Origin of the sequence: Micromonospora sp. NPDC005254, assembly GCF_042872525.1 — a bacterium.
GTDB lineage: Bacteria > Actinomycetota > Actinomycetes > Mycobacteriales > Micromonosporaceae > Micromonospora.
On record NZ_JBIAKM010000003.1, the window covers coordinates 718427 to 761076 of the forward strand.

The following is a 42650-nucleotide window of genomic DNA, read 5'->3' on the forward strand; positions in this document are numbered from 1 at the left end:
GATGCGAGGTTTACGGAGTGGACCGGGAACTGGCGGACGTGTCGACACCGGCCGCGCTCGGCGCGGCGCTGCAGTCGCTCAGGGAGACGGCTGGCCTCACGACGCGGGAGATGGACTCGAAGACGCGCCTCAGCGATGTGCGATTGACCCGTACGAAGATCAGCAAGGTTGAAGGAGGTGAGCTGCCGCGCCTGGACTGGCTCCGCGCGTACGTCAATCTCTGTGGAGTCGGCACTGGTACGCGTCGATACCGCGCCTGGGAGAACGCGTGGACGACGGCACACCAGCACGCCACGGCGGGAACGGTGACGCCTGACCCGGACGGCACGGTGCCACCCAGGCAGCTACCTATGGACACCAGCCCTTTCGTGGGCCGAACGGCCGAGCTCGACCAGCTCACCGCCCTGCACAGGAGGGCGGGCAACGGGGTAGCTGTCATATCCGCCGTGCACGGCACTGCGGGCATCGGTAAGACCACTCTCGCACTGAGGTGGGCGCACAAGAACGCAAGACGGTTCACCGACGGACACCTGTACCTCAACCTGCGTGGTTTCAGCGCCGACCATCCGGTCGCGCCTGCCCATGCCGTCCGTGAGCTGCTGGACGGGCTCGGCGTGCCGGCCGAGAGAATACCGGCCAGGTTCGATGCTCAACTGAGCCTGTACCGCAGTGTGCTGTCCGGCAGACGCCTGCTGCTTGTGCTGGACAACGCCGCAACCGCCGAGCAGGTCCGTCCACTGCTGCCGGGCAGCTCATCGTGCTTCACCATCGTCACCAGCCGAAGCCAGCTCACCGGGCTCGTCGCCCGCGACAAGGCCGTCCCGCTCAAGCTGGACGTCCTCTCCCGGAAGCAGGCCAGGGAACTGCTCGATGATCGGATCGGCCGCGGGCGGCTGGACGAGTATCCAGAAGCGACGGCCACGCTGCTGACCATGTGCGGCGGATTGCCGCTGGCGCTCGTCATCGCGGCGGCGAGGATCATGCTCGCGCCGGACCAACCACTGGACCGACTCGTCGCGGAGGCGACGGGCGGCGAACCCGTACTGCGCAACTTCGAGGTCGACGACTCGGAGTCGGACCTGCCCACCGTCTTCTCCTGGTCCTACCGAACCCTCAACCCGGACGCCGCGCGGCTGTTCCGGTACCTGGGTCTGGTACCCGGCCCCGACTTTACCGTCGCTGCCGCTGCCAGCCTGGTCGGCGCCGAAGCTGGCCTCACCGCCCGGTTGATGAGGAACCTGGCAGATCAACACCTGATCGAGGAGTACTGCCCGGGTCGTTACCGGCTCCACGATCTACTGCGCGCCTACGCGAACGATCTGAGCGAGGAGCACGAGACCAGCTCCGGACGAGCCGCCGCCCACACCCGAGTAATCGACTACTACCTACAGGCCGCCCTACATGGTGACCGGCTGCTGGATCCCCTTCGGGAGACCTTCCCGACGCCTTCTGCGGAACATGGGATCCAGCCGCCCAGTTTCGACTCGGCCGAGGGCGCGGCAGAGTGGTTCGAGCAGGAGCACGAGAGCCTGTCGGCGGCGGCTCGACTCGCAGCCGCACGCGGCCGGCACCGACCGGCGTTCCTCCTACCGTGGAGCATGACGACCTTCCTCCACCGCCGCGGATACTGGCGCGAGTACGCCGACCTCTACCGCCTCGCTGTCGAGGCCGCCGAGCCGATGGGCGACCCGCGTGCGCATGGTGTCGCACTGCGCAACCTCGCCAACGCGCTGACACAGCTCGGCGAATACGACCACGCCATGGCCCGCCATCGACTAGCGGTTGACTGCTTCCGGAAAGTCGGTGACATCCAAGGCCTTGCCCGGACCGAACGCGCCATGGGATACGCCAGCGAACAGCTGCGCGACTTCCCCGCAGCCGAGCAGCACGCCAGCACCGCCCTGGGTCTCTACCGGCAGATAGGCGACCGCACGGGCGAGGCGCAGGCGCTCAATGCGTTGGGTTGGTACCGAGCACTGCAGGGCGACTACGACAGCTCGCTCACGCACTGCTCACAAGCCTTGGCTCTGTTCGACGAGGTCGACGACCTCACGTACCGGGCCCATACGCTGGACAGCATCGGGTACAGCCTCCAACACCTGAAGCGGTACGCCGACGCGGCATACCACTACCAGGAGGCCATCGCCGTGTACAGGACCCTTGGTGACCGGTACTACGAGGCGGAGACCCTGCACCATCTCGGCGACAGCGAGGCTGCCGCAGGGAACGCGAGCGCTGCGCAAGCGGCGTGGCAGGACGCACTCACCCTTCTCGTTGCCATCGGGCATCCGAAGGCCGAGCAGGTACGCGCGAAGCTCGCACGCTGAACTCGGCCAATCTGCTGGCAATACGGCCGCACGCCCAGCAGCGGCTCGTGCCGGATCGATCGACCCGCACCGGCGCCTCGCCAGGTTGACTCCGCTCGGTCGGCCGTACGACCTGCGGAACACCGCCGCGGCTCGACGCCGCCGCGCCAGCAACCGAGGGAGCCGAGCGGCGGTAACTTACGCCTGCTCCCTGTTCCATCCCCGGCACTCCCCGGATCCGGCTGCCCTCAGCTCCACCGCCCTGCTGCGACAGGGTCAGCGGTGACCGGACAGCGACACGCGTCACCGCCTCGTCCAGGATGACCCGCCACCCAGCGGGTCTAGGGTGTGGCCCGCGGCCACCGCACGATCTTCGGTCGTCCGCACAAACCATCGATGGTCAACGCGGTGGCCGCCCGCATGCCCGCGCTTCTCTTCGCAGTGATTGACCGGCGCGGGCCTGTGCCTGGTCGCGCAGGCCCCTGCCGGGGCCCGACAGGAAGCGGCAATCGCGGTGATCTGTGCCGGCTACGGCGGCCGGTCCGGATGCGACAACGGAGAGAGGTGTGCCATGCGGTTCAGCGGCCGTTTGCTGGTGGCCCTGACTCTGGGGGGCGTCACGCTCGTGTCAGCGTGCGGCGGCCCGCCGCCGGAGAAGCGGTCGACCGAGGAGCTGCTCACCATCGGGCAGGCCCGTCTCGACGAGATTGCCATTCCGGCAGGCTGGCAACTCCGGGGCGGCAAGGCGGCGGACAGATCGCGGGGCAAGTTCCACTGGGACCGTGACCACCAGGTCAATACCAGTCCGGACGCGGCGGTTCGCGAACTGGACAAGCAGATCGCGGCTGCCCAGTGGAGGCGTAGGCCCGAGGAATCCTGCCTGAACAGTTCGGGAGTGGCGTGCTGGATGTACGACCGGGGCGGCCTGACCATCACGCAGACAGCGCTCGCCAGCACCACCTGCCCGGCGGGCCACCCGGTCTGTGCCGAGGTGAGCATCTCCATGCGGCAGAACTACAAAGAGCCGATCTGATCAGATCCAGCCATGGCGGACCGCCTCGGCACCCGCCTGGAAACGGCTGCTCACCCCGCGCTGGTCGGTAAGCTCGGCCACCACCCGACGCACGGTGCGCGCGCCCACACCCGGGACGCGCTGCTGGTGGCCACCCGCCAGAACATCGAGCAGAACAGGTGACGGCCCGGTGTGGCTGCCGTGCGGTCGGCACGGCAGCCACACCGTCAGGTGCGAATGCCCCGGCCTTTCATCCAGTGAAAGCTCCGGTTCCCCAGCGGGGACACCGCACGGGACGATCCGGCTCCATCGACGTCCGTCGGCATGGAGGTCCGGTCGCATGGCATTCGCGCGTAACCAGTGGTACGTGGCCGCCTACGGCAGCGAGGTGGGGCGGAACCTGCTCGCCCGAACGGTGCTCGGTGAGCCGCTGGTGCTGTACCGCACCGGTGCCGGGCAGGCGGTGGCGCTCGCCGACCGGTGCGTACACCGACGCTTCCCGCTCTCCGAGAGCCGGCTCGACGGCGACACGATCGTCTGCGGCTACCACGGCTTCACCTACGATCCGACCGGCGCCTGCGTCTTCGTACCGGGTCAACAGCGCATCCCGCGCACCGCGCGGGTGGTCTCGTTCCCGGTGGTGGAACAGGACTCGCTCATCTGGGTCTGGATCGGCGACCTGGACCGGGCCGACCCGGCTGCGATTCCCCGCGCACCGTGGCTGGCCGACCCGCGCTACGCGGTGGTGCGGGGCATGGCGCCACTGAACGCGCGGTACGGCCTGCTGGTGGACAACCTCCTGGACCTGTCCCACGAGACCTATCTGCACGGCGGTTACATCGGCACCCCGGAGGTGGCGAACACCCCGATCACCACCGAGGTGGACGAGGACCGGGGGATCGTCTACGTCAGTCGGCACATGGACGACGCCGAGTGCCCGCCGTTCTACGCGCGCTCCACAGGCATCCAGGGCCGGATCACCCGGTGGCAGGACATCGAGTACCACCCGCCCTGCCTCTACCTGCTGCACAGCCGGATCGCGCCGCAGGGTGTCTACCCGCCCGCCGAGGGCGAGGACCGCGAAGCGTTCCACGCCGAGATCGTGTACGCCATCACCCCGTCGACGGAACACACCACCTATGACTTCTGGGCGGTGGCGCGCGACTTCGCGATCGACGACGAGTCGGTCAGCGAGTACCTCCACCACAGCAATCACACAGTCGTCATGCAGGACGTGACCGCGCTCAACATCCTGGAGCAGGTGATCGCCACCGAGCCGGACAGGTACCAGGAGCTGAGCATCAACGTCGACACCGGTGGCCTGGCCGCCCGGCGGCTGCTGGCGCGGATGGTCGGGTCGGGGACGGTGGGAGCGGCGCGGTGAGGTCCCGGGAAGGCTCCCTCACCGGGGGCCGGGTCTACCGGATCCACTGGGTGCCGGGCACCGACAGCCTGCGCGGAGTCTGCCACTGCGGGGCCGAGCGCCGCACTGAGGAACCAGTCGAGTTGTGGGAGTGGCTGCTCGGCCACCCGCAGGGCCACCAGGGTGTGGCTGAGCCGGTGCCCGGACCGCCGAGGCGGCTGGCGATGCGCGAGTGACGGTGGACGTGCTGACCGGTGTCGAGCTGGTGGTCGTCGGCCGCGATCAGGTGGCGGCCGAGGTGGTGGCGATTCGCCTCTGTCGCGCGGACGGCGGTGACCTGCCCGAGTGGGCGCCGGGCGCGCACATCGACCTGGAGTTAAGCGCCGGGCTGGCCCGTCAGTACTCCCTCTGCGGTGACCCGGCGGAGCGGGCCGTCCTGCGGATCGCGGTGCAGCGCGAACCGAACGGGCGCGGCGGCTCCCGGCTGGCGCACGAGCGGCTCACCGTCGGCGCGACCGTCCGGGTGAGCGGACCGCGCAACACCTTCCCGCTGGTCGCGGCGCGGCGCTATCTCTTCATTGCCGGCGGCATCGGCATCACCCCCATCGCACCGATGGTCGCCGCAGCCGACGCCGCGGGCGCCGACTGGCGGCTGGTGTACGGCGGACGCAGCCGGGCCACCATGGCCTTCGCCACCACCTTGCGGGAGAAGTACGGCGACCGGGTGAGCCTGCACCCGCAGGACGAGACCGGGCTGCTCGACCTGGCCGGGTTGCTGGGCCGGCCCGGCACCGGGCTCGTCTACTGCTGCGGCCCGGAACCACTGATCACCGCGGTCGAGGAGCACTGCCGCGGCTGGCCACCCGGCTGCCTGCACGTCGAGCGTTTCACCGCCCGGGGCGACACCGGCGCGCCGGAGACGACGATCGAGGTCGAACTCGCGCTCTCCGGGCGGACGGTGACAGTGCCGCCGGGCACACCGATCCTGCGGGCGGTGGAGGAGGCCGGGGTGCAGGTCCTCTCGTCCTGTCGGGAGGGCACCTGCGGCACCTGCGAGACGCCGGTGCTCGCCGGTGTGCCCGAGCATCGCGACAGCCTGCTCACCGCCGAGGAACGGGCCGCCGGGGACACCATGATGATCTGTGTCTCCCGGGCCCGTACGCCCCGACTCGTGCTGGAGCTGTGAGCGCCCGACGTGGGCGGGGATGATGACGGGGTGCGCGCAGAACCGGGACGGTCGGTGACGAGCAAGGTGCTGGCGTTGCTCGACGCGTTCAGCCCGGCGACCCCGGCGTTGACCCTGAGCGAGTTGGCGCGTCGCACCGGGATGCCACTGCCCACCGTGTACCGGCGGGCCGCGGAGCTAGTCGCGTGGGGGGCACTGGAACGCGGCGACGACGGGCGGTACCGGATCGGTCTGCGGCTGTGGGAGGTGGGCTCGCTCGCCCCGAGGGGCCTGGGGCTGCGGGAGCTGGCCCTGCCGGTGATGGAGGACCTGTACGAGGTGACCCACGAGAACGTCCAGCTCGCCGTCCGGCAGGATCTCGAACTCGTCTTCATCGAACGGATCGCCGGGCGACACGCGGTACCCGTGCTCACCCGGGTGGGGGGTCGCTTCGCGCTGCACGCGACAGGCGTCGGGCTGGTCCTGCTCGCCCACGCGCCCGCCGAGGTCCAGGAGCAGGTGCTGGCCGCCCCGCTGGAGCGGTACACCGAACTGACCATCACCGACCCGAAGCGGCTGCGTCGCTGCCTCGCCGAGGTGCGCCGGGTCGGGTACGCGGTCAGCGACCGTCAGGTCACCATGGACGCCCTCTCGGTGGCCGCGCCGATCCGCGTACCGGAGGGTGTGGTGGCGGCGATCTCGCTGGTGGTCGCCTACGACCGGGCGGACCCGGTGGCGTTGGCGCCACTGGTGCAGGCCGCCGGCCGGGTGGTCTCCCGGGCGCTGAGCAACTCGACCCGTCCGGCCGTCTGATGTAGACAGACTGTAAATCGTTGACGCCCGGTCAAATTTTGCATTACGTTTCCGGTGCGCGTGTTACCCGGAGGTCCGGCATCGACGAAAGGGAGCACTCATGTCTCTGCACGGCAAAGTCGCCATCGTCACCGGGGCCGGGCGGGGTCTCGGCCTCGCCTACGCGCAGGAGTTGGCGCGGCGGGGCGCCGCGGTCGTGGTCAACGACGTCGACGCCGAGGCCACCGCCGACGCCGTGGCGACGATCGAGGCGTCCGGCGGTCGGGCCGTCGCGGTGGTCGCACCGGTCGGCCCGACCGAGACCGCGAAGGAATTCGTCAGCACGGCGGTGGAGCACTTCGGACGGCTGGACATCCTCGTCACCAACGCCGGCGTGCTGCGCGACAGCGTGCTGTGGAAGATGAGCGACGACGACTTCGACACCGTCATCAACGTGCACCTGCGCGGCACGTTCACCACAGTCCGTGAGGCGGTGCAGCACATGCGGCAGGCCGGTGAGGGCGGGCGGATCATCTGCGTCGGATCGCCCACCGGGCAGCGGGGCACCTTCGGCCAGACCAACTACGCGGCCGCCAAGGCGGGCATCGTCGGCATGGTCCGGACCTGGGCGCTGGAGCTGAAGCGGGCCGGCATCACCGCCAACACCGTCGTTCCGGTCGCCGCGACCGCGATGACCGCCACCGTTCCCTACTTCGCGGCGGCGGTGCGGGCCGAGGCGAACGGCGAGCCGATGCCCGCGTTCTTCCGACACGAGCTGGGATTCGGCACGGCGGACGACGTGGCCGGGCTGGTTGCGTTCCTCGGTTCCGACGCGGCGGCCTCGGTGACCGGGCAGGTGATCGGTGTCGGCGGGGACCGCCTGCAGATCTGGACCCACCCGGAGGCGGCGCTGACCGCGCACCGCGAGGGTGGCTGGACGTACGACGCGCTGGTGGAGGCTTGGCCGACGAGGTTCGCCGGTGCCGCGCAGAGTGTCGGCGAACGCTTCCCGAAACTTCCCGAGGAGTTCGAGCCCGCGCCGTCCTGACCGGCCCGAGCAGACCTGCCCGCACCGACCCGCCCGACGGAGGTTGGCCCATGTACCAGCCCGCGATCGACCTCGATGACGTCACGGCGATCGACATGCACGTGCACATCGAGGTCGACGACCACGGTCACACCTCACTGCCCGAACCGCTCGTGGCAGCGGCGTCGGCGTACTTCAAGACCGACGGCCCACGGCCCGCTGTCGACGCGGTGGCGCGGTACTACCGCGAGCGGCACATGGCGGCTGTCGTCTTCACCGTGGACGCGCGTACCCAACTGAAGCACCAGCCACTGTCCAGCGTCGAGATCGCCCGCGCGGCGACCGAGCACGCCGACGTGCTCATCCCGTTCGGTTCGGTGGACCCGCGCACCGGGGGAGCGGCAGTCGAACTCGCCGACCGGTTGATCCGGGAGGAGGGCGTCCGCGGTTTCAAGTTCCACCCCACTGTGCAGGGCTTCGATCCCAGCCACGACGAGTACGCGCCGCTGTGGGGCCTGCTGGAGCGGGCCGGCGTCCCGGCGCTCTTCCACACCGGGCAGACCGGCATCGGCGCGGGTACGCCGGGCGGTTACGGCCTGCGCCTCGGCCGGTCGAACCCGATCCTGCTCGACCCGATCGCGGCCGACTTCCCCGACCTCCAGATCATCATGGCCCACCCGTCGGTGCCCTGGCAGGACGAGGCGTTGTCGGTGGCCACGCACAAGCACAACACCTGGATCGACCTGTCCGGCTGGAGCCCGAAGTACTTCCCGGCCGAGCTGGTGCGCTACGCGAATTCGCTGTTGAAGCGCCGGGTGCTCTTCGGCACCGACTACCCGATGCTCACCCCGGACCGGTGGCTTCGCGACGTGCAGTCGACCGATCTCAAGCCGGACGTGCTCCCGGGCATCCTGAAGGACAACGCGGCCCGACTGCTGGGCCTGGCCCGGTGACGACGAGAGGAAACGCCATGACGACGACCATCACCTACGAGCGGCTCGGCGACCTCGCCGGCACCGACCTCGGCCACACCGGGTACCGCACTGTCACCCAGGACCAGGTGGACCTGTTCGCGGACGCCACGGACGACCACCAGTGGATCCACGTCGACCCGGAGCGGGCGATGACCGGCCCGTTCGGCGCGCCGATCGCGCACGGCTTCCTCACCCTCTCCCTGGCGGTTCCCTTCTGGACCGAGCTGCTCGAGGTCAAGGGCGTGACCACGAAGGTGAACTACGGCCTCGACAAGGTGCGCTTCCCCGCGCCGGTCGTGGTCGGGGCTCGGGTGCGCATGCGGGCCACAGTCGTCGAGGTCGTCGAGGTCCGCGGCGGCTACCAGCTCGCCGTCGACCAGACGATCGAGATCGAGGGCGGGACCAAGCCGGCGGTCGTCGCGCGCGGGCTGTACCGCTTCTACGCCTGAGCCCGGGGGCATCCGTCGAGCCGGGCGAGCACACCACCTCCACCCCCAGGAGATTGATGATGCACCAGCACGGAATTGGCGCCTGGCTGGCCAAGCGCCGGCTCAAGTCCCCGGACCAGATCGCGATCATCCACGGCGACCGGTCGCCCATGACGTACCGCCAGTTCGCCGACGCCGTGGACCGGATCTCGGCGGTGCTGCGGGAGTGGGGCGTCGGCAAGGGTGACCCCGTCGCCTACCTGGGCGAGAACAGCCCCGAACTCCTCCAGGTGATGTTCGGGGCGGCGCAGGTCGGTGCCGTCTTCGTGCCGGTCAACACCCGGCTCGCCGCACCCGAGATCGCCCATGTCCTCGCCGACTGTGCCGCGCGGGTGCTGATCCACGACCCGGACTTCGCGGTGCCGGTGGCCTCCGCCGCGGCGACCGCCCGGACCCCGTACGTCATCGTCAACGGCGAGGGCACCGCGGACCGGCCGGGGTTGGACCACCTGGCCCGGGCCGTCGGCACCGCGTTCGGCGACCCTGCCGACACCGTCCACCAGGACCCGGCGGCGATCATCTACACCTCGGGCACGACCGGTCGGGCCAAGGGTGCGGTGCTGACCCACGGCAACCTCACCTGGGTGGCGCTCAACTGTGTGGTCGACTACGACGTCGTCTCCACCGACGTCGCCCTCATGATCTCGCCGCTGTTCCACGTCGCCTCGCTCGGGATGGGCGCCCTGCCCGTCATCCTCAAGGGCGCCACGATGGTCATCGCGAGGGGCTTCGAGCCGGGCCGCGCGCTCGCCCAGATCGAGCGGCACGGGGTCACCATGCTCAGCGGTGTGCCGACCACCTACCAGCTGCTGGCCGACCACCCCGCCTGGGCGTCGACCGACCTGTCGACGTTGACGAAGCTCACCTGCGGAGGGTCGGCGGTGCCGGCCCGCATCCTCAACGCGTACGAGGCGCGGGGCCTGTCGTTCTCCCAGGGTTACGGAATGACCGAGGCCGCGCCGGGCGCCACCGCGCTGCCGCCCACGATGACCCGCGTCAAGCAGGGCAGTGTCGGTCTGCCGCACTTCTTCACCGACGTGCGGATCACCGATGCGGCCGGTGCGGTGCTGCCCGCCGGCGCTGTCGGTGAGATCGAGGTGGCCGGTCCCAACGTCTTCCCCGGCTACCACGGGCTGCCGGAGGCGACCGCCGAGGCGTTCACGGCCGATGGGTGGTTCCGCTCCGGCGACCTCGGCCACCTGGACGCCGACGGTTACCTCTACATCTCCGGCCGCCTCAAGGACATGATCATTTCGGGGGGCGAGAACATCTACCCGCTCGAACTCGAGCAGCTGCTCACCGAGGTCGACGGGGTGACCTCGGCCGCGGTCATCGGCGTACCGGACGAGCGTTGGGGGGAGGTGCCATGGGCGATTGTGACCGTCCGGGACGGGGCGTCCGTGGACACCGCCACCGTCCGGGCCCGCCTGGACGGCAGGATCGCGCGCTACAAGCTCCCGAAGAACGTCGTCATCGTGGACGAGCTGCCGCGGACGGCGTCGGGGAAGGTGCGGAAGGCCGATCTGCGGACCCGATTCGGCGCCTAGTCGCGGGCCGGGCCGCGACGAGTTCGGCGAACTCCGCAGCGGACGCCTCGGCCAGCTTGTCGTGCACCCGGCGGTAGGTCCGCACCGATCTCGCGGCGGGCCATTCCGCGTCCATGAACTCGGCCGGCAGCCTCGGGTCGGCGCGCAGCAGCGCGAGCCAGTCCGCCACGAGCATGGTTCGTACGGTGAGGGCGCTCGGCGCCATCGCCAGCGCGGACGGGTCGTCCCACACCTCGATGAAGGCGAGGTGCGCACGTCGGATCGCCTCGATGTCCCAGGCCGCGCGCACGCTCTCGCCGATCGGGAAGCCGGCGAGTTCACGGGCGTGGAAGGCGACCACTGTGTTGGGCGCGAGGTCCTGCCGCAGCCGCTCCAACGACCCGGCGAGGTCGACCTCGCCGGGCGCGAGCCAGAGCCCGTCCCGCAGCGGCGCGAAGCCCTCCCAGGTGAGGGTGGAACGCAGCCGGTGCCGCAGCATCCGCTGGCCCTCCGGGATCGAGAAGGTGACCAGGGTCCACCCGCTGCCCTGTGGGTCGAACGGCCGCGGGCCGCGAACGCGGTCTGTCGCCTCGCGCAACACCGCGGCCCCGTGCTCGGTCAGTGAGAACAGCGTCTCCCGGCCGCTCCTGCTGCGGGCGAGGATGCCGCTGTGCACGAGACGGTCGAGGGTCGCGCGGGTGGCCGGCGCGGCGACGTCCGCGCCTTCCAGCACGTTGATCAGAGCGCTCGCCCGGATGGGTCCCGTGGCGGCGTCGACGACGTGCTCGCCGAAGAAGGCGAGCAACAACTGCTTCGGCTGACGACTACCCACAGCCCTTCCCTTCGGCGAACTCGTTGGCCTGGCCGCCGATCACCGCGCGGATCGCGGGGCCACAGCCTGCCCGCGCTTGGCCCGCTGGATCTGGTCGTAGACGTGCGTCCGCAGTTCCGTGAAACGGGGCAGAGCGCGGGTCGTGATCTGATCGCGCTCCGGCGGCAGGTCGATCGCGAGGTCCTCCTGGACCCAGGTCGGCGACGTGGACAATACTAGAACCCGCTGACCGAGATACACCGACTCGTCGATGTCGTGGGTGACGAAGACAACCGAGATGGTGCGGCTGGCGTGCAGCTCACGCACCAGGTCCTCCAGGTCGGCCCGGGTCTGCGCGTCAACGGCCGCGAACGGCTCGTCCATGATCAGGACATCGGGCTGGTAGGCGATCGCCCGCGCGATCGCCACCCGCTGTTGCATCCCCCCGGAGAGCTGCCACGGGTGGCTTCGCGCGGCGTGCGCGAGGCCCACCGCCTCAAGAGCGTCGACGACCAGCTTGTTCCGGGCCGCGCGGGTGAGCTTCTTGTGCCGCAGTGGCAGCTCGACGTTCCCGCGCACCGTCAGCCAGGGGTAGAGGCTGCGGCCGTACTCCTGAAACACGACGGCCATGGCCGGGCTGGGCCCGGTCACCGGCGAGCCGTCCATCTCGACCACGCCGCTGGTGGGCCGCAGCAGGCCGGCGAGGCACTTCAGCAGGGTGGTCTTGCCACATCCGGACGGCCCGACGATGCAGACGAGCTCACCGGCGTCCATCGTGAAGCTGATGTCCCCGATCGCCTCGACGGTGCCCGTCGCCGACTCGTAGACCTTCCGCAGGTGCTCCACCCGCAGCAGGGTGCTCCGATCAGGCACGGTTGACCTCCCTGATTCCGTGGTACCAGCGCAGAACACGCCGTTCGACGAGACCGAAAGCTACGGCGAGGAAGACGCCGACGAGACCGAGGAGGAGGATGCCACTCCACATCTCGGCGATCAGGTAGTTGCGCTGGAAGTAGGCGATCCGGTAGCCGAGGCCGGAGGAGGAGGCGAACATCTCGGAGATGACCATCAGGATCAGCGCGACCGAGAGGGCCTGCCGAACCCCAGCCATGATCCGTGGGCTGGCGGCCGGGAGAACGAGGAACCAGAGCCGCTCCCACCAAGTGACCTGGAACGATTCCGCGGTCTCCGTCATGACGCTGTCCGTCCCCCGGACACCCTCGATCGTGTTCAGCAGGATCGGCCAGACCGCGCCGGAGGCGATCACGACCACCTTCATGGTGTCGGTGATCCCGAGCAGGAGCATCACCACCGGGATCAGCACCGGTGGCGGGATGGCCCGGAGGAACTCCAGCAGCGGTTCGAGGAGTTCGCGCAACCAGCGGGTCAGCCCGATGACGGTGCCGGCGGCAATGCCGAGCACAATGGACGCGACGACACCGAGGCCGAGGCGGGCGAGGCTGGGCAGTACGTCCTCGACGAACGCCGGGCCGACCCAGGTCTCCCGGAAGGCTTCGGCGATCGTCAACGGGTCGGGGAAGAACCGACTCGTCGTCCTCGTCGCCACCAGACCCCAGAGCACCAGCAGCAGCGTCGGCAGCCCCAGCGGGTAGAGCAGGCTCGTCGCGATCCGGGATCCGACCGTCCGGCTGCGTGCCGTGGTGGCGATCCGCCCGGTGTACGCGATCACAACGGCTCCTCTCCTCGTACCGACTGGTGCCACGACAGCACCTGACGCTCGATGAACCGGAAGACGATGTTCACCATGAGCCCGAGCAGGCCGGTGACCACGACCAGCGCGTACAGGCCGGCGGCGTCTCCGGCGGACCGGGACAGCTCGATCATGCGCCCGAGGCCGGGGTTACCGATCACCATCTCCGCGGTGATGGCGAGGATGAGCGCCACCGCGGCGGCGAGGCGCAGGCCCGTCATGAGGTACGGCAGGGTGGTCGGCAGGACGAGGTGCGACAACTGCTCCCGCCGGGTCAGACCGAAACTGCGGGCGGTGTCGCGAGCCACCGCGTCGACGTCGGCGACGCCGTAGATCACCTGCACGAACACCTGCCAGAACGACGCGTAGATGATGATGACGAGGGCGGCCTGCCGCTGGATGCCGAACATCAGCACGGCGAGCGGGATGAGGGCGACCGACGGGATCGGTCGCAGGAACTCGACAACCGTGTGGGTCGCGCGCCGCAGGAACGGCACCAACCCGACGACCGTGCCGAGGACGAGGGCGGCGACCGTCGCCACCGTCAGGCCGATCGCCCAGGACGTCATGGTGCTGCCCAGCCGCCGCCAGAACGCGAGGTCGACGAGCTGCTCGAACAGCCGCGCCAGCACGTCCGTCACGTACGGCAGGTACAGCGGGTTGATCAGGCCCAGCATCGGGATCAGCTGCCAGACGACGAGGAACCCGGTCAGGCCGACGACGCCCAGCAGCGCCTTGCGTAACGCGCGCAGGCGTCGGGTGGGGAACACGCGCATGTCACTCCCGTCGTCAGGCGGGCGGCGAGGCCCTCCCCGGTCCGAGGGTCGGGGAGGGCGGGATCGCGCCGGCTACTGCTGCTGGATGAGACGGTCGAAGTTGGGTTGCTTGTCGAGAACCTTGTACTTCTGCGCGAGTTCGGCGAGCGTCTGCAGGCTCGACCGGTCGACCTCCCAACCGAAGGCCGGCAGCCGCACCGACTCGGCCACCGGCGGGGGCAGCTGCAGGTTGTCCTTGATGGCCTGCCGCAGCGCCGCTTCGTTGGCGGGGTCCTTGGCCCACTCCAGCGTCTTCTTCATCGCCGCGGTGAAATCCTCGACCAGCTTGGCGTCCTTCTCGGTGCGTTCCTTTGTGGTGATGGTGGTGAGCGTGGTCAGGCCGGGCACCACCGCCTGGTAGGGCGCGACGACGAAGGTGTCGCCGCGGGCCTTCAGCTGGGTGACGAAGGGCTCCGGCACCCAGGCGGCGTCGATGTTGCCGGATTCGAGCTGGGCCGGGGCGTCCGGGAAGGCGACCTCGACGAACTTGATCTTCGTCGGGTCGCCGCCGTCCTTCTCGACCGCCGCCATGATCGTCACGTCGCCGGCCGCGCCCAGGCTGTTGACCGAGACCCGCTTGCCAGCGAGGTCGGCCGGCCGCTTGATGCCGGACTTCGCGGAGGCGACCACGGCGTTGATGTCGTCGCCGTCGGCGTACGAGGAGGCGTAGTTGCCGATGATGACGACGCCGAGGTCCCGCAGGTCGGCCCGGAACGGGCCGAAGGGCTGGCCGATCGCGAAGTCGATGTCGCCGTTCATGAGCGCCGGAATGGCCTGCGCGCCGCCCTGGGCGGGCAGCACCTCGACCTGGAGCCCGCGTTCGGCGAAGATGCCCGCCTTGACGCCGCCCCAGAGCGCGGCGGTCTCGGTGATGGGCAGCGCCGCGACGCGGACCTTGCGCAGGCCCCCCGAGGTCTGGTCGGACGGGTTGGACGCGTCGGAGTCGGTACATCCGGTGAGGGCGATCGCGGTAGCGGCGATCAGCCCGAGAGCCATGACCTTCTTCATTGACGAGGCCCTTCCTGGGCGGGGGTGGTGGGTGCGTCGGAAGTCGGCGGATGCCTCGGATCTGCAGGTGAACTACCGCTGCGTGGGGGCGCACGCCGCTGTGTTGGCCATGGTCAGTCACCCCGCCATTGAAAGTCAATAATTTCTGACGCCCGTCATGAATAAGTTGAACAACGCTCTGCTGTGGAGGCGTCGCACCGGCTCGCGCTCAGACCTCGGGCAGGCCCACGTAGTTCTCGGACAGGCTCCTGGCGTACGCCTCGGAGGTGGCGACGTACCTCAGCGTGGCGGTCTGCAGCTTCGTCTCGTACGGGTCGTCGCGCTCCAGCCGGTGCAGCATCGAGGTCATCCACCAGGAGAAGTGCTGGGCCCGCCAGACCCGGCGTAGCGCCGTGGCCGAGTAGGCGTCCAGCAGATCGGTGCGGCCCTCGCCGTACCACGCGGCGAACGCGTCCCCGAGCAGCGCGACGTCGGCGAGGGCGAGGTTCATGCCCTTCGCGCCGGTGGGTGGGACGATGTGCACGGCGTCCCCGGCCAGGAACAACCGCTCCCAGCGCATCGGCTCGACCACGAAGCTGCGCATCGGGGTGATGGACTTCTCCAGGATCGGCCCCTCGTTGAGCGACCATCCCGGCACCGTCTCCAACCGGGCCCGCAGCTCCGTCCAGATCCGCTCGTCCGGCCACGCTGCGATGTCCTCGTCCGGCGCGACCTGTAGATACAGCCGGGAGATCTCGGGGGAGCGCATGCTGTAGAGGGCGAAACCCCGTTCGTGGTTGGCGTAGATGAGTTCGTCCACCGCCGGCGCCGCGGCGGCGAGGACGCCCAACCAGGCAAAGGGGTACGCCCGCTCATAGGTGGTCAGCACCCCCTCGGGCACCGCAGCGCGGCTCACCCCGTGGAACCCGTCGCAGCCGGCCACGAAATCGCAGTGCAGCTCCTCGTCCCGCCCGTCCCGCCGAAAGTGGACGACCGGTGAGTCCGAGTCGAGACCGTCCAGGCGTACCGCGTCGGCCTCGAAGAGAATCGAGCCACCGGCCGCGAGTCGGGCGGCGATCAGGTCCTTGACCACCTCCTGCTGCCCGTAGACGGTGATCGCCCGCCCGGTCAGATCCGCCATCGGCACCCGGTGTGACTCCCCGGCGAAGCGCAGCTCAATGCCCTCGTGGCGCAGCCCCTCCCGTCGCAGCCGTTCACCGACGCCGCTGCGGCAGAGCAGGTCGACCGAGCCCTGTTCGAGGACCCCGGCCCGGAGCCGGTGCTCGACGTGGTCGCGGCTGCGGCTCTCCAGCACCACGGACTCGATCCCGCGCAGGTGCAGCAGGTGCGACAGCATGAGCCCGGCCGGCCCGGCGCCGACGATGCCGACCTGGGTACGCATTCCCGGCATGCTCCTCTCCTCCCGCTGTCAGAACGGGTACCGCGGAATGGCGCCCTGCACGGTGAGCCACTGGGTCTCGGTGAACGCCTCGACGTTCGCCGCGGGCCCACCGAACCGGGATCCGGTGCCGGACGCCCCCACCCCACCGAACGGCGCCACCGCCTCGTCGCTCACTGTCTGATCGTTGATGTGCACGATCCCGCTGGGGATCCGGTCGGCGAGGGCCATCGCCCTCATCACGTCACGGCTGAGGATCCCCAGCGACAGGCCGTACTCGGTCTGCCGGGCCAACTGCACGGCCTCGTCCTGGTCGGCGAAGGTGATCACCGGCGCAACCGGGCCGAAGACCTCCTGGGCGTACGCCGGGGTCGCGGGGGTGACGTCGGTGAGCACCGTCGGCCGATAGAACAGCCCCTCGTACGTGCCCCCGGCCGCCAGTCGGGCGCCCGCGTCGATGCTCGCCGTGACCAGTGCGTGGACCTTGTCGCGCTGACGCTCGTCGATGATCGGCCCGAGCGCCACCTGCTCCTTCGCCGGGTCGCCGACCGGCAGATGGTTCGCCTTCTCCGCCAGACGCTCGACGTACCGCTCGGACAGACTCTCGTGCACCAGGTGCCGGCCGGTGGTCATGCAGATCTGGCCCTGGTGCAGGAACGACCCCCAGGCGCCGGCGGAGACCGCGAGGTCCAGATCGGCGTCGTCGAGCACGATCAGCGCCGAGTTGCCGCCGAGTTCGAGATGTGCGCGTTTGAGGTGGCGTGCCGCCGCCTCGCCGACCTTGCGGCCGGCGGCGGTCGACCCGGTGAAGCTGATCACCCGTACGTTTGGGTCGGCCACCAGCGCCTCCCCGACCTCGACCCCGCCGGGAAGGACGTGCAGCAGCCCGTCGGGCAGGCCGGCCTCCTCGAAGACCCGGGCGATCGAGACACCGCCGCAGACCGCGGTGCGCGGATCGGGCTTGAGCACCACGGCGTTGCCCAGGGCCAGCGCCGGGGCGACGGAACGGGTGGCCAGGATGAGCGGGAAGTTGAACGGGGCGATGACCCCGACGACGCCGACGGGCAACCGGCGAGCCAGGCTGAGCCGCGGTTGCGCGCTCGGGATGATCTCGCCGAGCGGGTGCGAGGCCAGCGCCGCCGCCTCGTAGCACTCCTGCGCCGCGGTGTCGGTCTCGACGCCGGCCTTGGGTGGGATGGACCCGGACTCCCGCACGATCCAGTCGCCGATCTCGGCGGCGTGCTGCTCGAACAGCTGCCCGGCCCGGCGCAGCACAGCGGCCCGTTCGGCGTAGCCGGTGGCGGCCCAGGCGCGCTGGGCGGCGGCGGCGCGAGCGCAGGCGCGCGTCACGTCCTCGGCGTTCGCCAGGCCGACCTGGCCGATTTCCTCGCCGGTGGCGGGGGATCGCACGGGTGCCGTGCCGCCGGCCGGTTCCACCCAGCCGTCGCTGTGCAGGGTGCCCTGCCAGGTCGTGACGTCCAGCAGTGTCATGGCGGTCCTCCTCGGAGCGTGGGGCCGGTGGGCCGGCCCGGGGTGACCGGGCGGACTTCCGCTCACGAAGGGCCCGGAGTTGTTCGCTTACCGAACGGCCGTTCTCTCCATGAACGTTGGCACGTGGTCCGGCTCGCGTCAACGCATCGCCGGGCGTGATTGCCGGGCACTGTGGACGGCGGTCCCGCCTGTCGTTGACGGATGTCGTTCCCCGTCGTACGTTCGAGATGAGTACGGCAGTCCGCATAGCGAACGGCTGGCGGCAGCACGGTTCGGGCAGGAGGCGGGGAGGCCCATGGCGAAGCTCGTCTCGCTGACCGACGGCGTGGCGCACCTGGTTCGCGACGGCGACGTGGTGGCCCTGGAAGGGTTCACGCACCTCATTCCGTTCGCCGCCGGCCACGAGATCATCCGCCAGGGACGGCAGGATCTGACCCTCGTGCGGATGACCCCCGACGTCATCTACGACCAGCTCATCGGGGCGGGCTGCGCCCGTCGCCTGGTCTTCTCCTGGGGTGGCAACCCGGGCGTCGGGTCGCTGCACCGCTTCCGGGACGCCGTGCAGCACGCCTGGCCACGTCCACTCGACCTGGAGGAGCACAGTCACGCGGGCATGGCCAACCGGTACGTCGCCGGGGCGTCCGGGCTGCCGTTCGCCGTCCTGCGCGGCTACACCGGCACCGACCTGCCTCAGCACACCACCAACATCCGGCCCATCACCTGCCCGTTCACCGGCGAGACGCTGACCGCCGTCCCCGCCCTGCGTCCGGACGTGACTGTGGTGCACGCCCAGCGCGCCGACCGCAACGGCAACGTGCAGATGTGGGGCATCACCGGCGTGCAGAAGGAGGCGGTGCTCGCCGCCCACCGGTCACTGGTCACCGTCGAGGAGATCGTGGACGAGTTGGAACCCGTACCCGGGCAGGTGATCCTGCCCGGCTGGGCGGTCACCGCGGTGGCCGAGGTGCCCGGCGGCGCGCACCCCTCCTACGCCCACGGCTACTCGGTGCGGGACAACGACTTCTACCGGGACTGGGACGCCGTCAGCCGGCACCGCGACACCTTCCGGGCCTGGCTGGACGAGCACGTGCACAAGGCCGGCGCGGCGGCATGAGTCAGCCCGGCGAGCGAGGGAATGCGATGGCGGACTGGACCGCGGACGAGATGATGACCGTCGCCGCCGCACGGCAACTACGCGACGGCACCGCCTGCTTCGTCGGGATCGGGCTGCCCAGCACCGCGGCGAACCTCGCCCGGGCGACCCACGCCCCGAACCTGGTGCTCATCTACGAATCCGGGTGCCTCGGCGCGAAGCCGGACCGGCTTCCGCTCTCCATCGGAGACGGGATCCTCGCCGACACCGCTGACGCGGTCGTCTCGGTGCCCGAGGTGTTCAACTACTGGCTCCAGCCCGGCCGGATCGACGTGGGCTTCCTCGGCGCCGCGCAGCTCGACCGCTACGGCAACATCAACACCACTGTCGTCGGCGGCGACTACGACGCCCCGACGGTCCGGCTACCCGGCGCCGGTGGCGCCCCGGAGATCGCCGCCTCCTGCGGCGAGGTCGTGGTGATCGTCCGGCAGGACCTCCGGACGTTCACCGAACGGGTCGACTTCGTCACCTCGGTCGGGTACGGGACGGGTCCGGGCGACCGGGAGCGACTCGGTCTGCGGGGCGGAGGCCCCCGAGTGGTGATCACCGACCTCGGCGTCCTCGAACCGGACCCGGTCACCTGCGAACTCACACTGACCCACCTGCACCCCGGCGTGACCCGGGAGCAGGCGCGGGCGGCCACCGGCTGGGACCTCGCCGTCGCCGAGGGACTGGCCACCGGTGCGCCGCCGACGGCACGCGAACTCGCGGTGCTGCGGGCGCTGGGGGCGACGAAGTCCGACGGGAGACGACAATGACCACTCAGGACACCGAGGCCGACAGTGGTCTGGTGCTACCGCGGTACCGGCGCGACGATGTCGACGCCCACCCACCCCTGCTCAGCCCCGGCTACAAGTCGACAGTGGCGCGGGCGCCGAGACACCCACTGGTCTACCTGCCGCAGCGGCTGACCGAGATCACCGGGCCGTTGCTGGGGGAGGGGCGGCTCGGTGCGCTCGACCACGACCTGACCCGCCAGCACGACGGCGAGCCGCAGGGACAGCGGATCATCGTGCACGGGCGGGTCCGCGACGGTGACGGCCGACCGGTACCCCACACGCTTGTCGAGATCTGGCAGGCCAACGCCGCCGGTCGGTACCGCGACGCACGGGACACCTGGCCGGCGCCACTCGACCCCCACTTCGAGGGGGTGGGCCGGGCGCTCACCGACGACCAGGGGCGCTACCGGTTCATCACCGTGCAACCCGGCGCCTACCCCTGGCGTAACCACGACAACGCCTGGCGGCCGGCGCACATCCACTTCTCCCTCTTCGGTCGCGCGTTCACCCAGCGGCTGGTGACGCAGATGTACTTCCCGGGCGACCCGCTCTTCTTCCAGGACCCGATCTTCAACTCGGTCCGCGACCCGAAGGCCCGGGAACGGATGATCGCCCGGTACGACCACGCCAGCACCGCACCGGAGTGGGCGCTGGCGTACGAATTCGACATCGTGCTGCGCGGCCGGGAGAGCACTCCTTTCGAGGACGAGGACGACGATGAGTGAGCAGTTGGGCGTCATGCCCGCGCAGACCGTCGGGCCGTACCTGCACATCGGTCTGCGCTGGCCCGACGGCCCGTACGTGGTGCCCGAGGGCACGCCGGGCGCGTTCTGGATCAGCGGTCGGATCGTCGACGGCACCGGGACGCCCGTGGTCGACGCGATGGTGGAGAGCTGGCAGGCCGACCCGGAGGGCCGGTTCGACCATCCGGACGACCCTCGGGGTGCCCGGCCGTCCGCGCTCGCGGGTTTTCGCGGATTCGGGCGAAGCGAGACCGACGGGCTGGGGTGGTACCGGCTGCTGACCGTCAAGCCGGGTGCGCTGCCCGAGCCGGACGGCGGCACCGAAGCACCCCACCTGACCCTGTCGGTCTTCGGGCGTGGGCTGCTGCACCGCCTCGTCACCCGGCTCTACTTCCCCGACGAGTCGACGGCGAACGCCGCCGACCCCGTGCTGCGCAGCGTCGACGCCGACCGCCGTGACACCCTGCTGGCCAGTCCCGCCCCGGACGGGTTCCGGTTCGACATCCACCTTCAGGGCGACCGTGAGACCGTCTTCTTCGCCCTCTGACGGTCTGCTCGGCGGCCTCTCCGGCGCCCCGGACGTCGACGCGGAACTCAGCGACCCGGCAGTGCTCCAGGCGATGCTCGACGTGGAGGCCGCGCTCGCCCGGGCCGCGGCGGACGCCGGCATCGTGCCCGTACCGGCGGCCGAGGCGATCGCCGAGCAGTGCCGCGCCGAGCGGTACGACCCGGCGGCGCTCGGCCGGGCCGCCGACGCCACCGGCAACCCGGTCGTCCCGCTCGTGGGCGAGCTGACCGCGGCCGTGCCGGAGCACGCCCGGGCCTGGGTGCATTCCGGAGCGACCAGCCAGGATGTGCTGGACACCGCGCTGGTCCTGGTGGCGGTGCGGGCGCTCGGGCCGCTGCTGGCTCAGCTCGACGTGGCAGTGGACGCCGCCGCCCGGCTGGCCGACGCGCACCGGGACACCGTGATGGTCGCCCGGACACTCGGGCAGCAGGCGGCACCCAGCACGTTCGGACTCAAGGCCGCGGGCTGGTTGACCGGTCTGGTCCAGGCGCGGGACCGACTGCGTCAGGCCCGCGCCGCACAGCCCGCGCAACTCGGTGGCGCGGTCGGCACCCTGGCCGCGTTCGGCCCGGCCGGTGCCGAGGTCACCGAGCGGTTCGCGGCGCACCTGGGCCTCCCGCCGAGCCCGCTGCCCTGGCACACCCGCCGTCAACCCTGGCTCGATCTGGCCGCCGCCCTCGGTGGGCTCCTGGTGGCCGCCGGCAAGATCGCGCTCGACGTCGGGTTGCTCGCCCAGAACGAGGTGGGTGAGGTCGCCGAGGGCGGCACCGGACGAGGTGGCTCCTCGGCCATGCCGCACAAGCGCAACCCGGTGGACTCGATCCTCGTCACGGCCGCGGCGCGACGCGGTCCGGGTCTCGTCGCCACCCTGTTCGCCACGGCGGTGCAGGAGCACGAGCGGGCCGCGGGCGGCTGGCACGCCGAGTGGGAGCCGCTGCTCGATCTGCTGCACGTGACCGGTGGCGCCACCGCCCGGTGCGCCCGGATGCTGACCGGGCTCCAGGTCCGCCCGGAGCGGATGCGGGAGAACCTCGACGCGACCGACGGCCTCCTGCTCGCCGAGGCGGTTGCCGCGCGCCTGGCACCCGCAGTCGGCCGCCGCGTCGCCCACGACCTGGTGACCCGCGCCGCCGCCGAACCCTCGTTCCGCGCCGCGCTGCTCGCCGACCCCGAGGTCCGCGCCCACCTGTCCGATACGGAGCTGGCCGAGGCGCTCGACCCGTACCGCTGGCTCGGCTCGGCCGGCCGGTTCGTCGACAGTGCCCTGGCCGCCGTCCGGGGAGCGGGCGGATGACCACCCGGTTGCACCTCACCGTCGACGGCCCGGCCGCCGCGCCGGTGCTGCTGCTGGGCAGCTCCCTCGGCACCGCCGCCGCCATGTGGGAACCGCAGGTGCCGGCGCTCGCCCAACGGTTCCGGGTCATCCGGTACGACCACCTGGGCCACGGCCGCTCGGCGGTGCCGCCCGGACCGTACACGCTGGACCTGCTGGGCCGGGAGTTGCTGCGGACGCTTGACGACCTCGACGTGCCGTGGGTCCACTACGCGGGGTTGTCCCTCGGAGGCATGGTGGGCATGTGGCTCGCCACGTACGCGCCCGATCGGCTGCGGCGGCTGGCGCTGCTCTGCACGTCGGCGTCGCTCGGCCCACCCGAGCAGTGGCGGGAACGAGCCGCGACGGTACGGGCCGAGGGCCTGCCGGCGATCGCCGACGCGGTGGTGGCCCGCTGGTTCACCCCGGCCTTCGCCGCCGCGCGGCCGGAGGTGATCGCCACCCACCGCGCCCTGCTCACCGCGACGTCGCCGGCCGGATACGCCGCCTGCTGCGAGGCGATAGCCGCGATGGACCTCCGACCCGACCTCGGCCGGGTCGCCGCGCCGACGCTTGTCATCGCCGGAGCGGACGACCCGGCCACCCCGGTGGAGCACGCCCGCGACATCGTCGGTCGCATCCCGGGGGCCCGGCTGGCCGTGGTCGACGCGGCGGCGCACCTGGCCAACGTCGAGCAACCCGAGCAGGTGTGCCGACTCCTGTTGGAACACTTCCACGAGGGACGTGGTGACGGATGAACGACCGCGAGCGGCACGAGGCGGGCATGACGGTACGTCGACAGGTGCTGGGTGACGCGCACGTGGACCGGGCGATCGCCGGCACTGACGAGTTCACCGCCGACTTCCAGGACTTCATCACCCGCTACGCCTGGGGTGAGGTGTGGAGCCGGCCGGGCCTCGACCGGCGGACCCGTAGCTGCGTCACCCTCGCCGTGCTCGCCACCCTGCACCACGAGGAGGAGTTGGCGATGCATGTCCGGGCCGCGCTGCGCAACGGGCTCCGCCCCGAGGAGGTGGCGGAGGTCCTGCTCCAGGTCGGCGTCTACGCTGGTGTACCGGCGGCGAACCGGGCGTTCAAGGTGGCCCGGGAGACCCTGCGGCAGGAGGCCGGGTGAGCGTGAGCGAGGAGGCGACGAGGTCGCCGGAGTTCGTTCAGTCGCTGGAGCGCGGCCTCGCGGTGATCCGGGCGTTCGACGGCGAACATCCGCAGCTCACGCTCAGCGAGGTGGCCAGACGGACCGGGCTGACCCGGGCCGCGGCACGCCGGTTCCTGCTCACCCTGGTCGAGCTGGGCTACGTGCACACCGACGGCCGGCTCTTCTCGCTGCGGGCCCGGATCCTCGAACTCGGCTACGCGTACCTGTCCAGCCTGAGCCTGCCCGAGGTCGCGCAACGGCACATGGAGGCGCTGGTCGCGCAGGTGCGTGAGTCCTGCTCGGTGTCGGTGCTCGACGGCGACGAGGTGGTCTACGTCGCCCGCGTGCCCACCAAGCGGATCATGACGGTGGGGATCAGCGTCGGCACCCGGTTCCCCGCGTACGCCACCTCGATGGGCCGGGTGCTGCTCGCCGCGCAACCGGTCGAGTGGCTGGACGACTACCTCGCCGCCGCGCAGCTGCGGCCGCTGACCCGGCGCACCGTCACCGACCCGGTCAAGCTGCGCGCCGTCCTGACGAAGATCGCCGCCCAGGGGTACGCCATCGTGGACCAGGAGTTGGAGGAGGGGCTGCGTTCGGTGGCCGCGCCGATCCACGGCGAGAACGGGTCGGTGATCGCCGCGGTGAACGTCTCCGCGCACGCCAGCCGGGGGTCCTTCGAGATGATCCGTCGAGAGCTGCTCCCGCCGCTGCTGGCCGCCGCGAAGCGGATCGAGGAGGACATCCGGGGCGGCCTGAGCCGGACACCGACGGCTGACGCGCGCGGGCTCAGCTCAGCTTGAGGGCCGGCGCGGTGACGACCCGGGCCGGACGGCGCAGGTACCACTCGGCCACCGCAAGGTTGATCACCCAACCGGCGACCACCAGGCCGGCCCGCAGGTTCCCGTCGGGCTGTTCGCCGGTCGCGAGCAGGTACGGCGCGTGGGTGAACGCCTGGGTGCCGGCACCGAGGCCGATCGCGTAGCCACGCACCATCCACCTGCGGTGCCGGGCGATGTCCCGGCGGAGCACGGCGGCGAGACCGACCAGGATCGAGCTCGCCATGGCCGAGCCGAATATGAGCCGCATACCGGCGAGCACGTCGTTGTCATGGGCCGGCAGATCGTACGCGACGGCCATCCACAGGCCGGTGAACGCGACAGTCAGCCCACAGGGGACGAGCACCCGTCCGGCCCGGCGGTGCCAGCCGTGCCGGCGCAGACGGGGTACGAACTGGAACGCGCCGAGGATCGTGTACACCACTGCGCCGACGATGTGCAGCACCACCGGCAGCGGATCGGCGACGAAGCGCGCGTTCGCCGGGGTGACCCCCGGTCCGCTGCCCAGCTCGGTGAGCCGCCCCGCGCCGGCGAGCATCGGTATCAGGCCCAGCAGGATCAACGCGGCCGGTAGCCGCCACTCGCGCATCGTCATGCCGTCGATGGTGGACGCCGCACCCGCCCCCGCTCATCGGCAGATGGGCCGCGACCGGGTCGGCCCAGGGTCGGGTGCCGTCGTCGTACTTCCGCCGGTCAAAAGCGCCTCCGGCCGCGGTTGGTCTCGTACGCCCACATCGCCACCTCGACCCGGTTACGCACACCCAGCTTGGTCATCAGGCTGGTGACGTGCGACTTGACGGTGCTCAACGTGATGTACAGCTCGTCGGCGATCTCCTGGTTGGTGCGTCCCCGCGCGACGGCGACCAGGACCTGTTCCTCCCGGTCGGTGAGCGCCTCGATGGGCTGCTGGCGCGGCGCGGCCGGATCCGCGTCGGCGAACGCCTTCAGCAGCCGCGTGGTGACGCTCGGCGCGATCAGCGCATCCCCGTTGGCGGCGGCGTGCACGGCCTGGCTGAGCAGGTCGGGACCGGCCTCCTTGAGCAGGAAGCCGCGGGCACCGGCCCGCAGCGCCGCGTACACGTACTCGTCGAGGTCGAAGGTCGTGATGACGACCACCGCGAGCGGCTCCGGGACCGTCGGCCCGGCGAGCGCCCGGGTCGCCTCGATGCCGTCCATGCCCGGCATCCGGATGTCGAACAGACACACGTCGGGGCGGAGCCGACGGGCGAGCTCGACGGCCTGCCGGCCGTCGCCGGCCCCACCGACGACCTCGATGCCGGGTTGGGTGTTCAGGATGATGGTGAGGCCGGTGCGGACGATCTCCTGGTCGTCCGCCACCAGCACGCGAACCGTCACGCGCCGACCCCCTCGCGCGGAAGCACGGCCGTGACGGTCCACCCACGGTCGGGGTTGGGGCCGGCCTCGCAGGTGCCGCCGAGCAGGTCGGCGCGCTCCATCATGCCCACCAGGCCGAAGCCGGGCGAGCCGGTCGGGCGGGCGGCACCGGCCTCGCCGTCGTCGCTGACCCGCAGCCGCACTGACGTGTCGTCGGCCGCGACGCTGACCTCGATGCGGGTGGCGTGGCGCGCGTGGCGACGGGCGTTGGTGACCGACTCCTGGGCCAGCCGGTACAGCGCGGAGCCGACCGTGGGTGGCAGGTCGCCGAGGTCGCCGCGCAGATCCACGTCGACGGTCGGCCCGGTGCGGAACTGGCCGGCGAGCCGTTCGATGTCGGCGACCTGCGGGTTGGGCCCCAGGTCGGCGGGCTGATCGCGGCGCAGGACGCGGACCATGGCGCGCATCTCGGCAAGCGCACGGGACGCCTCGGCCTCGATGGTGTGCAGCGCCTCGACTGCGGCACCCGGCTGGCTCGCCGAGGCGGCGATGCCGGCCTGGGCGCGGATCGCCATCGCGGACACGTGGTGGGCCACCGTGTCGTGCAGGTCCCGGGCGAGCCGTTCCCGCTCCAACAGCTTCACCTGATCGAGCTCGCGCAGTCGGGCGGCGGCGCGGAAGCGGATCGCGGCACCCAGCGTGGCGGCGGCGAACATCACCGCGAAGCCGGCGACCAGTTCGCCGCCGTCGATCGAGCCGACCAGGCCGGCGGCGATCACCTTGGCCACCACGAAGAACGAACCGAGCACGGCGTCCCGGCCGGAGCCCCAGCGGAACAGCGCGTAGGTCAGCAGGACCAGGAAGCTCGCCGTGAACAGCTGGCAGGGATCACCGGGCAGCACGTACGGGGCGACCGTCGTGCAGCCGAACGCGATCACCACCATCGGCAGCGGCCTGGTCCGCCGCCACAGGATCGTGGGCAGCAGCGCGAGCGCGACGACGACGCAGCCCACCCGCCACGGCAGATCGGGCCGGAAGATTCCTTCCACCACGATCGCCGGAGCGAGGACCACGATCAACGCCCAGTCGCGCCAGACCCGGGCCGGGGTGGGGGAGACACGCGGCTCGGCCAACACCGCGTGCAGGCGAGAGTGCATGGGTTTCATCGTACGAACGGTGGTGCGACTCCAGATCGTCCCAAAGTACGACCGGGTGGGCGCCGTTGTTGGTCGACGGTTCGATTACGGGAGCTGGAGTTTGGCGCGGACGGCCGCGGCGTCCGGGTGGTCGAGGGCCGTGAGGATGTCCAGTGCCGCTGCCAGTCGGCCCGGCCGGAGGTGGGGTCGCCGAGCGCGTGCCGGGTGTCGCCGAGCCGGCTGAGGGTGTCCGTACCGCTGCTGCGGTAGGCCCGGGCTACGCCAGCAGCCCTGCCGCCGCCGAGACGCCACGCAACCGGAGGGTGTCGAGTGCCGTCGCGACATCGTCGAGGAAATCGTCCTGCAGGACGGCGGGCAGGGGAGCGACGCCCTGCGACCCGTACACGCGCTCGACGAGAGCCCGTGGCTCGCGACCGGCATCGAGCGCTTCGTCGATGCGGGCCGCGTTGGGGTCGTCGAGGACCGTGCCGGGCTGCTCGGCGTAGTGCAGCCACGTCGCCAGCGTGAGCGCCGAGACACGGGCGTCGGCCCCGCCGGCCACGAGATCGCTCGCGGTGGAGCCGACGCGGGTCGGCAGCTTGAGGGAGCCGTCGGCGGCCACCTTGCCGAGCCGGTACGCGATACCGTCGTTGGCGAACCGGCTGACGACGTCGTCGCGGTACGTGGCGAGATCCAGCCCCTCCGGCAGCTCACACAGCGACCGGCCCGCCTCGTCGAGCCAGGCGTCGAGCAGCTGGCGGATCCAGGCCACCCGCATGACCTCGGAGACGGTCTCCCGGCCGTCGAGCAGCCCGACGTAGCTGACCAGGGAGTGGCCGCCGTTGAGAAGCCGCAGCTTGACGTCGCTCCACGGCTGGATGTCCTTGACCAGCCGCACCTCGTCAGCCGGCCACTGCGGGTGGCCGGCGGCGAAGTCGTCCTCGATCACCCACAGGCCGTACCTCTCCGCGGTCACCAGCGCGTCGTCGCGGTAGCCGAGGCGCTGCGTAAGGACGTGCGCGTCGGCCTCCGTCGTACCCGGCACGATGCGGTCGACAAGCGTGTTCGGGAACCGCACGTGCCGCGACATCCACGACGCGACCTCGGCGGCGCGGTGGGAGCTCCAGCGCTCCAGGAACTGCAGGCACAGGTCGTGCAGCAGCTCGCCGCCCCTCGGTACGTTGTCGCAGCACAGCACGGTGACCCCGGGGTCGCCGCGGTCGGCGCGCCGGGCGAAGCCGCCCACCAGCTGGCCGACGACGCTGCGGTGCGGCCGCGGGTCGGCGAGGTCCTGGGCCACCAACGGTGAGTCGGTGATCAGCGTCCGCGACGAAAGCGCCGCCGCGTACCCCTTCTCCGTCACGGTGGCCGAGATGATGCGTGTGGTCGGCGCCGACAGGGTGGCCAGCAGGGCCTCCGGCTGCGACGCGGCGTGCAGCACCGACGTCACGGATCCCACGACCCGCGCGTCGAGCTGCTCGCCGCCGTTCCGGGTGACCACGGTGAACAGGCAGTCCTGCGGTCGCATCCGGTCCACGACGTCCGTGCTGCGCTGGGTCACCCCGGCGATGCCCCAGCCGGCGTCGGCGACGTCGGTCGCGGCGTCGGTCATCGCGGCCTGGTGCGCGCGGTGGAACGCCCCGATGCCCAGGTGCACGATTCCGGTGGTCAGGCCGGCCGGGTCGTACGCCGGGCGGGCCGCGGTGGTCACGCCGGGCAGCGTCCGTCGGGACAGCCGCGGCAGTGCGGCGTTCACGTCCGGTCCGGGAGGTAGACCTCGCGCGCCTGGTCACGCGTCCAGAGCCGGGCGATCTCGTGTGCCTCGTCGAGATCGAGGCGGTGCTGCGCCACCAGTTCAGCGAGGAAGCCGCAGTCCATCCGCCGGGCCATGTCGTGGCGGGCCGGGATGGAGGTGAAGCAGCGCGCGTCGTCGTTGAAGCCGGCGCCGTTGTAGAAGCCGGCCGTCTCGGTGACGAGATCGCGGTGCCGGCGCATGCCGCCCGGGCTGTCGAAGAACCACCACGGTGCGCCGATGCGCAGCGCCGGGTAGTGCGCCGCCATCGGCGCCAGCTCGCGAGCCAGCGTGGTCTCGTCGAGGGTGAAGACCACGAGGGTGAAGTTCGCGACGTTGCCGTAGGCGTTCAGCAGCTCCTCGAGGCCGTGCACGAAGTTCACCGGGTGCGGGATGTCGGCGCCGATGTCCGGCCCGTGGTCGCGGAACATGGCGCGGTCGTGGTTGCGGGTCGACCCGGGATGCAGCTGCATCACCAGGCCGTCGTCCACACTCATCTGAGCCAGCTCCATGAGCATGTGCGACCGGAACAGCTCGGCCTCGTCCTGGCTCACCGGACCCCGCAGACGTCGGCGGTACAGGTCGCGCACGACGCGGTCGGCGGCGCGGGCGGCGTGCGGGTGCACCGGGCCGTGGTCGGTCGCCGTCGCCCCGAGACGGATGAAGTCCTGCCGCCGGATGCGCAGGGCCTCCAGGTAGCCGTCGAAGGTCGACGTGTCGGTGTCGGCGACCTCGGCGAGCTGCTGCACCGACCGCACCCAGTCCGGCTTTTCCAGGTCGACCACCGCGTCCGGCCGGAAAGTCGGCACGACCGGGCCGTGCCAGTCGCCGTTCTGCAACTTCTCGTGGGCCGTCAGCGGCTGGTGCGGCGCGTCGGTGGTGGCGAGGAACTCCACCCCGAAGCGGCGGAACAGAGCCCGCGGCCGGAACTCAGGCGTGGCCAGCAGGGCGCTGAGATCATCGAACAGCCGGTCGGCGGTGTCCGGGCCGAGGGGAGTGTCCAGGCCGAACACCTCGACCAACTGCTGCTCGATCCACACCCGGGTGGGCGTACCGCGGAACAGGTGCCAGTTGGCGGCGAAGACACGCCACGCCTCGCGCGGCGAGGCGGCCGTGACGCCGGCGGGCCCGGCCAGGCCGAGCTGCGCCGGGGACAGCCCCTGCGACATCAGGATTCGCTGAACGTAGTGGTCCGACTCCACGAACAGCTGGTACGGGTCCTGGAAGGGGCGGTCCTCCGCCAGCACCCACGGGTCGATGTGCGTGTGCGGACAGAACAGGGGCAGTGCGCGGACCGCCTCGTACAGCTCGCGGGCGATCGCCCGTGCACCCTCGCCCGCCGGCAGCAGGCGATCCGGATGGAGCCCGGTCATCACAGTCCTTTCTCGACACCCTCAGCGACTCGGTCGACTCACCAGAAGTTGCGCATGGGGAAGTTGTCCAGCGGTTCCACGCCGTCCTGGGTGACCCGCACGATCCGCTCGGTCCGCAGCCCACCGACCTCGGGAACGTTGATCGTCGCCTTGAGCGTGAAGACCATGTCCTCCTCGAGCACGGTCTCGTTGCCCGGGCCGATCCACGGCAGCTCCTCCTCCGGGTCCATGCCCGTGCCGTGGCCAGTGCCGCGGCCCATGGCCTCGCTGGAGTACGGGGCGTACCCGCGCTCGACCAGTACGGCCTGCATGACCTTGTTGAGCTCGTCGGCGGTGATGCCGGCCCGGGCGGTCTCCAGCCCCACCTCGACGGCGTCGGCGGCGGTGTCGATGATGTCGCGCTGCTGGCGGGTCACGGACCCGTAGGCGAAGCCACGGCCGCCGTCGGCCACGTAGTTGCCGTACCGGGCGCCGATGTCGGTCATCACCATCTCACCGGGGCGCACGACGCGGTTGGTGGGCAGGGCCAGGCTGAACGCGGCCCGCGGACCCGACTGCACCATCGACAGGTACGCGGGGCCGTCGGCGCCAGCCTCGATCATCGCGATGTCGGCCACCCGCGCCATGTCGCGTTCGGACATCGGGCCGTTGTTCTCGAGTGCGGTCCGGATGGCGTCCATGGCGAGGTCGGTGATGCGGGCGGCCTCGCGGAGCTGGCCGAGCTCCCACGCCGACTTGCGCGCCTTCTCCAGGGCCACCGCCGAGGTGGGTACCAGTGGCGCGCCGCCGAGCGCCGCCGTGCAGCGCTCGTGCAGGTGCGCCGGGATCAGGCCGTGGCCGGCCAGGCCGACCGGCCCGGCGCCCTGGGCCGCCAGCAGGTCCGTGAAGGTCTGCTCGAGCGACCCGAAGGTCTCCACCCGGAACGTCGACACCTCACGCGCGTAGTCCAGCGTCCCGTCCCCCACGAGCAGCACCGGCTCACCGTCGAGCGGCAGCACGAGCAGCGCCAGGGCGATGTCGTGCACCCCGTCGACGGGGCGGAAGTCGGTGAAGTAACGGACGTTGGCCGACCGCCAGCAGTCGCCATAGGACAGGACCGCGCCGAGCCCCTCGGCGGCCGCCCGCCGGCGCACGCGGGCGATGCGGCGCTCGATCTCCTCCAGCGGGATGGCGGTGGGCGGGGCGGGAACGGCGGTCATGAGCGGGGCTCCTTCGGCATTCCGGTGGACGTGGCGTCGCGCCCTGCCGGCACCGGCGGTGCGCGGACGGCGGGCTGTGTGCAGTGGCGGTACGCGGCCGGCGAGACCCGAGCGCGATGGTGGACGCCTCGGCACTGCCGACCCGTGAGATCAGTGGAGATAACGTTTACCAAGCCGGCGTCGCTGTCAAGGCCCGAACCTTCTTCGCCGTTGCGTGTCGTGCCTCGTCCCGGCTCCCGGAAACGCCATGTCTTCGCACAAAACACCAGCTCAGAGCCCCATATGACGGTCTGGCCGGACGCCGTCAGGAAGCCCGGTGCGGGTCCTGCCCCCGGGTGGCAGAGTCGCTCAGGCGACTGAGAAATCGATTCCTGAAGTGATTGACACGACAGTCGTACACGTCTAACGTCTCGCGGCACGACACCCCGTGCGAGACAACGAGACCGGCCGTCACCACGGTCCGATCCCGGGGTCAGAGCGCGCGCCGGCAGTTCGGCGCGTCCCAATTCCTTCGGCAAAGGCGAAATGTCATGTCGGACAGTTCCACGGCTCCTCGCCGGTCACCCAGTGACGACGACGGCGCCCTCGTTCAGGTGCGCGACGCCGTGAAACGTTATCCCGGGGTCGTGGCGCTCGCCGGGGTCAGCGTGACGCTGCGTCGCGGCGAAATCCACGCACTGTTGGGTGAGAACGGCGCCGGCAAGTCGACACTCATCAGGTTGCTGTCGGGCATCACCACGCCCGAGTCCGGCGAGATCCTCCTCGACGGTGCGCCGGTGGCCCTGCGCAAGCCGCGCGACGCCCAGCAACTCGGGATCACCACGATCCACCAGGAGCTGTCGCTGGCCCCGGACCTGACGGTGCTCGAGAACATCTTCCTCGGCCGCGAGCTGCGCAGCCGCCGATTCGGCCTGCGCCTTCTCGACGAACGCGCGATGCTGGGCAAGGTCCGCGACCTGGCGGTCGAGTTCGGGCTGACGCCGGACGACCTCGACTGCCGGGTCGCCTCGCTGGGAGCTCTCAAGCAGCACGTCGTGGAGATCCTCAAGGCGCTTGCCTTCGACTCGCGCCTGGTCATCCTCGACGAGCCCACCTCGGGCCTCGCCGACCACGAGCGGGAGAGCCTGTTCGGCCACATGCGTGCCCTGCGCGACCGCGGCATCGCCGTGCTGTGGGTGACGCACCGGCTCGACGAGCTCTACGGCCTGGCCGACACCATCACGGTGCTGCGCGATGGCACCCACGTGGCGACCGTCGACGACGTGAGCGCGGCGACGCCCGACGAGCTGGTGCGACTCATGGTCGGCAACAAAGCGGAGACGGTCGGCGCGCTGGCCACCGGCAGCGTCGCGAGGGACACCCGGTGGCAGGGGGACCGCAGCGAGGTTCTCCGCCTGACCGGAGTCACCCGGCTGCCACTGACCGACATCGACCTGACGCTGCGGCGTGGGGAGGTACTCGGTATCGCCGGTATCGCCGGGGCAGGCCGCACCGAGCTGGCGCGGGTCATCCTCGGCGCGGACCGCCTCGACTCCGGCGAGATCGCGGTCAACGGGCTGGTGACCCGGATCCGTAACCCGCGCCAGGCGTACCGCCTCGGCATCGCGCTCGTACCCGAGGACCGCAAGACGACGGCGATCCTGCCCGACTTCACGATCTCGAAGAACATCACCATCGCCGACCTGCGGCGCGTCGCGCGCGCCGGCGTGGTGCTCGACCGCCGTCGCGAGAACGCCGTCGCGACCGGCTTCGTCAAGGACCTCGGCGTGCGTACGCCGGGCGTCCACCAGAAGATCCGCAATCTCAGCGGCGGCAACCAACAGAAGGTCATCGTCGCCCGCTGCCTGTTCACCCAGCCGTCCGTGCTGATCTTCGATGAGCCCACGCAGGGCATCGACGTGGCGGCGAAAGCAGAGGTCTACCGGCTGATCCACGACTTCGTCGACAACGGGGGCGCCGCCATCGTCATCTCGTCGGAGTTGCCCGAGCTGCTTCGGGTCAGCGACCGGATCGCCGTGATGCGCGAAGGCAGGCTCGTCGGCGAGGTGGAGTGCGGCGGCGACAGCACCACCGAGATGGATGACCGTAGAGCGGAGAAGATCATGGCTCTCGCAGTGCGCGGCGGTGTCGCATGAACCTGGCTCGGCGCGTCGCCCGGCTGCTCGCCGTCGACGGCGCAGCAGTGGTGCTCGCATTCATCATCATGGTGGCCTTCTTCTCGGTGAAGTCCGACGTCTTCCTGACCGGGGAGAACCTGCGCAACCTCCTCGTCGAGGCGGTGTTCGTCGTCCTCATCACCGCCGGCATGACCTATGTGCTGCTCGTCGGCGGGATCGACCTGTCGGTCGGCGCCACACTGGGACTGTCCGGCGGCGTCACGTACTTCAGCCTCCTGCACGGCGTTCCCGTCGTGCTGGCCGTGGCGATCGGCATCCTGTTCGGCGCCTTCGTCGGCGCCGTCAACGGCCTGATCATCAGCGGCCTCGGCGTCAACGCCTTCATCGTCACGCTGGCGATGATGAGCATCGAGTTCGGCGTGCTCGCGGTCCTCACCGCCAAGGTGACGCTGGCCGGAGCCAACTCCTCGACGTTCTCCTCGATCGCCGGGGAAAGCGTTCTCGGGATCCCGATCCCGGTCGTGATCTGCGCGGTCATCGTGCTCGCCTTCGAATTGATGCTCATCAAGACGCCGTTCGGCCGCGGGGTCTACGCGGCCGGCATGAGCCCACGGGCCGCGCAGCTGGCCGGTGTGTCGGTCAACCGGGTGCGGTTCCTGGTGTACGTGCTGTCGGGCGCGGCGGCCGGTCTGGCCGGCGTGGTCCAGGCGTCCCGGCTGAACTCCGTGCAGGCCGGCCTCGGATCGGGGTACGAGCTGACGACAATCGCCGCCGCCGTCCTGGGCGGTATCAGCCTCGCCGGCGGCCGGGGCACGGTCTGGCGCGGCGTCATCGGCGCGCTGTTCCTGGCGACGCTCAGCCGCGGGCTGCAGCTGCTCGGTGTCGACCCGCTGTGGTTCACGATCGTCACCGGCGCCAGCATCATCCTCGCGATCGCGTTCGACCGTGGCGTCCAGCGCGTCGCCGCCGGCTGGCTGACGCTCAAGTCGCCGGCCGCCACCCCGGCGGAGCGGCGCGACGACGACGGGACCGCCGGCACCCGGTCACCGAGTCCCTCCGCCCTCTCTTCCGTCGATTGAGATGACTCCTGCCATGAGTACATCCGGGTCCATCCCGTCGGTCCGGCGTCTCGCCTCCGCCGCACTGGCGAAGCCGAGCACCGGTGTCATCGTCCTGTTGCTCGGCATCTGCGTCTTCATGGCGTTCACCGAGCCGGTGTTCCTGACGTTCAACAACTGGTCCAACGTGTTCAACCAGTCGGTCTACGTGCTGATCCTGGCGATCGGCATGACCGTCGTGCTCATCAGCGGCGGCATCGATCTCTCGGTCGGCGCGGTGCTGGGCCTGTCCGCCGGGGTGATGGCCGACCAGATCAACACCGGGCGACCGTTCATCGCGGCATTCATCCTGGCCCTCGCCGCCGGCGCGGTCCTCGGGCTGTTCAACGGCGTGCTCATCACCCGGATCGGCCTGCCGGACTTCGTCGCCACGCTGGCCACCATGGGCATCGCCAGCGGCCTGCTGTACCTGTGGACCAGCGGCTTCCCGTTCACCGACTACATGCTGGACGTGTACTACACGCTCGCCGGGCGCGAACGGTACCTGGGCTTCGTCACCGTCCCCCTGATGCTGTCGCTGCTGATGGTCGCGGTAGTCGCCTTCGTCATGCGGCGTACCTCGTTCGGCCGGCATGCCTACGCCGTCGGCAGCAACGCCGACGCGGCTCGGTTGTCGGGCATCAACGTCAACCGCGTACGCGTCACCGCGTACGTCATCAGCGGCGTGCTCGCGGCGCTGGCCGGTGTGCTCCTGGCCGGGCGCACCACCACTGTCGCCCCCAACATGGGCCTCGGCTACGAGGTCCAGGCCATCGCGGCGGCCGTCATCGGCGGGGCCGCGCTGTCCGGCGGACGTGGCCGGGTGGGTGGTGCCGTCCTCGGCGCGCTCGTCCTCACGGTCGCCAACAACGTGATCAACATTGCCGGCGTCAGTGCCGAATGGCAGCAGATCGTGCTCGGTTCGATCCTGTTGCTGGCCGTCACTCTCGACCGGGTCGGCACCCTCGGCTACGAGCGATCCCTGGCCCGCGCCCGCCGGCAGGCGGTCGTCGCCGCGGACGCCTGACGTCGCTTCCCCAACCCACCACCTTTCTCGGAGGCCTGCAATGAGTGACGCCCGCAACGACAACCTGCCGTCCCTACCGTCGCGTCGAAATTTCCTCAGAGGTGTCAGCCTGATCGGCGGTGCCGCGGTCGGCGGCAGCCTGCTCGCCGCGTGCTCGAGCAAGGAGGTCGACAACAGCCCGACCGGCGGCGGAGGCGGCAACGGGGGCAGCCCGATCAGCCAGAAGTACGACGACGCGGTTCGGAAGATCGTCAACGGTCGCACGATCCAGATCGGCTACACGGTCCCGGTGCTGTCCGAGTACTTCAACGAGATCCAGGGCGCCGCCTGGCGCAAGATGGCCGAGTACGAGGAGCGGTTCGGCGTCAAGTGGAAGTGGGAGCGGTCGGCGCCCACCGCCAACTACAAGTCGGTCGAGCAGCACGTGGGCATCGTGCAGAACTGGGCCACCCGTAAGTTCGACGCCATCTTCATCTGCACCTCGGCCAACTTCGCCACCATGCAGGGCGTCTACCAGCGGGCCGCCGAGCAGGGCACGATGGTGATCGAGTACAACATGCCGATCGAGCTCTACCCGGCCGACCAGCTGCGGACCGCCGCGACGGTGGGTTACCACAACGAGACCCAGTCGGGTTACCTCGCCGGCAAGTACATCGGTGACAAGCTGAACGGCAAGGGCCGGGTACTGGCGCTGTTCGGCCCCGCGGGGTCCGACTACAGCAAGATGCGCGGCGACGGCCTGAAGCGGGCGTTCGCCGAGTACCCCGACGTGAAGCTGGTCGCCCAGGCCGACGGCGGCTATGTGCGGGACAAGGGCTTCGCGGTCGCGCAGGACCTGCTGGCCGCCAACAAGGACATCAACGCGATCTACGGCGAGAACGAGGACATGGCGCTGGGCGCCTCGCAGGCCATCGACCAGGCCGGCCTCAAGCACTGGGACGGCAAGGAGGGCATCCTCACGATCGGCGCAGACGGCCTGGTGTCGGGCTGCGAGAAGATCCGTGAGGGCAAGCTGACCGCGTCGGTCGACGTGGGCCCGGTCGACAACGGACTGCGCCTGGTCGAGACGATGTTCAACCGCGTCGTGCTCGGCAAGAACATCGACAAGGTGACCTACGTCGGCACGCAGATCATCGACAAGAGCAACGTCGACGCGCCGCAGGCCTACCTCCAGTGGGCGCTGGACGCCAAGAAGTACTAAGGAGAACCAGTGAAGGCCGCACGACTGCACGCCTACCACCAGCCGTTGGTCATCGAGGAGGTCCCCGACCCCGAGATCACAGGCCCCTTCGACATCATCGTGCGTACCGGCGCCGCCGGCCTGTGCCGGACCGACCTGCACATCCAGTGGGGCGAGTTCGAGAAGGAGCACGCCGACGCGGGGCTGGACCTGCCCTACATCCCCGGCCACGAGAGCGCCGGCTGGATCGAGGCGGTGGGGGAGGGCGTCAAGCACCTCGCCGTCGGCGACGCGGTGATCCTGCACCCCTTCGTCACCTGCGGCGTCTGCGCCGGCTGCCGGGCCGGCGACGACATGCGCTGTGAGAACGCCGTGTTCCCCGGCCTCTACACCGACGGCGGGTTCGCGCAGAAGATCAAGACCGGCGCGCGCGCCGCGCTCAAGATCGCTGACAACCTGCACCCGGTGGACGTGGCCCCGGTCGCGTGCGGTGGCGTCACCGCCTACCACGCGGTGAAGCGCGCCGCGAAGCTGCTCGTGCCGGGTACCCAGGTCGTGGTGATCGGCGCGGGCGGCCTCGGGCACGTGGGCATCCAGTGCCTCACCGCGATGACCCCCGCCGAGATCATCGTCGTGGACAAGAACGCGGCGGCGCTCGAACTCGCCAAGAGTTGGGGGGCCGAGCACACGGTGCTCGTCGACGGCGATCAGGTGGAGGCGGTCAAGGCGCTGACCAAGGGGCGCGGCGCCGACGTCGTGATCGACTACGTCGCGGAGCGCGGTGCCGAGAAGTGGGGCGTGGACATGCTTCGCTCCTTCGGCACGTACTTCGTCGTCGGTTACGGCGGTGAGCTGCAGGTCGATACCAAGCGGATCATCAACAACGAGCTCAACTTCGTCGGCAACCTGATCGGCAACTTCAACGAGCTCGGCGAGTTGCTCGCGCTGATGGCCCAGGGCAAGGTCACGCTGCACACCAAGACCTACCCGCTCGAGCAGATCAACGAGGCGATGGCCGATCTCGAGGGCGGCCGTCTGCAGGGCCGCGGAATCATCGTCCCGAACGAGTCCTGACGTCCCGTGCGACGCGCCCCCTCCGCCGGGAGCGGGGCGCGCCGTGACTGTAAGACCGGCACAGAACGGAGTCGATGATGACCGCTGTCCAGGGTACGGCCGGCCGGCCGGCGCAACTGGTCACGGACGAGCCGCTGAGGCAGCTCACGACCGGTTACCTCTTCACCGAGGGCCCCTCCTGGCACCCGCACGAACAGTCCCTGACGTTCACCGACATCCCGGCCGGCCGCATCTTGCGGCTCGACGCCGCCGGGGACGTCACGGTGGTGCGCGACCCCAGCAACAAGGCCAACGGCACCGCGTACGACCGGCAGGGCCGGCTGGTGGTGTGCGAGCACGCGACCAGCCGACTGGTACGACGCGAGCTCGACGGTTCGTGGACCACCCTGGCCGACCGCTACGACGGCAGGGAGCTCAACAGCCCCAACGACGTCATCGTGGCGAGCGACGGCACCATCTACTTCACCGACCCGCCGTACGGGCGGACCAGCGAGTTCGTCGGGGTGCTGCGCGAGGTTCCGCTCGACGTGTGCGGTGTCTACCGGCTCGTTCCCGACACCGGCGAGCTGACTCTGCTGATCGACGATCTCGACGGCCCGAACGGATTGTGTCTGTCGCTCGACGAGAGCGTGCTCTACGTCAACGACACCGAGCACGGGAACATCCGCCGGTTCCGGCTGCAGGACGGGCGGGGGACCGGCGGAGAGGTGTTCGCCGTCACCAGCGGCCCCGGTGACCCGGTGGTCGACGGTCTCAAGATCGACTCGACGGGCAACGTCTACTGCACCGGCCCCGGCGGCATCCACGTCTACTCGCCGGACGGCGCCCACGTCGGCGTCATCGAGGTGCCCGAGGTCGTCGGCAACTTCGTGTGGGGCGGCGAGGACCTGTGCACCCTCTACATCTGCGCGAGCACCAGCGTCTACAGCGTCCGCACGACAGTGGCCGGTCTCGCCGCGTTCTGACGTTCCTAAACCGACAGGAGAACAAGCTGATGGAACGGTTCGTGTTCGCCCGGGTCGAGGCCAAACCCGGGTCCGTCGACATCCTGCGCGACGCGGCGGTGGCGCTCGTCGAGCCCTGCCGGGCCGAAGAGGGCAACCTCGCGTACAACGTCTTCCAAGGCGCCGACAACCCGCGTGAGATCTGGTTCCACGCGCACTGGCGCGACCAGCGTTGCCTGGACAATCATGGCAGTACTGAGCACGTGGCCGCGTGGTTGAATATCGTCAAGGAGTACGCTGTCGCACCAGTCGACGTACACGTTGCCGTCAAGCAGGCGTAGGGCGAGACGAGAAGGCCAGCGTGGTACGGGGGCCGGTGAGTCGAGATGCGGGAAATAACCATCAAGGACGTCGCCAAGGCGGCGCGCGTCTCCACCGCGACCGTGTCGCGGGTCGTCAACGGGAACACCAGCGTCGACCGGCAGCTCGCCGACCGGGTCGAGAAGGCCATTGAGGAGCTCGGATACCGGCCCAGTGTCCACGCGCGCCGGCTGGTGGCCGGCCGCACGTGGCTCGTCGGGGCCCTCGTGCCGGACCTGTCGAACCCGTTCTTCCCGATCGTGCTCCGGGGGCTCACCTCGGCCGCCGAGGAGGCTGGCTACAGCGTGGTCGTCGCGGAGTCGGGCGAACACGTCGAGCGTGAGATGAAGCTCGCGCTCGGCCTGCTCGCCCAGACCGACGCGCTCGTGCTGTGCTCGCCGCGGATGGACATCGAGCAACTGCACGAGCTGGCGGTGCAGTCGTCGCCGACGGTCTGCGTGAACCGGGCACAGAGCGGCCTCGGGATGCCCTGCGTGACAGTCGACGAGTACGAGGCGGCGCTGTCGCTGGCCGGGCATCTCGCCGGGCTCGGGCACCGGCGTATCGGGTACCTGCAGGGCCCGCCGGGGTCGTGGTCGGACTCGGTCCGGTGGCGCGCGCTGCGGGCCGCCTCGTCGTTCGGGCTCGACGTCGTGCCGTTCCCGTGCGGCCCCGACCTCGAGGCCGGCTACGCCGTCGCCCGGCAGCTCGCCGACAGCGACGTGACCGCGGTGGTGGCGTTCAACGACTACGTCGCCCTCGGCGTGCTGTCGGGCCTGCAGGAACTCGGCGTCAAGGTGCCCGAGGAGCTCTCGATCGCGGGCTTCGACGACATCCCGTTCTCGGCCTACGCCACCCCGCCGATCACGTCGGTCCGGCGCCCCGTCGTCGAGTTGGGCCGGCAGGCGTGGCGTGCGCTCGAAGCGCGGATGCAGGGCCTGCCGGTGAGCGACCCGCCGGTGCTGTCGAGCGAGGTGGTCGTGCGTGCCTCCACCGCAGCCCCTGGCCGCAGGCCCGCTGACGCGCCGTAGCCGCTCGACCTGTTCACCGTTTTGCCTGACCGCCGCGGTGGCGGTCCGGTCCGATCCGTGACCGGGTCGCCGGGGCAGCGCGTCGCCGGCCGGAGCGCCCGCTGCCGGCGTCCGGCCCGGGGCGCAACGAACGTTTTCTCCCGGTGGCTTGCGAGCCGGGAAGCACCATCCTGACGAACCGCCCGAGCATCACCTCAGAAAGGCACCCTGTGAAGATCGTCGCAGCAGACGTCATCGTCTCCAGCCCTGATCGCAACTTCGTGACGCTGAAGATCACCACGGACGAGGGCATCACCGGCCTGGGCGATGGCACGCTCAACGGGCGGGAACTCGCCGTCGCCTCCTACCTGGCCGACCACGTCGTCCCGCTGTTGCTCAACCAGGATGCGCACCGCATCGAGGACACCTGGCAGTTTCTGTACCGCTCGGCGTACTGGCGCCGTGGACCCGTCACCATGGCGGCCATCGCCGCCGTGGACGTGGCGCTGTGGGACATCAAGGCAAAGGCGGCCGGGATGCCCCTCTACCAGCTGCTCGGCGGCGCGTCCCGCACCGGCATCAGGGCGTACGGCCACGCCTCCGGCCGTGACCTGCCGGAGCTGTTCGACTCGATCCGCCGGCATCTCGAGCTCGGCTACAGGTCGATCCGCGTGCAGACCTCGGTTCCGGGTATCAACGCGGTCTACGGCGTCGCCGCGCAGTCCGGTGCGGACAACAAGCGGTACGACTACGAGCCGGCACAGCGCATCCCGCTGCCGGCCGAGGAGGACTGGGACACCCGCGCCTACCTGCGCCACCTTCCCGGCGTCTTCGAGGCGGTCCGCAACGAGTTCGGCCCCGAGCTGCCGCTGCTGCACGACGGCCACCACCGGATGACCCCCATCCAGGCCGCCAAGCTCGGCAAGGCGCTGGAGCCCTACGACCTTTTCTGGCTCGAGGACTGCACCCCGGCCGAGAACCAGGAGGCGCTGCGGCTGGTCCGTCAGCACACCACCACGCCGCTCGCCATCGGCGAGGTCTTCAACACGGTGTGGGACTACCAGACGCTCATCCGGGAGCAGCTGATCGACTACGTCCGCTCCGCGGTCACGCACACCGGCGGCATCACCGCCATGCGCAAGCTGCTCGATTTCGCCGCGCAGTACCAGATCAAGTCCGGCATCCACGGGCCGACCGACATCTCCCCGGTCGGTATGGCTGCCGCCCTGCACCTCGACCTGGCGATCCACAACTTTGGAATCCAGGAGTACATGCAGCACGGCCCGCTGACCAACGAGGTTTTCCGGCAGTCCTTCACGTTCACCGACGGCTACCTCCACCCGGGCGATCAGCCGGGGCTCGGTGTCGAGCTCGACGAGGCCGCGGCCGCCAAGTTCCCCTACGTGCCGGCCTACCTTCCGTTCAACCGGCTCAAGGACGGCACCGTCCATGACTGGTGACGGCGCCGTCGCCGGTCGGCGGGTACCGGCTCCCACCCGACACGTAGTCGTGATGGGTGTGTCGGGCTGCGGCAAGAGCACTGTGGCCCGGGGCATCAGCATCGCCGCGGGCCTGCGGCTGGCCGAGGCGGACGAGTTCCACTCCGAGGCCAGCGTGGCCAAGATGCGGTCCGGCGTCCCGTTGCAGGACGCCGACCGCTGGCCCTGGCTGCGTGCGCTGGCCGCCTGGATGGCCGCCCGGTCCGCTGAGGGAGTCTCGACCGTACTGGCCTGTTCGGCGCTGGAACGGTCCTATCGGGACGTGCTCCGGCAGGGGCCACCGGAGCTGGACTTCGTGCACCTGGACGGGCCCACCGAGGTGATCCGGGAGCGGTTGTCGCAGCGGATCGGGCACTACATGCCGGCCTCCCTGCTGGATTCCCAGCTCGCGACCCTCGAACGGCCCCAGCCGGACGAGCCCTGCCTGGTGCTCGACGTCTCCCTGCCGCCGGACCAGCTCGTCGCGGCGGCCGTGAGCGGGCTCGGCCTGCGCGTTCCAGAGACGTCGCGCTGAGCGGTGCAAACGGCCAAGCGGCGCCGACCCGGACCCGGGTCGGCGCCGCTCGACCGTGTGGTACGCCGGGCTCTCACCAGGGCGGATGACATTTCGGCAGGCGCAACGTCGGCCCTCCTGGAACCGTCCTTCGCTGGGCCAGCCACCCTGATGGCCGGCGGCCAGAAAATCTAGGCTGGAACGACTAGACATCTTCTGCATGGTGGCATACTGTTCCTCGAGTCGAGAGGAAAGATCCGTCAGGACGCGGACGGGCCGTTCGGCCGTGAGGTCACGACGGACGGCGAGGAGAGGAACAGGCTTCATCGTTCCCTCCCGAGAAGAAGTAGGAGCACGTCACTCGGCGTGATACGAGCCGGGGTGCAGGTGGGGCCAAGGCTCTTCTAGGGCTCCAGCTGATGTTCGCCGTACGTGTGGGGGCCGTGAAGTCGCGTGGGCTCCAGCACCGGCGGATCGTACGTCAGCCAGGGAAAGAGGTAGTAGAGGAAAGGGAGGGCCGTACACCGTTGGATCGCCCGCCGTCGGCCGTCATGTCAGGCCGGGCGGACACCGCAGTTTCCATCGAACGAGAGGTGG

General features: G+C 70.5%; 42 protein-coding genes. 29 read left to right on the forward strand and 13 right to left on the reverse strand.

The window, feature by feature from the left end:
- The first annotated feature begins 17 nt into the window (after window positions 1-17).
- The 11 genes from ACFYPR_RS12920 to ACFYPR_RS12970 all read left to right on the forward strand — a co-directional run bounded on the left by ACFYPR_RS12920 (window position 18) and on the right by ACFYPR_RS12970 (window position 10674).
- Window positions 18-2327 carry an ATP-binding protein gene (locus ACFYPR_RS12920; protein ID WP_387259932.1) on the forward strand — a complete coding sequence of 770 codons (2310 nt, stop codon included), beginning with the start codon at window positions 18-20 and terminating at the stop codon, window positions 2325-2327.
- Window positions 2328-2877: 550 nt separating this feature from the next.
- A complete protein-coding gene (locus ACFYPR_RS12925; protein WP_354857569.1) occupies window positions 2878-3339 on the forward strand; it encodes a hypothetical protein in 462 nt (153 codons plus the stop codon).
- Between the two features lie 12 nt (window positions 3340-3351).
- The gene (locus ACFYPR_RS12930; RefSeq protein WP_354857566.1) at window positions 3352-3501 is read left to right on the forward strand and encodes a hypothetical protein; all 150 of its coding nucleotides are present in this window, start codon (window positions 3352-3354) and stop codon (window positions 3499-3501) included.
- Window positions 3502-3658: 157 nt separating this feature from the next.
- On the forward strand, window positions 3659-4702 hold the full coding sequence (locus ACFYPR_RS12935; protein ID WP_387259935.1) for a Rieske 2Fe-2S domain-containing protein: 1044 nt from the start codon (window positions 3659-3661) through the stop codon (window positions 4700-4702).
- Window positions 4699-4917, forward strand: a complete 219-nt coding sequence (locus ACFYPR_RS12940; protein ID WP_354857562.1) for a hypothetical protein — start codon at window positions 4699-4701, stop codon at window positions 4915-4917. The genes ACFYPR_RS12935 and ACFYPR_RS12940 overlap by 4 nt, the downstream gene beginning before the upstream one ends.
- A complete protein-coding gene (locus tag ACFYPR_RS12945; RefSeq protein WP_387259938.1) occupies window positions 4914-5867 on the forward strand; it encodes a PDR/VanB family oxidoreductase in 954 nt (317 codons plus the stop codon). The genes ACFYPR_RS12940 and ACFYPR_RS12945 overlap by 4 nt, the downstream gene beginning before the upstream one ends.
- A gap of 30 nt (window positions 5868-5897) precedes the next feature.
- Window positions 5898-6659: an IclR family transcriptional regulator gene (locus tag ACFYPR_RS12950; protein WP_387259941.1), complete on the forward strand. Its 762-nt coding sequence runs from the start codon at window positions 5898-5900 to the stop codon at window positions 6657-6659.
- 100 nt (window positions 6660-6759) lie between these two features.
- Window positions 6760-7686: an SDR family oxidoreductase gene (locus ACFYPR_RS12955; protein ID WP_387259943.1), complete on the forward strand. Its 927-nt coding sequence runs from the start codon at window positions 6760-6762 to the stop codon at window positions 7684-7686.
- A gap of 50 nt (window positions 7687-7736) precedes the next feature.
- Window positions 7737-8618, forward strand: coding sequence for an amidohydrolase family protein (locus tag ACFYPR_RS12960; RefSeq protein WP_354857551.1), 882 nt, complete (start codon window positions 7737-7739; stop codon window positions 8616-8618).
- Window positions 8619-8635: 17 nt separating this feature from the next.
- Complete coding sequence (locus ACFYPR_RS12965; protein ID WP_363935334.1) at window positions 8636-9088, forward strand: MaoC family dehydratase; 453 nt, start codon at window positions 8636-8638, stop codon at window positions 9086-9088.
- A 56-nt stretch (window positions 9089-9144) separates the two neighbouring features.
- Window positions 9145-10674, forward strand: a complete 1530-nt coding sequence (locus ACFYPR_RS12970; protein ID WP_387259946.1) for a long-chain fatty acid--CoA ligase — start codon at window positions 9145-9147, stop codon at window positions 10672-10674.
- Here the strand turns inward: ACFYPR_RS12970 and ACFYPR_RS12975 are convergent.
- The 7 genes from ACFYPR_RS12975 to ACFYPR_RS13005 form a co-directional block, all read right to left on the reverse strand.
- Complete coding sequence (locus tag ACFYPR_RS12975; RefSeq protein WP_387259948.1) at window positions 10598-11485, reverse strand: PaaX family transcriptional regulator C-terminal domain-containing protein; 888 nt, start codon at window positions 11483-11485, stop codon at window positions 10598-10600. The genes ACFYPR_RS12970 and ACFYPR_RS12975 overlap by 77 nt on opposite strands.
- A 39-nt stretch (window positions 11486-11524) precedes the next feature.
- Window positions 11525-12337 (reverse strand): ABC transporter ATP-binding protein, encoded by an 813-nt coding sequence (locus tag ACFYPR_RS12980; RefSeq protein WP_355066775.1) that lies wholly within the window; start codon window positions 12335-12337, stop codon window positions 11525-11527.
- Window positions 12330-13154, reverse strand: coding sequence for an ABC transporter permease (locus ACFYPR_RS12985; protein ID WP_355066774.1), 825 nt, complete (start codon window positions 13152-13154; stop codon window positions 12330-12332). The genes ACFYPR_RS12980 and ACFYPR_RS12985 overlap by 8 nt, the downstream gene beginning before the upstream one ends.
- Window positions 13151-13951: an ABC transporter permease gene (locus tag ACFYPR_RS12990; protein WP_355066773.1), complete on the reverse strand. Its 801-nt coding sequence runs from the start codon at window positions 13949-13951 to the stop codon at window positions 13151-13153. Before ACFYPR_RS12990 ends, ACFYPR_RS12985 begins: the two co-directional genes overlap by 4 nt.
- 72 nt (window positions 13952-14023) lie before the next feature.
- Complete coding sequence (locus tag ACFYPR_RS12995) at window positions 14024-14998, reverse strand: ABC transporter substrate-binding protein (RefSeq protein ID WP_355066772.1); 975 nt, start codon at window positions 14996-14998, stop codon at window positions 14024-14026.
- A gap of 208 nt (window positions 14999-15206) precedes the next feature.
- Window positions 15207-16388, reverse strand: a complete 1182-nt coding sequence (gene pobA / locus ACFYPR_RS13000; protein ID WP_355066771.1) for a 4-hydroxybenzoate 3-monooxygenase — start codon at window positions 16386-16388, stop codon at window positions 15207-15209.
- Window positions 16389-16406: 18 nt separating this feature from the next.
- Window positions 16407-17867, reverse strand: coding sequence for a benzaldehyde dehydrogenase (locus tag ACFYPR_RS13005; protein WP_355066770.1), 1461 nt, complete (start codon window positions 17865-17867; stop codon window positions 16407-16409).
- Window positions 17868-18162: 295 nt separating this feature from the next.
- Between ACFYPR_RS13005 and ACFYPR_RS13010 the strand changes: the two genes are divergently transcribed.
- The 8 genes from ACFYPR_RS13010 to ACFYPR_RS13045 are packed head-to-tail and all read left to right on the forward strand — an operon-like array spanning window position 18163 to window position 24381.
- Window positions 18163-18981: a CoA transferase subunit A gene (locus ACFYPR_RS13010; RefSeq protein WP_354857529.1), complete on the forward strand. Its 819-nt coding sequence runs from the start codon at window positions 18163-18165 to the stop codon at window positions 18979-18981.
- 26 nt (window positions 18982-19007) lie between these two features.
- Window positions 19008-19778: a CoA-transferase gene (locus ACFYPR_RS13015; protein WP_354857527.1), complete on the forward strand. Its 771-nt coding sequence runs from the start codon at window positions 19008-19010 to the stop codon at window positions 19776-19778.
- Window positions 19775-20524: a protocatechuate 3,4-dioxygenase subunit beta gene (gene pcaH / locus ACFYPR_RS13020; RefSeq protein ID WP_354857525.1), complete on the forward strand. Its 750-nt coding sequence runs from the start codon at window positions 19775-19777 to the stop codon at window positions 20522-20524. The genes ACFYPR_RS13015 and pcaH overlap by 4 nt, the downstream gene beginning before the upstream one ends.
- A complete protein-coding gene (pcaG, locus tag ACFYPR_RS13025) occupies window positions 20517-21089 on the forward strand; it encodes a protocatechuate 3,4-dioxygenase subunit alpha (RefSeq protein WP_354857522.1) in 573 nt (190 codons plus the stop codon). Before pcaH ends, pcaG begins: the two co-directional genes overlap by 8 nt.
- On the forward strand, window positions 21064-22404 hold the full coding sequence (pcaB, locus tag ACFYPR_RS13030) for a 3-carboxy-cis,cis-muconate cycloisomerase (RefSeq protein WP_354857520.1): 1341 nt from the start codon (window positions 21064-21066) through the stop codon (window positions 22402-22404). Before pcaG ends, pcaB begins: the two co-directional genes overlap by 26 nt.
- Window positions 22401-23180, forward strand: a complete 780-nt coding sequence (gene pcaD, locus ACFYPR_RS13035; protein ID WP_387259954.1) for a 3-oxoadipate enol-lactonase — start codon at window positions 22401-22403, stop codon at window positions 23178-23180. The genes pcaB and pcaD overlap by 4 nt, the downstream gene beginning before the upstream one ends.
- Window positions 23177-23557: a 4-carboxymuconolactone decarboxylase gene (pcaC, locus tag ACFYPR_RS13040; RefSeq protein ID WP_354857516.1), complete on the forward strand. Its 381-nt coding sequence runs from the start codon at window positions 23177-23179 to the stop codon at window positions 23555-23557. The genes pcaD and pcaC overlap by 4 nt, the downstream gene beginning before the upstream one ends.
- Window positions 23554-24381 (forward strand): IclR family transcriptional regulator, encoded by an 828-nt coding sequence (locus ACFYPR_RS13045; RefSeq protein WP_355066766.1) that lies wholly within the window; start codon window positions 23554-23556, stop codon window positions 24379-24381. The genes pcaC and ACFYPR_RS13045 overlap by 4 nt, the downstream gene beginning before the upstream one ends.
- Here ACFYPR_RS13045 and ACFYPR_RS13050 read toward each other — a convergent pair.
- From ACFYPR_RS13050 to ACFYPR_RS13075, 6 genes are all read right to left on the reverse strand, one after another.
- Window positions 24368-25012, reverse strand: a complete 645-nt coding sequence (locus tag ACFYPR_RS13050; RefSeq protein ID WP_387259957.1) for a DUF2306 domain-containing protein — start codon at window positions 25010-25012, stop codon at window positions 24368-24370. The two genes, ACFYPR_RS13045 and ACFYPR_RS13050, sit on opposite strands and share 14 nt — an antisense overlap.
- Window positions 25013-25110: 98 nt before the next feature.
- Window positions 25111-25773: a response regulator transcription factor gene (locus ACFYPR_RS13055; protein WP_354970927.1), complete on the reverse strand. Its 663-nt coding sequence runs from the start codon at window positions 25771-25773 to the stop codon at window positions 25111-25113.
- On the reverse strand, window positions 25770-26909 hold the full coding sequence (locus tag ACFYPR_RS13060; RefSeq protein WP_387259961.1) for a sensor histidine kinase: 1140 nt from the start codon (window positions 26907-26909) through the stop codon (window positions 25770-25772). The genes ACFYPR_RS13055 and ACFYPR_RS13060 overlap by 4 nt, the downstream gene beginning before the upstream one ends.
- Before the next feature lie 256 nt (window positions 26910-27165).
- Window positions 27166-28644, reverse strand: a complete 1479-nt coding sequence (locus ACFYPR_RS13065; RefSeq protein WP_355066763.1) for a mannitol dehydrogenase family protein — start codon at window positions 28642-28644, stop codon at window positions 27166-27168.
- On the reverse strand, window positions 28641-30053 hold the full coding sequence (gene uxaC, locus ACFYPR_RS13070) for a glucuronate isomerase (protein ID WP_387259964.1): 1413 nt from the start codon (window positions 30051-30053) through the stop codon (window positions 28641-28643). Before uxaC ends, ACFYPR_RS13065 begins: the two co-directional genes overlap by 4 nt.
- Before the next feature lie 38 nt (window positions 30054-30091).
- Window positions 30092-31252, reverse strand: a complete 1161-nt coding sequence (locus ACFYPR_RS13075) for a Xaa-Pro peptidase family protein (RefSeq protein ID WP_355066761.1) — start codon at window positions 31250-31252, stop codon at window positions 30092-30094.
- A 605-nt stretch (window positions 31253-31857) separates the two neighbouring features.
- Between ACFYPR_RS13075 and ACFYPR_RS13080 the strand changes: the two genes are divergently transcribed.
- From ACFYPR_RS13080 to ACFYPR_RS13125, 10 genes are all read left to right on the forward strand, one after another.
- Window positions 31858-33387, forward strand: coding sequence for a sugar ABC transporter ATP-binding protein (locus tag ACFYPR_RS13080; protein ID WP_387259968.1), 1530 nt, complete (start codon window positions 31858-31860; stop codon window positions 33385-33387).
- Entirely contained in the window at window positions 33384-34448 is a 1065-nt protein-coding gene (locus ACFYPR_RS13085; protein ID WP_387259970.1) for an ABC transporter permease, read from the forward strand. The genes ACFYPR_RS13080 and ACFYPR_RS13085 overlap by 4 nt, the downstream gene beginning before the upstream one ends.
- A 13-nt stretch (window positions 34449-34461) precedes the next feature.
- On the forward strand, window positions 34462-35493 hold the full coding sequence (locus ACFYPR_RS13090; protein ID WP_387259973.1) for an ABC transporter permease: 1032 nt from the start codon (window positions 34462-34464) through the stop codon (window positions 35491-35493).
- Between the two features lie 40 nt (window positions 35494-35533).
- Window positions 35534-36694, forward strand: coding sequence for a sugar ABC transporter substrate-binding protein (locus ACFYPR_RS13095; RefSeq protein ID WP_355066760.1), 1161 nt, complete (start codon window positions 35534-35536; stop codon window positions 36692-36694).
- A 9-nt stretch (window positions 36695-36703) separates the two neighbouring features.
- Window positions 36704-37747 (forward strand): NAD(P)-dependent alcohol dehydrogenase, encoded by a 1044-nt coding sequence (locus tag ACFYPR_RS13100; RefSeq protein ID WP_354857496.1) that lies wholly within the window; start codon window positions 36704-36706, stop codon window positions 37745-37747.
- A 77-nt stretch (window positions 37748-37824) separates the two neighbouring features.
- Entirely contained in the window at window positions 37825-38712 is an 888-nt protein-coding gene (locus tag ACFYPR_RS13105; RefSeq protein ID WP_354857494.1) for an SMP-30/gluconolactonase/LRE family protein, read from the forward strand.
- A 29-nt stretch (window positions 38713-38741) separates the two neighbouring features.
- Entirely contained in the window at window positions 38742-39032 is a 291-nt protein-coding gene (locus ACFYPR_RS13110; protein ID WP_354857492.1) for a putative quinol monooxygenase, read from the forward strand.
- 45 nt (window positions 39033-39077) lie between these two features.
- Window positions 39078-40082 (forward strand): LacI family DNA-binding transcriptional regulator, encoded by a 1005-nt coding sequence (locus ACFYPR_RS13115; protein ID WP_354857490.1) that lies wholly within the window; start codon window positions 39078-39080, stop codon window positions 40080-40082.
- Window positions 40083-40291: 209 nt separating this feature from the next.
- Window positions 40292-41521 (forward strand): D-mannonate dehydratase ManD, encoded by a 1230-nt coding sequence (manD, locus tag ACFYPR_RS13120; RefSeq protein WP_354857487.1) that lies wholly within the window; start codon window positions 40292-40294, stop codon window positions 41519-41521.
- Entirely contained in the window at window positions 41511-42074 is a 564-nt protein-coding gene (locus ACFYPR_RS13125) for a gluconokinase (RefSeq protein WP_354857485.1), read from the forward strand. The genes manD and ACFYPR_RS13125 overlap by 11 nt, the downstream gene beginning before the upstream one ends.
- Window positions 42075-42650: the final 576 nt, after the last annotated feature.

Bases quoted from the DNA above. Each gene is read 5' to 3' on its own strand.
- pcaD (WP_387259954.1), top strand. From the start codon at position 22,401: ATGACCACCCGGTTGCACCTCACCGTCGACGGCCCGGCCGCCGCGCCG.
- ACFYPR_RS13005 (WP_355066770.1), bottom strand. From the start codon at position 17,867: ATGACACTGCTGGACGTCACGACCTGGCAGGGCACCCTGCACAGCGAC.
- ACFYPR_RS13060 (WP_387259961.1), bottom strand. From the start codon at position 26,909: ATGCACTCTCGCCTGCACGCGGTGTTGGCCGAGCCGCGTGTCTCCCCC.
- uxaC (WP_387259964.1), bottom strand. From the start codon at position 30,053: ATGACCGGGCTCCATCCGGATCGCCTGCTGCCGGCGGGCGAGGGTGCA.
- ACFYPR_RS13050 (WP_387259957.1), bottom strand. From the start codon at position 25,012: ATGACGATGCGCGAGTGGCGGCTACCGGCCGCGTTGATCCTGCTGGGC.
- ACFYPR_RS13110 (WP_354857492.1), top strand. From the start codon at position 38,742: ATGGAACGGTTCGTGTTCGCCCGGGTCGAGGCCAAACCCGGGTCCGTC.
- ACFYPR_RS13105 (WP_354857494.1), top strand. From the start codon at position 37,825: ATGACCGCTGTCCAGGGTACGGCCGGCCGGCCGGCGCAACTGGTCACG.
- ACFYPR_RS13015 (WP_354857527.1), top strand. From the start codon at position 19,008: ATGGCGGACTGGACCGCGGACGAGATGATGACCGTCGCCGCCGCACGG.
- ACFYPR_RS13090 (WP_387259973.1), top strand. From the start codon at position 34,462: ATGAGTACATCCGGGTCCATCCCGTCGGTCCGGCGTCTCGCCTCCGCC.
- ACFYPR_RS12990 (WP_355066773.1), bottom strand. From the start codon at position 13,951: ATGCGCGTGTTCCCCACCCGACGCCTGCGCGCGTTACGCAAGGCGCTG.
- ACFYPR_RS12995 (WP_355066772.1), bottom strand. From the start codon at position 14,998: ATGAAGAAGGTCATGGCTCTCGGGCTGATCGCCGCTACCGCGATCGCC.
- ACFYPR_RS12965 (WP_363935334.1), top strand. From the start codon at position 8,636: ATGACGACGACCATCACCTACGAGCGGCTCGGCGACCTCGCCGGCACC.
- pcaG (WP_354857522.1), top strand. From the start codon at position 20,517: ATGAGTGAGCAGTTGGGCGTCATGCCCGCGCAGACCGTCGGGCCGTAC.
- ACFYPR_RS13125 (WP_354857485.1), top strand. From the start codon at position 41,511: ATGACTGGTGACGGCGCCGTCGCCGGTCGGCGGGTACCGGCTCCCACC.
- pcaC (WP_354857516.1), top strand. From the start codon at position 23,177: ATGAACGACCGCGAGCGGCACGAGGCGGGCATGACGGTACGTCGACAG.
- ACFYPR_RS12930 (WP_354857566.1), top strand. From the start codon at position 3,352: ATGGCGGACCGCCTCGGCACCCGCCTGGAAACGGCTGCTCACCCCGCG.
- ACFYPR_RS13095 (WP_355066760.1), top strand. From the start codon at position 35,534: ATGAGTGACGCCCGCAACGACAACCTGCCGTCCCTACCGTCGCGTCGA.
- pcaH (WP_354857525.1), top strand. From the start codon at position 19,775: ATGACCACTCAGGACACCGAGGCCGACAGTGGTCTGGTGCTACCGCGG.
- ACFYPR_RS13010 (WP_354857529.1), top strand. From the start codon at position 18,163: ATGGCGAAGCTCGTCTCGCTGACCGACGGCGTGGCGCACCTGGTTCGC.
- ACFYPR_RS13085 (WP_387259970.1), top strand. From the start codon at position 33,384: ATGAACCTGGCTCGGCGCGTCGCCCGGCTGCTCGCCGTCGACGGCGCA.
- ACFYPR_RS12955 (WP_387259943.1), top strand. From the start codon at position 6,760: ATGTCTCTGCACGGCAAAGTCGCCATCGTCACCGGGGCCGGGCGGGGT.
- ACFYPR_RS12935 (WP_387259935.1), top strand. From the start codon at position 3,659: ATGGCATTCGCGCGTAACCAGTGGTACGTGGCCGCCTACGGCAGCGAG.
- pobA (WP_355066771.1), bottom strand. From the start codon at position 16,388: ATGCCGGGAATGCGTACCCAGGTCGGCATCGTCGGCGCCGGGCCGGCC.
- ACFYPR_RS12970 (WP_387259946.1), top strand. From the start codon at position 9,145: ATGATGCACCAGCACGGAATTGGCGCCTGGCTGGCCAAGCGCCGGCTC.
- ACFYPR_RS13075 (WP_355066761.1), bottom strand. From the start codon at position 31,252: ATGACCGCCGTTCCCGCCCCGCCCACCGCCATCCCGCTGGAGGAGATC.
- ACFYPR_RS13115 (WP_354857490.1), top strand. From the start codon at position 39,078: ATGCGGGAAATAACCATCAAGGACGTCGCCAAGGCGGCGCGCGTCTCC.
- ACFYPR_RS12960 (WP_354857551.1), top strand. From the start codon at position 7,737: ATGTACCAGCCCGCGATCGACCTCGATGACGTCACGGCGATCGACATG.
- ACFYPR_RS12925 (WP_354857569.1), top strand. From the start codon at position 2,878: ATGCGGTTCAGCGGCCGTTTGCTGGTGGCCCTGACTCTGGGGGGCGTC.